Below are 57,671 nucleotides of genomic sequence, written 5' to 3'. Positions count from 1 at the left end.
GCGCAGGCGCCAGTCCAGCGCTTCTGCGCCGGTGTTGAGGGGAACCTGCCAATCGCCCGGCCGAAGGGTGCGCAGTTCCTGCCAGAGGACGGAGTCCGGCGCGGTCGAGGTGAACTCTGGCGGCAGTGGCACGGGGTCCAATGACCGGCAGGAAGTGATCAGAAGACTGAACAGCAGTGTTGCGACGATTCTGTTGGAGGCTGCAAGCATGAATTATCCGGACCAGCACGATTATGAATGAGGCGAACTATACACAACTTTGCGGCCCTGGTGGCAGAGGCAGTGGAATTCCTCCTTTGGTGCATCGTGATCCGGTATGGATCACTCGGACACTCGTTGCCAAATATTCCGGGCAACTCTCTTGGGTCAATATGACAGTAAGCTGTCAGTAATTAGGGGCATGAAACCCGCGTCAGGGGGAGAAATATTCCTTTTTCAGGGGCAACAGCCGACACATCGCTAAAACTGGCACAGCTATTGCTATTTCTCTTGCGGGGACGAGACGTTTACAAAGGTGAACCGAATCTCGACATTTTAAAGTCACATCAATCACAACTAAAAGAATCAGTGTAATTGCTGCCTGAATTATAAAAACCACAGCGGCACGAGTCGGTTTTTAGGTATAGGGGACAGACCACGTTTATTTCGTCGTTAAAAATAAACGTGGTCTGTCCCCAATAATCTGGAGGCAGTTTGCAATGATTTTTATACATACGCTTAAGCGGATTTCCCGCCGCACGGTTCTGGTAATTCTGGCAGGCCTCCCGGTCGGCAGCTGGGTGCCGCTTGCACTCGGGAACGATTTCGAAAGTCTGGAACAACAGATCCAGAATCAGCAGTCTCTGGTGGCGACGCTGGAAAGCCACCGGGACTACGCAAACCATAAGCTTCTTGAGCCCCTGCTGGAACTGGCTCGCACCCAGGTCCTTGCAAACCGGTTCGATGATGCCCGGGAGTCACTGAGTCATGCGGCACAAGTGGTACGTATTCGCGACGGTCTCTTCGCGGCATCACAATATTCAATAATAGAACAAACGATAGAAAATGATATCCGGCGGGGCGCCTGGCAGGCTGCAACCGAACAGCTTGAGCACCTGCAGTGGCTGTATGCGGAACGTTTTCAGGGCAGCGTGGAAGAGCAGGTGGAACATCTCATGTGGGCGAGCGATACGCACCTGCGGGGCGTGTTCGATGATCAGGAAGTGCGTGTGGTGCAGCACTTAAAGGACGCCACCCGCCTGAACACTCTGGCCTTCCAGCTGGCAAGTCGTCAGGACAGCCTGGAAGTCCGCGCCCGGGTCGCCTACTCACTGGCACAGAAGCATCATCTTGAGGCGCAGGGAATCAGGCTCGGCGACCAGATTGGATTCAAAATTCGTAGCCATATGCCGGAATCAGGCAGGGTGGACGACCGCAAAAAAGCGTTGCTCCAGCGTTATAATGCGGGCCTTGGGGCGCTGTGGGATGTGCGGGATCAGGTGCAACAGCTGCAGCCTGACAATGCCGAAGCACTGGCGATGATCGATATCAGTATCGCCGACTGGCAGCTGCTGTTTAACAAGCGGGAAGCGCTGCAGGAATACCCCAGGTTGTATAAGCGTCTGCAGGCTGCGGGAATTGACCGGCAAAAACTGGATGCCCTGTTCGCGCAACCCGTCACTCTGCCGCGGCCAGCCCTGTACCTGGATCTGGAATCGGCCCTCGCGGCGGCCGACATGGCCAGGACCGGTCCGTTCACACTGATTGAACGATCGGCGTATTTTCCGGGTATATTTGCCGCCACTCTACCTGATTCTCCAGGTCTGCCGGGCCGGCGGGACAGTTATCTCAGTGCCGAGGCCGAACTGCTGCTGGATCCTTTCAAGTCGACAAAAGCCTGGTTGGGCGGGACCCTGAGGACCAACTGGGGAACCGCCTCAGAGATTCGCTTCGGAGAGAACTCTGACAGCAGACAAGAAGACCTCAGTCAACGGCTGATCGCACCTATTCAAGAGCTGCATCTGAGGCCGGCTGTCGTTGACGGTGAGTTGAGGGCGTCCACAGTGGCGGTGCGTTACCTGGTGCGACACAGCAATCCCGCCAGGGCAATTTCTGTGTGGGATGCATTGCAAGTGAGCCAGCTTTAGCCTGGGGCTACTTTTTCGCTGGTCGCCCTGCGCTGACAACCAGTACCAATGAAGCAAGGCCTGACAATAGCCTGGCGGGTTGTTCCAGTCACATGGATGCTACCTCCCTGTTTGCGACGGGTCTCCGGGATTCTCCTGAATCCGCGGTGTCGTCACTGCCCCTCTGGCAGTGATCGGCAAAAACCCGAGTTCGGTCTGCAACCTACAGGCAACTGGCTGCCGAGGAGAACCGGAATCGCACCTGAATTGTACTGGTGATCACACTGAAAAGTCACTTCCGGGCCGGTGCGTAACCAGTGGTGACAGCTGGCCGGTAATCGGCGTTGACAGTCCGCCAGTTTGCCCCGGACAGATTCCTTCATGACGCCTGCCGGATGAATAAACTGGCCGATTTCCATGTCACAACGCGTTGAATTATGGCAATATTCCACGTTGGGCCATTTGTGCGGCTGAGGTAAGCGATTACCGCTATTGATTACCGCTATTAACTGAAGGGACCTGGCAACCTGCATGCGTGATTACTTCATCCGACGTCTGTTACTGATACCCCCGACCCTGCTCGGTATCACCGTCATCGTATTCCTCATCACCAGGCTGGTACCCGGCGGTCCCATTGAGCGGGCCATCATGGAAGCTCAACAGTTGAACGCCCAGACCGGGAGTGCGTCCCGCAGCGCGGGGCAGGACATGGCGCTGTCTGAAAGCCAGTTGGATCAGTTGCGTGAGTACTACGGGTTTGACAAGCCGGTACTGCAAAGCTATGTGGAATGGGTCGGCAAGGTGGCGACTGGCGATCTGGGTTCGTCCTATCGCTATAACGAACCGGTGTGGGATGTCATCCGGGACCGGTTCCCGGTTTCGCTCTACTATGGTCTGATCACGCTGGTTATTACCTACATGGTGTGTATCCCCCTCGGCGTGATCAAGGCGGTCAGACACCGTACCGCGGTGGATAATATCACCTCTATTTTTATCTTTGTCGGGTACGCGATTCCCGGCTACGCGCTGGGGTCGTTGCTGCTGCTTTACTTTTCGGTGCGGCTGGAATGGTTCCCCATGGGCGGGTTTACCAGCATCCGCTTCGACGATCTCAGCCTGTGGGGCAAGGTTATGGATCTGGTCAATCACTCGGTGCTGCCACTGATCTGTTACCTGGTCGGCAGTTTTGCCCTGGTGACACTGTTGCTGAAAAACCACCTGATGGATAACCTGGCGTCTGATTACATGCGCACCGCGATATCGAAGGGTGTTTCTTTCAAGACTGCTGTTGTGAAGCATGCCATGCGCAACTCGCTGATTCCGATAGCCACCACATTTGGCCAGAATATTGTTCTGCTGGTATCAGGTTCTTTCCTGATCGAAAGCATTTTTGATATCAATGGCTTCGGCCTGCTGGGCCTGACAGCTATCCTGGACCGTGACTACCCGGTGGTCATGGGGGTTGTGCTGCTCGCCAGCGTCCTGTTACTGGTGGGTAATATAATTTCCGATGTCCTGGTGGCGCTGGTTGATCCCCGCGTACGCTTCAATTAATCACAGAGCATGATGAATCTAAGGCTGAATCCACAGACACTGAAAAAACTGCGCCGCTTCAGGCAGATCAAGCGGGGCTATTACAGTTTTGTCATACTGGCAGTGTTTCTGGTTCTGTGCCTGTTCGGCGAGTTGCTGGTCAACAACCGCGCCGTCGCGGTCAAGTATGAGGGAGAGCTGTATTTTCCTACTTACGGCGCTTTTCACCCTGGCACAGATTTCGGTCTGGACTATGATTACGAAGTGAACTACCGCGACCTGCAGGGCTACTTTGAGGCGCAGGGCGGTGACAACTGGGTGCTGATGCCTCTTATTCCTTACAGTCCCTTTGAGAACGATGCGACTTCAGGAATCTTTCGTCCCGCACCACCGGACATCGATGCCAAACATTATCTGGGTACAGACAGTACCAGCCGCGATATCCTGGCGCGCTTATTCTTTGGAACCCGGACGGCACTGATATTTTCTCTCGGCTTTATGGTCAGCGTGTACCTGCTGGGGGTCGCGATCGGCTGTGCGATGGGTTTTTTCGGAGGCTGGTTCGATATGCTGTTTCAGCGGCTGATCGAAATCTGGAGCAATATCCCGTTTCTCTACATGGTGATTATTGTTTTTTCCGTGATACCGGCGGCCTACAGTGTTCCAGTGCGGATTGCTATTCTGCTGGTGGTGATGGTGTTGTTCTCCTGGACTTCGATGACTTACTACATGCGGACGGAAACTTATAAGGAGAAGGTGCGGGACTATGTGGCTGCTTCCCGCGTAATCGGTGCGTCCAACAGCCGGATTATTTTCCGGCATATCCTTCCCAATGTGCTGGCAACCCTGGTGACCTTTATGCCTTTCACTATCGTGTCTGCCATTACCGCCATCACGGCGCTGGATTTTCTTGGTTTTGGTCTGCCGCCTCCGACGCCCAGCCTGGGTGAGCTTCTAAAACAGGGTACCGCTAATCTGCGGACCGCTCCCTGGATTGTTACTTCAGCGTTCACCACGCTTGTTATACTGTTGACCATTGTGACCTTTATCGGTGAGGCGATCAGAGAGGCGTTTGATCCCAAAAAGTACACCGTCTACAAATAAATGCAGGTATTTAATCAAACAGAGGTAATTCCTATGAACCAGCTGGTCAGTCGATTGATTGCGTTACTAACCATGGCGCTGCTGGTGGCTTGTGGCGAATCAAGTGATACAGACAGCGCATCCACCGTGAGTGAACCCGCAAGGGATATCAATGCGGAGGTGGAAGCCTACTATGCGGCAAATTCAGACTTTTTCCGCTTCAAGACCCCGGCTGACATTCCAGCGGGCCTGGTCTGGGAGGACGGCAGCGATCTGCCCGATATCGGTTCGCCGAATGCAAAAAAGGGCGGTACTTACTACGGCGCCATCGCTGATTTTCCCCGGACTCTTCGTCACGTTGGGCCTGATTCAAATGGTGCTTTCCGCAATTATATCCTCGACGACGTCGCTATGAGCCTGGCTCATCGCCACCCGGAGGAATATGAGTTCTATCCCGGCGTCGCCTCGGCCTGGGCTGTCGATGAGGAGAATCACACGGTCTATATCAAGATGGATCCAGATGCCCGCTGGTCAGACGGCGAGCCTGTGACAGCCGACGACATGTTGTTCCTGTTCTTTTTCAACCAGTCGTCCTATATCGTCGCACCCTGGTACAACAATTTTTACACGGTGAATTACGACAACATCACCAAGTATGATGACCATACAATTTCAATCACCACGGCGGTTCCGCGCCCGGATCTGCTTTCCTACGCTCTTGAGCACACCCCCTCACCGCGGCATTTCTACAGTGAGCTGGGGGACGATTTCGTCGAGCGGTACCAGTGGCGCTTTGTCCCCACGACCGGTGCTTACGTGATCCATGACGAGGATGTGGACAAGGGGCGATCCATCACCCTGAGCAGAAATGAGAACTGGTGGGCCAAGGACAAGAAATTCTGGCGTAATCGCTACAACATGGACCGCATCTACCTGTCTGTAATTCGTGACACGCCGAAGGTGTTTGAATCCTTCAAGCGGGGAGACATAGAAACCTTTAACCTGAATCTGGCGGAGTACTGGTACGAAAAGCTGCCTGACACAGACCCGGATGTGCAGAACGGATACATTCACAAGGCAGTCTTCTACAATCAGTGGCCGCGTCCCACTTATGGTCTGTGGATCAATACGGACAGGCCGCTGCTGGAAAACCTTGATGTTCGTATCGGTATTAACTACGCCACCAATTTTGATCTGGTCATTCAGAATTTCTTCCGAGGCGATTATGAGCGCCTGAATACCGCCAACGACGGCTATGGTCGTTATACCAACCCGGATGTAAAGGCGCGGCCGTTCGATATCAATAAAGCCCAGGAGTATTTTGCCAGGGCAGGATTCACCCGGCGTGGTCCCGACGGTGTGCTGGTTAATGAACAGGGGCAGCGCCTGGCCTTCACGGTGACAACCGGCTATGAGTCCTTACAGGACGTCCTGACGATTCTCAAGGAAGAAGCACTCAAGGCCGGCCTGGAGTTCCGTATCGAAGTGCTGGACCAGACCGCCGCCTTCAAGAAAGTGCAGGAAAAACAACATGAAATCGGCTTCTCGGCATTCGGCAGTTTCCTCGAAGAGTATCCCCGTTTCTGGGAGTACCTGCACTCGGATAACGCCTATGACCAGGCCTTTTTAGCCGATGGCAGTGTCAATCCGGAGCGAAAGCTGAAAACACAGACGAACAACCTGATGGCCGTGGCGGTCCCGGAAATAGATGCGTTGGTTGAGCAGTATGATGCCTCCACCAATACCGAAGAGAAGATGCGGCTGTCCCATCGTTTGCAGGAGCTGCATTTTGAACACGCCTCCTTCGTGCCGGGATTCAAGCAACCGTTTTATCGCACCGGCTACTGGCGCTGGATTCAGTGGCCGGAGGGCTTCAATCACCGGTATACAGACAGCGCGACAGGCCTGTATGTGCACTGGATTGATGAAGAAATCCGCACGGAAACCCTGGCAGCCCGCCGGGCCGGACGCGGCTTTGAGCCCCATATCGAGGTGTACGATCAGTACCGTGCCCAGTAACCCGACATGGTAGCCACGCTTCTAAGAGTCAATAACCTGATCACCGAATTCGACACCGACGAGGGTCGGGTTCGGGCAGTCGACGATGTCAGCTTCAGCGTCGATGCCGGCGAGACGCTGGGCATCGTCGGTGAATCCGGCTGCGGGAAAAGCGTTACCGCGCTGTCCGTGATGCGTCTGTTGCCCCAGCCCATGGGGCACATTATGGGCGGTGAGGTCCTGTTGCGTGGCGAAGACCTGACGCGCGCAACGCTGGACCGCATGGAGCAGATCCGAGGGGGCAGTATCGGCATGGTGTTTCAGGAGCCCATGACGGCCCTGAATCCGGTGCATACTATTGGCAGACAACTGACAGAAGTCATTTTTCTGCATAAGAAAATTTCCAAGCAGGCTGCACTGCGGGACGCCATCGAAATGCTCGAAAGAGTCGGTATCCCCTCGCCGGACCTGCGGATGGGCGAGTATCCCCACCAACTGTCCGGTGGCATGCGGCAGCGGGTGGTAATCGCCATGGCGCTGGCCTGCAAGCCCAGTCTGTTGATTGCCGACGAACCGACCACGGCCCTGGACGTAACTATCCAGGCCCAGATCCTCGAGCTGATCAAAGAGTTACAGTATCAGATGGGTATGGCCGTCATTCTCATTACCCACGATCTCGGTGTCATAGCCGAGACATCGAATTCGGTGGTGGTCATGTACGCTGGCCGGGTAGCGGAGCAGGGAACCGTGTACGATATTTTTGATCGACCGAGGCATCCTTACACACAGGGACTGCTGGCTTCCATTCCACGGCTGGAAACAGAACCCAAGTCCAGATTGCCTATCATTCCTGGTATGGTGCCAGGTCTCATGGATTTGCCGCCTGGTTGTCGATTCGAGAATCGCTGTCAGTATCGGATTGATGACTGTTCGAAACTGCCACCGCCGATTGAAAAAATGAATGGCGTGCACAGTGTGAGTTGCATTCGCTGGCGGGAAATTTCCCAGGAGAAGGCGCAGTAACATGGAACACAACGAAGCGCCGCTGCTGGAAGTCCGTGATCTGAAAATGCACTTCCCGGTGAAGGAAGGAATTTTCATGCGCACCGGCAAGTTCAACAAAGCTGTCGACGGTGTCAGCCTTACTATCGCTCCAGGGGAGACCCTGGGCCTGGTCGGGGAATCCGGCTGCGGTAAATCCACGCTGGGACGCTGTGTGACCCGGCTTTATAATCCCACCGGCGGTCAGATTCTTTTCAATGGTACTGATATCACTCATATCAAGGGCCGTGAGCTGCAACCGTTCCGCCAGGACATCCAGATGATCTTTCAGGATCCGATGGAGTCTCTGAATTCCCGTCATACGGTGGGAGATATTCTTTCCGAACCCTTTATCATTCATAAAATGGGTAATCGCAAAGCCCGTCAGAAACGGGTTGCGGAATTGCTTGAAATTGTGGGGCTGCCATCCCGTTCGGCCACGCGTTATCCTTTCGAATTTTCCGGTGGTCAACGGCAGCGGATTGGTATTGCCAGGGCCATCGCCTTGAACCCCAAGCTGATAATCTGTGACGAGCCGGTCTCGGCCCTCGATGTATCCATTCAGAGCCAGATTATGAACCTGCTGATTGACCTGCAGCAGGAGTTCAATCTTTCCTACCTTTTCATTGCGCATGACCTGGCGGTCGTCAAGCACGTGTCGGATCGCATTGCCATCATGTATCTGGGCAGGCTGGTGGAGGAGGGGGCAGGCCAATCTATCTATGAGAATGCCAGGCACCCCTATACACAGTCGCTGATTTCTGCAATTCCGGTACCGGACCCGCGGCACCACAGTCAGCGGCAGGTTCTGGTGGGCGATGTTCCGTCTCCGATCGATCCGCCATCAGGCTGTGCCTTTCACCCGCGCTGCCCCCATGTGATGGACGAGTGTCGAACCAATACTCCCCGCCTCATCCCGTTGCAGGACCAGCATGCACCCCCTGGCCAGGAAGTTTCCTGTTTTCTGTACAAGTAATCCCGATTTCTGAGCCAGGAGGCTGTCGGACTTAACATTGATCTACTGCAGAAAAGCCGGATTCGGCCAGATTTCCCGATCTTTTTCGTCAAATAGATCAACTATTCGCCGCAAAAGGTCGAAAAATCTGACTCAAACCGGCTTTCCCTCGTTACGATCGGTTAAGTCCGTCAGCCTCCTAGCGTTCCGCACTTTCCTGTTCAATGACAATCTTTGTCAGGGTTCGAAAATCCGTTTTGCCGCTGCCCATGCGGGGGAATTCAGGGACTATCACGAACTTTTTAGGCAGGGCCAGGTTAGGCAGCTGGCTGGCAAGTTTTTTCAAGGTCTCCTGTTCATTCACTTCCCGGGTCAGCACAGCTACTATTTTCGAACCGCGCCGGGAATCCGGTAACTCCACGGCGCAGCATTCCACTTCTTCCGGCGTCAGCGCGTTGAGCGTTTCCTCCACGTTTACCAGTGACACCATTTCGCCGCCGATCTTGACGAATCGTTTCAGCCTGCCCTGATGCCAGAGATAACCGTCTTCGTCCACATAGCCCAGATCGCCGGTATCATACCAGCCGCCTTTAAGGCGCAACGATGTCTCTTCGGTATCATTCAGATAGCCAGGCATGACACCCTTGCCCCTGACCATGATTTTCCCGGTCTCACCGATATCACATTCCGCGCCGGTATCGTAGTTGACGATTTTCACCTCGGTGCCGGGGATGGGTTTGCCGATACTGCCGGGGCGGTTGGCCTGCCTCGGATTGGCGGAAATTACCGGCGAGGTCTCGGTGGTGCCGTAGCCCTCTATAATTTCGATGCCATGCTTGGCCCGGTAGCCGGCCCGCAAAGTTTCGGGGCACTTATCGGCGCCGGATACGACCAGGCGCAGACTGGCAAAGCTGCCCGGGCTGGATTGCCTTAAGTAGCCGTCCAGAAAGAAGGGCGTACCCACCACGATCTCCGGCTTCTTTTCCCGAATGATCCTGGCAATGGTTTTAAATTCCAGCGGATTGGCATAATCGATTGAGGTCATGCCACGGGTCAGCGGCGTCCAGAGATTGACAGTCAGTCCGAATACGTGGAAATAGGGCAGGACCGACAACATGCTAGCGAAATCGCCGATGTTCATCATCTCGAAAAAGGCGTCGATGTTGGATTCGATGTTTTCGTGAGTCAGCTGAACCACCTTCGGGTCTTTTTCGCTGCCACTGGTAAACAGCACTACGGCACTGGCCTGGCTGTTGCGCTTACCGCTGAGTAAACAGAGCAGGCCTGCAGGCAGCCGGCTTTTGCAGAAGGCGAGGGCTTTCTCCCCCTTGCCGAGGCTGCCCATGATGTCTTCGATGAACACCATGTCCGGTAACGGCGGGCAACCTGTCTTGTCCAGTAATCCTCGTGTGGTCACGATGGTTTTGAAGTCGCACTGGCGCTGCGCGTAGAGGCAGTTTTTTTCTGCACCGGTCGAATAATTAATCATCACCGGCGCCAGGCCCGCCATTGTGGCCCCAATAATAGCCAGGGCGCCGGCGGAAGAAGTGGGTAACATGATACCTATACGGCCCCGCTCGAGCCTGCCAAACCGGCGGGCGAGAATCAGTGCGGCAATAAGAGCCTGCTCGTAGTTAAGCTCACGATTCCTGTTACAGTCGATGATCGCTGTTTTGCGCAGGTTGCGTTTAGCCGTCCTGATGAACTGATGATGCAGCATGGGGCCATGTTAGCCCAGCTTTGGCCAGGATGGAAAATCTTGTCCACACCGGCAAGTTCAGGGACCTGGGCCGCCGTATTGTGCTTTCTTTACAAAAAGTCGAAAATGCGCACAGTTTCTGTCTTCGGCAGGGCTATAGCGGGTGCGCAGATTATTCTGCAGTCAGCATCGCTCACACTTTTTAGTAAGATTCATTCAAAGGAAAAATAATGGAAAACTTGAATATTGATACCGCCGTGCTGGTGGATCTGGCCATCAGCTACGGTACCAAGCTGCTGGCAGCACTTGCCACCCTGGTAATCGGTTTGTGGATAGCCGGATTTATCGTCCGGGTTGTAAAAGGGATTTTTGAACGAAGCAAGGTAGACCCCTCCTTGCGGGGTTTCCTCAGCAGCATGATTTCGATTCTGCTGAAAGTCCTGGTCTATATCACCGCCCTCGGGGTGCTGGGTGTCGAGATGACTTCGTTCATCGCCATTCTCGGTGCTGCCGGCCTGGCAGTCGGCCTGGCATTATCCGGGACACTGCAGAATTTTGCCGGCGGGGTGATGATTCTGCTGTTCAAACCTTTTAAGGTCGGGGATGTGATCGATGCCCAGGGCTATGTCGGCTCCGTGAACGAGATCCAGATTTTTGTCACGATTCTGACCACCCCGGACAACAAGACCATCATTATTCCCAACGGCCCGTTGTCCACTTCTTCGTTGACTAATTTCTCTAGCCAAGCCACCCGGCGGGTTGATTGGACTTTTGGTATAGGCTATGGTGACGATCTCGACAAGGCCTATGCGGTTCTTGATCGATTGATTGCCGCGGACGATCGAATTCTCAAAGACCCTGCACCCTTCCGGGCCCTGACCGAACTGGCGGACAGCTCCGTCAATATCGTAGTTCGCTGCTGGGTGAATGCGGCTGACTTCTGGCCGGTGTATTTCACCATGAACGAGCAGGTATACAAGACCTTCGATAAGGAAGGCCTGTCAATCCCGTTCCCACAAACCGATGTGCATCTCTTCAATGAGGGGGCGCCACTTGCTACGATCAATACGGGCAATGCCGCTGGCACACCAGCCGCGGGCAGCCCGGACTGACACCGGGCTGATCGCCAAGCAAAAAAAAACCGGGCTTCAGCCCGGTTTTTTTTGCCATTCGGAAACGGTTGGCTACTGATCGGTGTCCGGCCGCGCACCCGCTCGGGTGGTACCAGGCTTACGGTACTCGCCATAAAGGTATTCCTCGGCGAACTCGGCGCACTTGAATTCAAGCAGCTGCATATTCGGATCAACCCGGCGATAGATAGGCAGGCTGATCTTCCACGGACGGGTAAAAGTCTGTGGATCGGTGATGGTGGCCTCGTAGTTGACGTGGTTGGGGCTGGCGTAAGTCCAGCGTTCCTCAACGACCATCTCGTAGGAGTGGTGATTACCGGCGCGATCGAACCAGGTATCGGGCATCTGGCCGGTGACCCTTACTACGAGGGTGTCGCCTTCCCAATGTGCATTGGAATGGCCCATCCAGGCATCGACCTGGGATTCAATTTCCGGCTGATCGACGTAGAGAATTCGATTTGATTCAGCGAATTCATAGGCAATCAGGATTACGTCCTGGGACTGGACGATCTGAAAAGGAAACGGCAGGTAGTTGGCTCGTGGAACGCCCGGCATATAGCAGGCTGCCAGCGGATCTCGCTCAAGCGTGTTGGCCTTGTTCTCGTCACGAATACGCCGCGCAACTTCCGTGTAGGGAATTTCGCCGCCTTCCACGATTCCGAGACCGGGAGGGACTGCAGTCAGCGCGCCGAATGTCTCAGGTACCTCACCATAGGCGGCAACATGGGGTTCAATATCCCAGTGCGCGGAGGTGATTGCCTGCCAGATGCCGCTGAAATCCGGTTTACCGCTGGGGGTGCGGGGTATTTCCGTCAGCGGCTGCGCCAGACTTGCAGAAGCAGCGAGTATTCCCAGGGCTGCCACGGCGAGAGCGGCACATTGCTTGAGTACAGTTTTCATTTTCTTCATTGCGTAACCTTGTTTCTCTCTGATTAGTGCTAGTGATACAGGGGATGCTGTTTTTTACTCTTGTTTCAGCCTTCTGACCAGGGCTGTATCCGGTCGTAGAGGACTCTGCTGCGGACCGGGATTTACCGGCCAACTGGCAGTAAGGCCCCGGCCGGGGGCCGAATTTACTTCCTGACCGTTACGGCCCGTTATTGGGCTCCCTCGCCTTCTGCGGCCCGTTGCTCGGCCATGCGTTCACCGCGCAGAATATTGACCATCCCATAGTTGCCTTCGTGGCAGGCGTATTCGTAGAGCTGGCCGGCCACTTTGGTCATTGGCACGATTGCGTCTATCCGGTCGGTGAAGGTCGAGGGATCCTCAATCGACCATTCATAATTGACTGTATCGTAGTTAACCCGGGTGAAGCGCTCTCTCAGCACTTTGTCACGGTCGGTGCCGAAAGCACTGTAGCTGGTGGTAAGGCCGCTGAAATTACCGGTAACGACCACCAGCGCATCGCCGTCGTAGTAACCGCGGGAATCTCCGGACCACAGACGCAGGTCGTCATCCAGCACGGGAAAATCCGCCGGGCTGTCATAAATCGGCACAATGCGGGCATCGTGGATCATCTCGGTCATGATTACCGCGTGATCCCGATTCTGGAAAATCTGCACATTGTTGTTGTACATGCTGGGGTTGAACGGTGGTCCAGAGTTGAATCCCACTATGCAGCGTTCGGACAGGCCCCGATCTTCCGGACCGTCTTTGGAGATTCCGCCTACTGTGTAGCGAACCGGCCGCTCACCCGGGATATCCGGCCCCAGTCCGCCTCGCTGCAGTGGTGCACCTTCCACCCGCGGTGGGAACCGGCCGTTTAACGGATAGACGATGTGAGAGGTTCGGCGTGTCTCGCCGATGCCGGCCTGTTCTATCCAGAAATCGTTATAGCCACCCGGATTACCGGTTCCTGCCGGTGGGGCGTCACGATTGGCGGCTTCCGGGTTGGCCTGTGCTTCCGCACGTGCTGCCGCTGCTGCCATTCTGGCCTTGATCTGGTCAATCTCTTCTTCTGTCAGGAACTGGCGGTCTCCGTAACGTTCCGGTCGCTGCATGGGAATATCGGAAGCAAAGTTCCAGACGCCCTGCAGGTCGGGTTGTCCCCACTCGGTGCGTGGTACCTCGTAACGGTCATCGACCTGTGCTGTTGCCCCGCTGACCCCGGATAGAGCCAGAATAGTTGAGGCCAGCAATGAAGCTGCCTTTTTCATGATGCCTCCCTGAGGGAATAGGATAACCCGCGTAACTTAGTGGTTTTGAGGGTAGGAATCAATAAATAATCGATGTCCTACAGGCTCTCCATGTCGGCCAGAATCCCTTCGGCGCGATCCAGCAAAGCGGATCTTGCGCCCGCTGTCATCTTGTCCCAATTGCGATAAATCATGCCGATGCGGGGGTTACGCTCCAGTCTGTTCCTGTGCCGGCTCATGAAATGCCAGTATAGGCTGTTGAGGGGGCAGGATCTGGCACCGGTCCTTTCCCGGACCTGGTAGTAACAGTCCTTGCAGTAATCACTCATCTTGCTGACATAATTGCCACTGGCGGCATAGGGTTTGGTGGCGATCAGGCCACCATCTGCAAACTGGCTCATGCCGCGGGTGTTGGGCAATTCCACCCACTGCAGCGCGTCCATATAGATTCCCAGGTACCACTGGTCTACCTGGGCGGGGTCGATGCCGGTCAGCAGGCAGAAATTTCCTGTCACCATGAGGCGCTGAATGTGATGGGCATAAGCATGTTCCAGAGACTGGCCAATCGCCTCACGCAGGCAGTGCATGCGCGTTTCGCCGGTCCAGAAAAAGTCCGGCAGGATGCGGCCTGCGTCGAGTACATTGCTTTCGGCATAGTCGGGCATGTTTGCCCAGTAGACGCCACGCACGTATTCCCGCCAGCCGAGAATCTGTCGCACGAAGCCCTCAACCTGGGCCAGTTCCACTTCAGCAGGGTGTTGCCGGTAGCGGGCGATGGCAGCATTCAGCACTTCCTCAGGCGTAAGCAGTTTGCAATTGAGCGCGAAAGACAACCTGGAATGGTAGAGGCTCCAGCGGTGCTCACCGTTACCTGTCATGGCATCCTGAAAACGCCCAAAATCGGGTAGACAGGCCTGAACGAAATGGGCAAGCAGCTGCAGTGACTGTTCGCGGTTTACCGGCCAGGGCAGCTGCTCCGCGGGAGTTCCGAGCGCTTTAATGCCATGCTTTTTCAGCCTGTCCAGGATTGCGCTGACATCGTTGCTGAAGAGCAGAGGCCGGGGAATGACCTCGATATCTTCTTCGCGCAGGCGTTGCCGATTCTCGGTGTCAAAGTTCCAGCGTTGCCCGAGGGGTTCGTCGCCATTCATCAGGATGTTGAAGCGCCGTCGCATGCGTCGATAGAAAGATTCCATCCTGACGTGTTGGCCGGCCTTAAAGTAGTGACAGAGCTCACCATGTGGCAGCAGAAAGTGTTCGGTGTCCCACACGTTGGGCACAATGCCTCGGGGTAACCTCATTTTCTCCAGCTGTTCGGACAGCCGGTACTCGTCAGGCTGCTGATACTCAAAGTGGTTGATTGTGTAGCGCTGCGCCAGCTCGCTGAGCATGGCGTCCAGGTTTGCCCAGTGCGACGTTTCATCCAGAGTCAGGTGCAGGACCTGATGACCGGCTGCGGTCAATTGCCTGGCAAAATGCTCCATCGCTGCGAAAAATCCACAGACTTTCTGTACGTGATGTCTCACATAGTCAGTTTCCTGCTTCAGCTCGGCAATCACGTACAGGGTGTCAGGCTCAACGCAGTTGAACCAGGAATGACCTGCATGGAGTTGATCACCAAGAATCAGTCGGAGATTTTCGTAGTGAGCCATGTGAAAGGTTCGATCCTTTGTATTCGAGGCCCTAATACGCTGACCGCATGAGTCTGGACCTCCGGCTTCACTACGGCATTTTTTTGCGCGAGTGTCAGTACGACACAACCAAAACAACAACGGTTACGTAATAGCAGGCTTCTCACTCAAATTGTGCATCGACTTGCACAGCCAGGCGGGTCGCCGAGGCTGGCCATCGCCGGGCCGTTATATCAGGGCTGTGACCCCTTCGCTGAATTCTATTAACCGGAATCCGATACTATTATGAAATTGACCATGTTTTACGACAGCCTCTGTCCATTGTGTGTCGCGGAGGTGCAGCAATTAAAGGATCTGGATAAACACGGCGCGCTTCTTTTCGTCGATATTCACCGCGAGGATTTCCGGACCCGATGGCCCGGGATAGATCCAGTCAGGGCAGACCGGATCCTGCATGCGCAACGTGCCGATGGGTCCATGGTGTATGGACTCGATGTGTCGGCAGAAGCCTGGGCACTGGTTGGCAGGCACCGCTGGTTGAAACTGTTGAGATTGCCAGTGGTCCGTTGGTTTTCAGATCTGGCTTACAGCGTGTTTGCCCGGCATCGCTATACCATAAGCTTCCTGCTGACCGGTCAGCGACGCTGTACCGTCTGCAAGCCATCCGGGGATTCGGCAGTTTGTAAAATGGAGCCAGATGTCACTTCCAGGACCGAGGTTTCATGAGTTGTCATAAAAGAACGCTGATAATAGGCGCGGGCAGCACTATTGCCAGGGCATTGTTGGAGGCAGTGTTGGCAGATACAGCGACAGACCAGGTAATCTGTGTCAGCCGGGCTGTGGACGCCGATCTGGCAGACCGGCAGGGTGATCGCCTGCTGTGGCTGCGATCTGACTACAGCGAAGAATCCATCGCACAGGTGGTGTCTCAACTGGTGCCTTTCAAAAGCAGCTTTTCTCGGGTCTTTATCTGCAACGGGGTTTTGCACAGTGAGACTGCGAAACCGGAAAAACGCCTTGAGAACCTGACCTCCGAAAGTCTTCATGAGATTTTTCACGTTAACGCTGTACTCCCGATGCTGTGGGTCAAGCACCTCGGCACACTCCTGAACGGGGCCCGGCTCTGTCGGGTTGCGGTATTCAGTGCCCGCATCGGCAGTATTACGGACAATCGAAGGGGCGGCTGGTACAGCTACCGGGCCTCCAAGGCTGCACTCAATATGCTGCTGAAGACGGCCTCAATCGAATATGCCCGCCGTGCCCCCAACGTGCGTTTCCTGGTATTCCATCCCGGTACAACCGACACACCACTCTCCAGGCCGTTTCAAGGCTCGGTTCCGAAAGGAAAATTGTTTACGCCGCAGTTCGTGGCAGACCGGTTAATGGCGCAAGTGGACCAGGCTGTCGATGCCAGTGAAATAGTTTTTATCGACTGGGACGGTAAGCCCATCGCCTGGTAATGGAAACATCTCTATCTGTCTGATTCCGGGACTTTAATCAAATTGGGAGCAATAGCCATGCAGGCATTAGTGATCAACGGCAAGGAGCAAAGTATCGAGGTGGCCGAAATTTCCTCGATGGATGCCATCATAGACAAAGTCGGCTTCGACTCGGTGCTTGCCGATGAACTGGATTCCACCAACCGCATCTATTTTGATGAGGACTGTTTCCTGCGCGGCACGGAAGGACGCTTCCAGATCGATACGCTACCACCCATTGCGGGGGTCGCAGTCATTGTTGGAAGCAGTGCGACTGGCGTACTGGCGGATGTGAACCTGACTCTGGCAGAGGTCCGCGAGCGAATCCGATTCTTGTAAACAGGGCAGCGACACACAGACATCTGCTGGCGGCTTTTCCTTTAAATCAGCGCTCTTCGATACCGGCTCTGAAGTTGCCGGTGAATCAGACCGCAGCAGGATCAAACCACAACAAACTGCCCCATCATACCCTGGTCCTCGTGCTCGAGGATGTGGCAGTGGTACATGTACGGATTGTTGGGGTCGGCGAAATCCTCGAAGCGCATCACGATACGGACCAGTTCTCCCGAACCCACTTTGACCGTGTCCTTCCAGCCCATCTCATTGGCTGGCGGTGGCTCGCCGTTTCTGTCCAGTACCTGAAACTGGCCGTGGTGAACGTGAAACGGATGACTCATAGGGGAGTTGTTGGTGAGCTCCCAGATTTCTGTGCTGTTAACGGAGACCGTTTCGTTAATGTAGGCCAGATCCATCATACGCCCATTGATGGCGGAGTGGCCTCCGCCGTGGCCGCCGCCAAGTCCGTTGCGGGCGCCGGTTCCCGGACCCCGGTCTTCGCCGCTGCGGGAGCCAAAGCCCATCGACAGGCGGAATTCCCGGGTCGGAAGTGCTGGATCGGCCTGCAATCGTTCCACCCTGGCGAGGCGCTGCGGCAGGATCAGTTCACCTGCCCGGTTTGCCGCCGGTCTGATGCGCAGGACATCAAAGGTCTGGGCATTGAGTGAACGCATAATGCGGCTCATAGCCCCCGGGAAAGCCGGAAAACTGCTTTGCATGGGCAGGCTGAGCAGCATGACCTCCTGCCCGTCGCTGAAATCCACCAGTATTTCCGCCCGTTCCGCTGGCGCCAGCTCGAGCCTGTTCATGGGCAGGGGGGCATTCAGCAGGCCGCCGTCGCTGGCGATCTGATAAAACTCCCGGTTGTCGATGAAAGCAAAGGTAAACGTGCGCGCATTGGCGGCGTTGAGGAGGCGAAACCGGACCAGGCGTGTGGCAGGTGTAAAAACCGGCTGCAGGGTGCCATTCACCAGAATGGTGTCACCGTGGACACCCTTTACCCTGTCGTCATAGAGGGACAGGTAGCTGAAGTCGCCATTGCTGGCAAAGCGCCGGTCCTGCACGATCAGGGGAATGTCGTCGACGCCATAGGTTGCGGGCAGTCCCAACGCCTCCTCAGCCGGATCCTGGACCAGAATCATGCCGGCCAGTCCCTTGTAGACCTGTTCACCGGCTTTGTGGATTACGTGCGAGTGATACCAGAACGTGCCGCCGTTCTGCATAACCTTGAAAGAGGGGTTCCAGGTGGCGCCGGGCTCTATCTGCTGGTTGGGGCCGCCGTCCTCGCTGGCCGGTACGTGGAAGCCATGCCAGTGCAGCGAAGACGGTTCGCTCAACTGATTGTGGACGTCCAGGGCGACCTGCTCGTCTTTGCGCATCAGCAGGGTGGGGCCCAGATAGTCCCCGTTAATGCCAAGAGTTTGAGTGCGGCGGTCCGGCAAAAATTCCCGACTGCCATGCTGCAGGGTCAGTTTATAATGTCTGCCCTGGGCCTGCAGCATGCCGGCCTCCAGGGGCGGGATCTGCAGCGGATTGCTGAATCCGCTGAACTCACCGGCAGACTGGGCCATCACTGTGCCGAGCCGACCGAGGCCGGGAGTTCCCAGCATCCCTGTGCCCAGCGCCAGTAATGTCCTGCGTCGTGTGATCATGAATAAAGCACCGACAAGGGGGTGGTAAAATCAAGCGGTCAGAGGTTCCCTAGATTGACCTCTTGATCGTGAGAATATAGGGATAGCAGTCTCGATTATTATCTGCCGGATTATACACTGAGTCTCCTGTAAGTAATCAGCGGTTCCCTGGTTTACATTCGCGCATTACATCAGATATTCCTGTTCGCCGGGTTAATAGCATAGTGTATGCAGACCGGGTCCCCGGTACTGCGGCCAGCTCAGCTTCCCTGGTACGAGCGCATCCCTCGGGCCAGCAGTGATGAACGTAAGAGTAGTATTAAGTCAGCTATCGATGTCTGACCGAATATCGATATTGACTTTGGTTTGACCTTGGCCTGATCTTGGATCGGGCTTGGATTAGACAGTGAGGAGGACCTTAAGAGTCGGTTGGATTTTACAGGACAGGCACTCGCCGCTGTGTTTGTTCAAGGTGGCAATGTCGTAGTTGCTGTCATCGACATCCAGGTCGATATGATTTATGTTTGTCTTCGCAGAAGTCCCCGTTATAAAGACTGAATCGGTGTTGCACAATGCCACTTTTAGGCATCCGTCTTCGATGGCAGCCTTCGATACATGAAAGGTAAAGGTTGGGGCGTCTTTCTCTTCCCTACACGCACAGGAGTTCGAGATGCTGTTCAAGCGGTGGATTTTTACAACGATTATTGCCCTGACGGGTTGCGCAATATTGCCTGCGGTAAGCGCGCAGGACTTTCAACCAACGGTAGACTTTGAAACCATTCTGGATACCTACTTCGACGAATCCAACGGCCTGATCAGTTTCGGCGATAACATCGTTGCTTTTGCGGGAGAGGGCGATTTCATCGGTGAAGTCGCGGTGCTCGACCCGGAAGGTCAAGTCGTAAGCCGATTTCCCTACTTCGAAGAAGCGCTGCGCGACGGTGTATTCGCGCGCGTCCGAATTCAAGGCCCCGCCGAGGTTATGCTCACCGAGCCAGGCATCTACACGCTTGTATATCTTGTCGCTGGCAAGCCTGTTACACGACTGCCCGTACGCCTTATTCAGACTGGCAAGGGTGATGACCCCTTCAATCCTGAGCCCACATTCGCTTTCGATGGTTATTGGCGCACGCATGCGCACTTCACCCAGAACCTGTACAAAGACGAACCTTTCCTCGAATTGAATTTCTGGGTTGGTGGGTTAGACTTGCCAGAAGGCCAGCGCAGTGACCAGTTTTTCATCGAATTGCTGCGCGACGGCAACGTAGTTGCCCACAGTAAACGCACCTTGGGCAATATCGCCACTGGCCATTTTAAACGCACAAGTGCCAGCCTGTTTCATCCTCACGAGGCCAGAATGGAAGCCAACGCCGAACTGTTCATGCTTGACGATCTGCTGGTCGACGGTTCGTACGAAGTACGAGTCGGTCGTGCGACCGACGGCAATATGATCCGCTCGTATGATTTCGAGGTCGAAGGTAATGAAATCGTGCCGTTGATGCAGACTGACCTCACGTACGAACCGCACGTCGACCACATTCTGCCTCGCGTGTTGAAGAAGAATGTGTCGGTTCGTGAAATGATTGGAACGATCTGGATCCGCGACGGAGGGAACGGCTAGAACAGGGAGGAGCCCCTGACCTGATCAATGCGCGGAATAAAGTTTATGGGAAAGCAAAGCAATATTGACAAAGCCGTACAAAACCTTATGAAGTGGATGGAGCAACCCGGGTGGCTGAAAGAACAGACGGCCAGGTTCGATGTTCACTTAGCTCCCGTTTGCGACCACCTCAATATAAGCCAGGAAGAGCTTATACAGGAACTTGAAGAAGCAGGATTCGGGGGCATGCTGTTTGGAATGGTGTTCGAGGATTTCGTCTGCCGTCGGTTACCACCGAATGACAAGAATATTATCGATGACTATCTGAAGCGTCGTGGTTGGCGCGAGAGTGTTCCCGGCCGCCGCTATCTACAAGAACTTCGGGATTCTGTACTTTCCCTCTACGAAGTAACTAAAGTCTCACCCGGCCGTCATTGTGACTTGCGTGACCTGGTGCGTGGCGGAGAAACGATCCGTGTCCATGAGCATAAGGGTACAAGAAATATGGTCAAGTGGGATCGGATTGCAGCGCGGTTGCTGCATGTAAATGGTAATTATGTTTTTTCCGGCGGCATGCTGCCATTTCCCCAGGAGGTGGCACAAGACCTGCTGAGGGTACTCGCTGAATCACGAAAAGAATTCAAAAGAGAACACTCGTGGGCAACCGGTATGGAAGCCAGAACCGAAAACTTAGAGGAAAACCTGGACGAATTATTTCTGCAGGAAGCCGCTCCTGCCTTCACCTCCATCTGGCTCATGGATATCCTGGAACGCCTTCATGGGCCAATGCCTGAAATGGTCAACCGTGACGAAGAGACACTGGTATTTACCGAAACCCGTTTTCCGTTCGTTGCTGAGCAGCTTGATGAGATTATGCGACGCCTGGATGCCGCCTCCGAATGGGAGCGCGACAATCCGGATGGGACTGCCTGGGTATGGTTGCCGGAGCCTGATGCCAGCGGCAAAAAATCAATACGCGGTCTGTCCATAGAAACCTATCAGGGGGGACAACGGCTGATCAGTGGCACACTGGCATTAGCGCCGGGGGCATTGACGCTTACCACCAACTCCGTGGAGCGGACCAATCGCGCAAAGGAGGTATTGGCAGCGCTACTGGATGGTCTCGTCGGCCCGGCGCTGATCAAACTGCAGACGCCCGAGCAACTGATGACTGAAAATCAAATCCACCGCAACAGCGATAACGATGGGGAGCCGGCAGATAGTATTGATCCTGAGCTTGCCGCTGAAGTTATCCACAACATGTTGGATCAACACTACCGTCAGTGTCTTGATGAACCTATTCCCATGCTGGGTGACAAAAGCCCGCGTCAGCGTGTAAAGAGCAGGAAGGGAAAGGAGCAGGTCATAGAATGGTTGAAGTCTCTGGAGAATAACGAACTGCGTCGTGCCGCAACACAGGGACACAAGCCCTATGACAGCCGTTGGATGTGGGATGAACTGAAGCTGGATGCGCACCGAGTTGACTAGTTTTTCTGGCTTGTTCGGAAGTGAGGCAACACGACCCGGTTGATAGATTAAAACGCCCACAGCGGATCAAAGATTCGCAACACTGTTGCTAAAGAGTTGCCATGCCTGTGCTATGTTGAGCGTGAGGATTATCGATGTTCCTGACCGCAGACTTTTCGCTGGGCAGAGCCGTGACGGGATCGTCCGGAACATCCCAATAGCGCTCCGACCTGATTGATCCTGCGCGAGATCGGATGATTTCCGGTGAATGTCATCACTATACCAACAGAGGACCGAATGAGCAGCGTCCAACAATCAATACCTGACAATTCACAGGCCCGTCCGGTCTACCTGGTCGATGGCGCACGTACGCCATTTATCAAGGCCCGGGGCGAACCGGGGCCCTTCACGCCGGTGGACCTGGCGGTGCAGTGTGGCCGACCCCTGCTGCTCAGACAGCCTATGGCGCCGGACCAATACGATCAGGTCATACTTGGTTGTGTCAACGTGGTCTCTGAAGAAATGAATCCGTCCCGGGTCGCCGCATTGCGCTTGGGAATGGGTGAAAAAATGACCGCTTACACCGTGCAGATCAACTGCGGTTCCGGCATGCAGTCCATTGACAGTGCTTTTCGGTCGATCCGCAGCGGCGATGCGAACCTGATTCTGGCAGGTGGCGCCGAAGCACTGAGTCACGCACCGCTGCTGTTTAGCCAGCGGGCTGTGGCCTGGTTTGCCGCCCTGGCCAAAGCGAGATCCCCGCTTGAACGGCTGCGGGTTCTGAGCAGAATTCGACCCGGCTTTTTTAAGCCGGTTATCGGTCTTGAGCGGGGCCTTACCGATCCAGTGGTGGCGATGAACATGGGGCAGACGGCGGAGAAGCTGGCGCAGTTGTTTTCTATTTCGCGCCAGGCGGCTGATGAATATGCCGCCCGCAGCCAGCAACGACTGCATCAGGCCCAGGAAAACGGTGTCTTCGATACTGAGATCGAGCCGGCAATTGATCGATACGGCAATATTTACGCCAAGGACGATGGTGTCCGGCCAGACAGTAGCGCTGCCAAACTGGCCAGGTTGAAGCCCGCCTTCGAACCGCCCTACGGTCGGGTTACTGCCGGCAACAGCTCGCAAATCACAGACGGGGCCTGCTGGGTAATTCTGGCCTCAGAGGAAGCTGTCGAGACCTATGGGCTGACCCCGAAAGCCCGCCTTGTTGACTCAGCCTGGGCAGCACTCGACCCCTCCATCATGGGGCTCGGGCCAGTGCTGTCTTCCACCGCACTGCTGCAGCGCCATGGGTTGAAGCTTGCTGACATCGAGTTGTGGGAAATCAATGAGGCGTTTGCTGCCCAGGTACTGGCTTGTCTCGAAGCCTGGAAGAGTGACGACTTTTGCCGGTCTGTTCTGGGCCTGGAAGAAGCCGCCGGCGAACTGGACCAGGCGATACTCAATGTGCATGGCGGCGCCATTGGAGTCGGCCACCCGGTAGGTACCAGTGGTAATCGTATCGTCCTGCATCTGGCCAATGCTCTGCATCAGCTTGGTAAACAGCGTGGTATCGCCACCCAGTGTATCGGTGGCGGGCAGGGCGGTTCCATCCTGCTGGAGCGGGTTTAACAAACGGGCTCAACAAACAGGTGTAACGAGCGGTTCAACAAGCGGGATTAACAGGAAAGAACCAGAGGAGTCTGACCATGGCTGCAACAATTGCCGACCGGTTGAAAACGCAGTTGCGCGATCAGCAACGGCAATCAACTGATTGGAGTCACTGGCGTCTGCATGAAAGCCAGGACGGCGTGTTGTGGCTTTTCTTTGATAAAAAGGACAGTTCCACCAACACGCTCAATGGAGAAGTGCTTAGCGAGTTCGACAGCATCCTCGCCACCCTGGAAGCCAAACTTGATGGCACTGCTTCCAGCACTTTCAGTGAGGGTTTAGAAACCGCCTCTGCAACTGGATCCCATGAGGCCCCTGGCGGTGCACCACCGCGGGCCCTGGTAATTCGCTCACTCAAACCCGGCGGCTTCTGCGCCGGAGCTGATATCAAGCAGTTTTCTACTTCTACCGGGGTGGAGCTCAGGGAATTGCTGCAGCGCGGGCATGGCATACTGGACCGACTGGCAGCCCTGCGGCTGCTGACCATCGCTGCAGTGCATGGTCATTGTCTGGGTGGAGGCCTGGAACTGGCACTGGCCTGTGACTACCGCATCGGTATCAGTGGCACGGACCAATCTTTGGAAATGGGGTTTCCGGAGATTCTGCTGGGCCTGCATCCCGGCCTGGGTGGCACCTTCCGATTGATTAACCTGATAGATCCGCTAACCGCCATGACCATGATGCTGACTGGTAAGTCTGCCTACCACCGACAGACTCTGGATCGGGGCCTGGTCAATCTGCTGGTGGAAGAGCGCCACCTTGAAAATGCCGTCGCCGCGGTTGTTGAGGGCAGCATCGCCAGGCCACGGCAGACCTTGCGCCAGCGCCTGCTGAATACATTCCCTGTCCGCCAGCTGGCATCGCGTAAAATGCGTGCCGAGACAACCAGAAAAGCACCACCATTGCACTACCCCGCGCCTTTTGCGCTGATAGCTCTCTGGCGCCGTTATGGCGGCGACAGTCGTGCCATGCAGCGGGCAGAAATCGAATACTTCGCCAGCCTGCTCGAAACGGATACGAGTAGAAACCTGGTGCGGGTGTTTTTTCTGCGGGAACGCCTGAAACAGGCAGTCAGACAGAAAAGCGCCATTCGTCATGTTCATGTGATCGGGGCCGGCGCTATGGGTGGTGATATCGCGGCATGGTGTGCCTTGCAGGGGTACCGGGTGTCACTGTCTGATGTAAAGAAAGAAGCCATTGCAGCGGCGGTGAAATCTTTAACAGGCCTTTGTCGGGACAAGCATAAATCCAGTATCGGGATCAGGGATACGCTGGATCGACTGATACCTGACCCTGACGCGCGGACACTGGGCAATGCCGACCTGGTTATTGAAGCTGTGCCCGAGAACGTGGAGCTCAAGCAGAAAATCTATCAGCAGGTGGAACCCCGTTTGAAGGAGACGGCAATTCTGGCAACCAATACCTCCAGTATTCCGTTACCGGAACTGGCGTCTTTTCTGTCGAATCCAGCGCGTCTTGTGGGTATCCATTTTTTCAATCCGGTAGCGAGAATGCTCGTTGTCGAAGTGGTCTCTCACGACAAAATCAGTGAACAGGTACAGCAGCAGGCCATGGCCTTTACCGCTGCTATCGGCAGGCTGCCGGTCCCGGTCCAGAGCTACCCTGGTTTTCTGGTCAATCGCGCACTGACGCCCTATCTGCAGGAAGCCATGATGATGCTGGACGAAGGTCTGCCAGCGGAGCGGATTGATCAGCTCGCCAGGGATTTTGGAATGCCCATGGGGCCGATCGAGCTCGCTGACCAGGTAGGCCTTGATATCTGCCTGCATGTTGCCGACGTCCTGAATAACCAGCTTGATAAACCCATGGCCACTGTGCCTGACTGGCTGCGGGAGAAAGTGGAAAAAGGGCAGCTGGGTAAAAAGTCAGGACAGGGATTTTACCAGTGGAAAGACGGTCGGGCCCAGAAAGGCAAGAGTCCTGAAGCAGGTTCAGGTAACAGGGCTGAAAACGACAGACTGACGGATCGACTGTTGCTGCCCCTGCTCAATGCCTGTATAGAGTGCTGGCGGGAAAACGTCGTGGCGGATCTGGACCAACTGGATGCGGCAATGATTTTCGCCACCGGTTTTGCACCGTTCCGGGGTGGGCCCATGCATTACGCGAAGCACCGGGGCGTGGGTGACATTGTCGCAGTTCTTGCGTCGCTTGCTACGGAGCATGGCGAACGGTTTAAGCCGGATGACGGCTGGAAGGCGTTATAGCCGTTGGCTCAACAGTTCAGTGAACGCTTCCCTTCTGAGCACGTTGCGCCTTATAAAGGTGACACTTATCCTCGCCCACTCGATTTCCAGCCAAGTGGGTCCAGCCATCGCTCCTGCCTCGAAAACAAACAGTCTATAAAAAGAGCCGGCGGCTTTTTTAGATGTACCGACAATCCTCGCCCAAAATGCATGTTTTGCTCTGTCAATTTAAATGGCATGATCAAATGTTTTGAGTGCTGTTGATGCCATCAAGAAAACTCTAACGCATCGATCACCGGGCCAGTGTAGAGGAGAAAATATTATGCTGAAAGAGTGTAGTAATACCAAAAAATGCGGAGTATAACTGGCTGTTTTTCCTGCGAGTCTATAGAGCATATTGTTGCAGGCTCTCGATAGTAGAATGTCCGCTACCTGGCTTGGCTGGCACAAAACTGGACAATACCCGGCCTGGGAGATACGCTCCATTCTTCCTTGTATCTGGCATTATGTGAGATTATCGACTCAGGTTATCAGTGTTCCGTCTTGCGCCATCCGTCACGCCTCCGCAGCCTTTGAGGCAGGCCGCATCCGATACAGGCTTATCCCTACCACCGATCCTGCAATAACAGTCAAGGAAACATTTTATGGTTATCAAGCGCACACCCCGGTTTATTGTTCCGGTTATTTCGTTCAGAGGCTCCTTGGGTGCTTTGCTTGCCATCACGCTGGTGGCATGTGGCGACACCCCAGCCGATAGTGATCTCGCTCAATCATCACCCAATGAAGCCGCAGCGGAACGTGCGCTGATGATAAACCTTCCGTCGGCACCGATCGACCTTGCACAGGCGCAGTCGCAACAGAGCGTAGCACCAGTGGTCCCGCCCATTTGCCCCTGGCTTTCAGACGCAAGCGCCAACGCGGCTGTGGACAATGTCATGACAAGCGAGCCGATGGTTCGGCGCGCCGTTACGCCGGATGAGTGCAGGTGGAATGTGAACCTGGGTTTTGCTCTCAGCATTCGCGCAGTTCCGCTGTCGGCAGTGGTCGATCCAAGCACCATCAGATACAACATGGATGAGTCTCCGGTACTGGAGCCGCAGGACGGGCCCGGCAACAACGCCGTTGCCATCCTCGATCCGACCTTTGATGCTGACAAGCCGCGCCCGTTTGCCTTTGTCTTCAATGCAGACAATCGCCAGTTCAACATCAGAACCACAGGCGTAAGAACTTCTATTGACCAGTTGCGGGCCGTTGCCGATGAGATTGTCGAGGCATTGCCCACAGCAACCCCGATTGTAGCAGCGAGTGCAGAACCTACGCTGGACCCCTGTGTCTACGACGGAGCCACCATCGCAGCATTGTTCGGCGGCACGGCGGCTGAGGCGCTCACACAGAACCCATCCCTGCCAAACTCTTCCTGTAAATATTCCGGCATCGTCGGAGAGGCTGGCATTGAAATGACCCTTACCTTTGCTGGCGACCCGCTGTCCCCACCCAACAGCTTGGATCCTGATTACGCGCTATCCGACAACTTCAGTGCCGATGTCTACGTCAAGGATATGTCGCGGACTGGCGGCTACGGCAGCACAGCGCGTGCGTACCAAATCGCCAGGCCCAGCGGCCAGATTCGGATTGATCTGCTGGTGGGACAAAATATCTTCCCTGACGCCATTGCAGCGCAACTGGTGAACAACCTGATCGCAAGAACGAACTGATTGTGTATGCACTCAGTCATGACTGCAAACCACCTTGGCAGCGTCGCGATGGTGCTGGTGGAAAACTGGTCCGACCGGCTAAGGGATCTTGCGCCTGCAAAGTAACAATTAGTGACCGTTCCTGGTAGGCAGTTGCCGTTTGTGAAATGGGAATTACCACAGAAACGGTCATGCATTACATACAATGAGAGCTTGGGTCCGATACAAAGGTTGTGTTCCTTGTTTGAGAATTCTGTAATGAAAAAATCCGTACACAGGCATCTATTTCATCCAATGATAATAGCGGATCAAGACTGATTTTCATGGAACCAAAGAGGGCCGCTTACCGAGGTCACAAAGACTGACGCTGGTGCAACGCACTGAAAGCCAACATAATAGGACTATGAAACTACATCCAATGGCCGGAAAGCCGGCTACACCTGAAATGCTGGTCAATGTACCCAGGCTTATCACGGCCTATTACAGCAACATTCCTGATCCTGCAGAGCCTGCGCACCAGGTTGTGTTTGGCACTTCGGGTCATCGAGGAAGTTCGTTTGAAAGCAGCTTTAATGAATGGCATGTGCAGGCCATCACCCAGGCCATCTGCCAGTATCGCTCGCAGCAGGGTATAGACGGCCCTCTGTTCCTGGGTATCGACACCCATGCGCTTTCCGAGCCTGCCTTTGTCAGTGCGCTGGAAGTGCTGGCAGCCAACAGCGTGGAAGTCATGCTGGCGGAGGGAGACGAATACACGCCCACGCCGGCAATCTCCCACGCCATACTGACCTACAACCGCGGCCGCATCAGTGGACTGGCAGATGGCATTGTCATTACGCCATCCCATAATCCGCCTGACAGCGGCGGTTTCAAGTACAACCCGCCCAATGGCGGGCCTGCGGGTAATGACGTAACCGGCTGGATCCAGGCCAGAGCCAACGAGTTTCTCGCAAAACGCCTGCAGGGAGTGAAACGAATTTCGTTCGAGAATGCGCGGAGCGCTGGCACCACACACCGGTATGATTATGTGAACAGCTATGTCAATGACCTGGGTAATGTCATTGATATGGAGGCAATTCGCAGCGCCGATGTGCGGATGGGTGTGGATCCGCTGGGTGGTGCAGGGGTTCATTACTGGGGGCCGATTGCCGAGCGCTATGCCCTGAACCTGACACTGGTTAATGACGTGGTCGATCCAACCTTCCGCTTTATGACAGTGGATTGGGATGGTCAGATCCGTATGGATCCATCCTCGCCCTATGTTATGCAGGGGTTGATCGCCCTCAAGGATCGCTTCGACGTTGCCTGCGCCTGCGATGCCGACCATGACCGGCATGGCATCGTTACCAAGAGCGCGGGCTTGCTGCCACCCAATCATTACCTGTCAGCGGCGGTTTTTTATCTGTATCAGAATCGACCGCAATGGAGCAGTGATGTCGCTGTCGGCAAGACGTTGGTCAGCAGTCAGATGATTGATCGTGTTACCGCGAAGCTTGGTCGCAAGCTCTATGAGGTGCCGGTTGGTTTCAAGTGGTTTGTCGATGGTCTGCTCGACGGTTCACTTGGCTTTGGCGGCGAAGAAAGCGCTGGTGCATCGTTTGCGCGCCGGGATGGCAGCGTCTGGACCACGGACAAAGACGGCCTCATTCCGTCACTGCTGGCGGGTGAAATCACCGCACGGATGGGGCGCGATCCCGGCGAAATATACCGTGAGCTTGCCAGTGAATTCGGGGAGCCGGCCTATGATCGTCGTGAGGCACCAGCGACTCCGGAGCAAAAGCAAAAGCTGGCGCAGCTTTCACCACAACAGGTTAAGTCCGCCGAGCTGGCGGGTGAGAAAATTCTCAATATCCTTACCAAGGCATCCGGCAATGGGGCCTCTATCGGTGGTTTGAAAGTGGTGTCTGAGAGCGGTTGGTTTGCGGCGCGGCCGTCTGGCACCGAAGAGATTTACAAAATTTATGCCGAGAGCTTTCGGGGAGAGGAGCATTTACAGCGCATCCTTGAAGAAGCGCAGACTATCGTTTCTGCGGCACTGACCGCAACCGACTCCGTAGTCGGAAGCTAGAAAAAACAGACAGAAAAAACACCTTTCCTCAGATTCACTCATCCAGTGAGAATTCACGTTTATACTGTTATTACGTTGTAAACGGCGTATGCTGTTGACTATAGAAAAGCGCTCGCATTTTCTTATCATTGCCTCGCTGCGGCTGGCAAACAACCGATTCTGGTAGTTATTGAAAGTGCGCAGGTGCATTTCGCCTTGCGGGTGTTTCCTGTTTGTTCTATGCCGGCAGGGCCGTCGCCAATTTTCGGGAGAAGACATGATTGCCAACGAGCAACTGCACGATCTCGGTCAGAGCCTCTGGCTCGATAACATCACCCGTGGGCTGCTGACCAGTGGCACGCTACAACGATACATCGAGAAGTTCGCCGTAACTGGCCTTACTTCCAACCCCACTATCTTCGATCAGGCCATTCGAAAAACGGATTTTTATGATGATGCCATTCGCCAGAAAGTACTTCCTGGCAAGTCCCCGGAGGCTTTGTTTTTCGAGCTTGCACTGGAAGACCTGACTGCAGCAGCGGATCAGTTTGCTTCGGTCCACGCAGCCACCGATGGTGAGGACGGCTGGGTTTCGCTGGAAGTTTCACCCCTTTTGGCGGCCGATACAGAGGGTACGATTCAGGCGGCTGTGCAACTGCATGGCCGCGCCGGGCGTTCGAATCTCTATATGAAGATTCCCGGCACGCCCGAAGGACTTGCTGCTATCGAAGGGGCGATCTTCGCTGGAGTGCCTGTTAACGTGACTCTATTATTTTCACCGCAACAATATACTGCCGCCGCCGAGGCGTATATGCGTGGCATCGAACGACGCCTTGCGGCCAATCTCGATCCCGGCGTGTCCAGCGTTGCCTCTTTATTTATCAGTCGTTGGGATGTGGCGGTTAAAGACCAGATTCCAGATGAACTGCGAAATTGTCTCGGCATTGCGGTGGCCGGGCGCGCGTATCAGGCCTACCGTGATCTCCTGGCTTCACCTCGCTGGCGGGAACTCGCCAATGCTGGCGCTCGGCCGCAACGCCTGCTGTGGGCCAGCACCGGGACAAAAGATCCTTCTGCTTCGGACATTCTCTATATCAGCGCACTCGCAGCTCCCAACACCATTAATACGATGCCCGAAAAAACGCTGCTTGCCTTTGCGGATCATGGCGAAGTGAGGGGTAGTTTGCCGGCAGATGGCGCTGATGCAGAACGGATTCTCAATGAGTTTTCGCAGGCTGGCGTTGATGTTTCAGCACTCGCTACCCAACTCCAGCACGAGGGTACACAATCCTTCGTCAATTCCTGGCACGAGCTGATCAATTGCATTAAGGAAAAAAGTAGCATCTGATTTTCCCAGTATCGTGCCATTGATATCTTGAAGACGACGTCATGAGCAAACAATCGAAGATCAGTCACCCGAAGCCGTCCCTGGTATCCGCCAGCACTGAGGGGCTGGAGGGATTTGACGCCCTGGCCGGGCTGGCGCTGGATATGCGCTCAACGTGGAATCATGCCACCGACCAGGTATGGCGACAGTTGGATCCCGTGCTCTGGGAATTGACGCAGAATCCCTGGGTGGTGTTGCAGACGGTCTCACGGGTAAAACTCCGGCGTGTCTTAGCTGACCCCGCTTTTCGTAAACATATCGATGACCTGGTGGCAGCCAGAAAGAAGGCCGTTGAGGCACCCGCCTGGTTTCAGCAGCAACACCCTCAATCCGAGCTGGGCTGTGTCGCCTATTTCAGTATGGAATTCATGTTGAGTGAGGCGCTGCCCATCTATTCCGGTGGGCTGGGCAATGTGGCCGGGGATCAACTTAAAGCGGCCAGCGATTTGGGAGTTCCAGTTATCGGTGTAGGGCTGCTCTACCAACAAGGTTATTTCCGACAGGTAATCGACAAGAACGGTGCCCAGCAAGCCTTGTATCCGTATAACGACCCTGGTCAGTTGCCGATTACCCCACTGCGTCACGCCAACGGTGAGTGGTTACGCCTGGAGATTGCCTTGCCAGGTTACTCGGTCTGGTTGCGTGCCTGGCAGGTTCAGGTGGGTCGGGTGCAACTTTATTTGTTAGACAGCAATGACGCGGCGAATTATCCGGCCCATCGGGGCATTACCAGTGAGCTGTATGGTGGCGGACAGGAGCTGCGTCTCAAGCAGGAGCTGTTGCTCGGGATTGGTGGGTGGCGATTGCTGATGGCACTCGGAATACAACCAGAAGTCTGTCATCTGAATGAGGGGCATGCCGCCTTTGCAGTGCTGGAGCGCGCTCGCAGTTTTATGGAAGAAAATGACAAGACCTTCGCGGCAGCACTGGCGGTAACGCGGGCGGGCAACCTGTTCACTACCCACACCGCAGTGGCCGCTGGCTTTGACCGTTTCGCGCCTGCGCTTATCGACCAATACCTCGGCAGCTATGCCGAGCAGAAGCTGGTTATCAGCCGTCACGAACTGCTGGCTCTCGGTCGCCAGAATCCTGACGATGCATCAGAACCGTTTAACATGGCTTATCTGGCGATACGCGGCAGCGGCGCGGTCAATGGTGTGAGCCGTTTGCACGGGCGGGTCAGCCGCCATTTGTTCGCGCCGCTGTTTGCCCACTGGCCAATAGACGAAGTGCCGGTCGGCCACGTGACCAACGGGGTGCATATGTCCACCTGGGACTCAGCAGCGGCGGATGCTCTGTGGACTGAAGTGTGCGGTAAGGAACGTTGGCTGGGGGCGGCGGACACCCTGGAGCAGAACATGCGCCGGGTCTCTGATCAGCAGCTCTGGCAATTTCGCCTCGCCGCCAGCCGGTCCTTTGTTACCTATGTGCGTGATCGGCTTTCCCGCCAGCTGGCTTCCACCGGGGCATTACCCGAGCAGGTTGCTATTGCCAGGCAGCTGTTTGATCCCAATATTCTGACGTTGGGATTTGCCCGCCGGTTTGCCAGTTATAAGAGGCCGAACCTGTTGCTGCACGATCCGGAACGATTGTTGCGACTGTTAACGAACCAACAACGCCCGGTCCAACTCATCATGGCCGGTAAGGCACATCCGGCAGATGCGGCGGGCTGCGCGCTTATCAAGCAATGGATACAGTTCATCCGTCAGCCCGAGGTGCGTCAGCATGTCATTTTCCTCAGTGATTATGATATGCATTTGACCGAGCACATGGTGCAGGGGGTCGATGTCTGGCTAAATACACCCCAACGCCCCTGGGAAGCCTGCGGTACCAGCGGTATGAAGGTGCTGGTAAATGGTGGCATCAATCTGTCGGAACTGGACGGTTGGTGGGAGGAAGCCTATTCGCCTGAAGTGGGATGGGCTCTGGGCGATGGCCAGGAACACGGTAACGACCCGCATTGGGATGCCCAGGAGGCCGAAAGCCTTTATGACTTGCTGGAGCATGAAGTGATCCCCCAGTTTTATGCCCGTGACGAACAAGGCGTGCCCACCGCCTGGGTGGCATGCATGCGGGAAAGTATGGCGCGGCTGACACCGCGCTTCTCAACCAACCGCGCAGTGTGCGAGTACACCGAGCAACACTACCTCCCGGCAGCTGCTGCCTATCGCAGCCGGGCGGCAGACAGAGGAGCAGTAGGCTTGGAGCTGGCGAGTTGGCAGCAGGTGCTACAGCAGCACTGGGCGGCGCTGCGTTTTGGCGAGGTGACGCTGGTAACGGAAGAGGGGCAGCATAGGTTTGAAGTTCAGGTGTACCTTGATGATCTCGATCCCGCCAATGTGCGGGTCGAGCTTTTTGCCGATGGCCTGGGGGGGGATGCGCCGGAGCGGGTGCCAATGGCGCCGGTAAGACAGCTGGTGGGGGCAATAAACGCTTATGCCTATGCGGCGCAGGTGCCGGCAACACGCCGGGCAGCCGAGTACACCGCTCGGCTTATCCCGACTCACGACGGTGTAGCGGTGCCACTGGAAAATGCACAGATTCTCTGGCAGCGATGAAGTCCTTGGAGCAGGGTGTTGAAGCTGTATATCAGGCGAGAGACGCAGAGCAGAAACAGGTGCAAGGAAAAGGCTAAAGAGGAAGGTGAAAATTTAAGGTGAAAGAAGAAGGTGAAAGAAGAAGGAAGTCAGAGTGACCAGGTCTAAACAAAGCGTACTTACCATCAATGGGGGGTCGTCGAGTATCAAGTTTGCCCTGTATCAGATTGCTAACCCAACAGTGCGAACGCTGCGGGGTCAGATTGAACGGATAGGATCGCCAGGGACACAACTGACTTTCAGCGTTGATTCTCAAGGCCAGCAAGGTCGCTCCGCCGTTGCGTTAACTGAGAGTGATTCTGTGGTCGACTTTCTTCTTGACTGGCTCGAAACGCAGATTGGCTTTGCGTCGATCCAGGCGGTTGGGCACCGCGTGGTCCATGGTATGGAACACACCCAGCCCGAAATTGTTACCCAGGCCCTGCTGGATGAGCTGCACGGTCTCTGTGAACTTGATCCGGATCACCTGCCCAGGGAGCTGGAGCTGATCGAAGCGATCCAGCGCCGTTATCCGCAGCTGCCCCAGGTGGCCTGTTTTGACACCGCCTTCCACCACCCTCTGCCTGCCGTAGCCAGGCAACTGCCTATACCGCGACGGTTCTCCGCGCTGGGAGTCCAGCGTTACGGATTTCATGGCCTGTCCTATGCCTATCTCATGCAGACTCTCGAACAGCTTGGCGGCAGGCGGGCGGCCCGGGGCCGGGTAATTCTGGCGCACCTGGGCAATGGGGCGAGTCTGGCAGCCGTCAATGACGGTCGCAGCATTGATACCACGATGGGATTTACGCCCACGGGTGGGCTGATGATGGGCACCCGCCCGGGAGATCTGGATCCCGGCGTGGCATGGTATATGATTGAAAAAGAGGGGCTGACACCCGGACAATTCAATCATCTCATCAATCATGAATGTGGGTTGCTCGGCATGTCCGAAACCAGCGCCGATATGCGTGACCTGCTCGAATGCGAGGCAGTTGATGAGCGCGCGGCGGCAGCCATCGCGCTATTCTGTTATCAGATTAAAAAAGGTATTGGCGCGTATGCCGCGGCACTGGGCGGGCTGGATACACTGGTATTTGCCGGCGGCATAGGCGAGCAAGCACCGGCAGTCAGAGCACGTATCTGCGCTGAACTGGAATTTCTTGGCATAGAGATCGATGCCGCATCCAATGGACATAATGCGGAAGTGATTTCCAGAAATACCAGCCGGGTTGTTGTTCGAGTCATGCAGTCGGATGAAGAACTGATGATTGCTACCTACGTTTGTCGAATTCTTGGATTACCCCATAAGCAGGAAAATGAGTATGGCAAGTAAGATCGAAAAACCTCACCTGACTGACAAGCCATTAGCGGAAGATATGCTGCTGCGGATGGATGCCTACTGGCGCGCGGCCAACTATCTATCGGTGGGGCAGATTTATCTGTTTGACAATGCGCTACTGAAAAAACCACTCACGCTGGAACACGTCAAGCCGCGGCTTTTGGGTCACTGGGGTACTACCCCGGGGCTGAATTTTATTTATGTCCATCTCAATCGGATCATTCAGCAATATGATCTGAACGTTATTAATATTACCGGCCCCGGTCATGGCGGTCCGGCACTGGTGGCTAATACCTACCTGGAAGGGACTTACAGCGAGATTTATCCGAATATCTCTCAGGACGAATCGGGCATGAAGAAACTGTTCACTCAGTTTTCTTTTCCCGGTGGTATTCCCAGTCACGTCGCACCGGAAACGCCCGGCTCGATCAACGAAGGGGGTGAGCTGGGGTATGCGCTGTCCCATGCTTATGGCGCCGCGTTTGACAACCCTGATTTGCTGGTCGCCTGCGTGGTGGGCGATGGTGAAGCGGAAACAGGTCCGATGGCCACCAGTTGGCACTCCAACAAGTTCCTCAATCCCGCGCATGATGGCGCCGTGTTGCCGATTTTGCATCTGAACGGCTACAAAATTGCCGGCCCTACGGTGCTGGCGCGTATCCCTCACGATGAACTGGAAGCTCTGTTCCGTGGCTACGGTTATAAGCCCTATTTTGTCGAGGGTGATGATCCACAAGTCATGCATCAACAAATGGCCGCGACACTCGACGCTGTGGTTGCCGAAATTCAGACCATCCAACAGGACGCACGTACTAACGGGTTCAGCAAGCGACCACGCTGGCCCATGATTATCCTGCGTTCGCCAAAGGGCTGGACCGGACCGGCTATAGTCGACGATAAACAAATCGAAGGTACGTTTCGGGCACACCAGGTGCCAGTGACGAACTTCAGCAAAGAACCAAAGCATTTGAAGATTCTTGAGCAGTGGATGAAGAGTTACCGGCCGGAAGAATTATTTGATGAAACTGGCAGGCTTATTCCTGAGTTGGCCGACCTGGCCCCCAAAGGACTGAAGCGCATGGGAGCGAATCCCCATACCAACGGCGGCTTGTTACTGCGTGATCTGCGTCTGCCGGACTTCCGTGACTATGCGGTCGAAGTGCCGAGCCCCGGCGCAGTCAAGGCTGAGGCAACGCGCGCGCAAGGTGCGTTTATTCGTGATGTCATGAAGCTAAACAGCGAGTCGCGGAACTTCCGGATTTTCAGCCCGGATGAAACCGCTTCGAATCGCTGGGGGGCGTTGTTTGAAGTGACCAACCGTTGCTCGACTGCGGAGATTATTCCTGGCGACGAGCACATCGCAGCAGATGGCAGAGTGATGGAAATGTTGAGCGAACACCAGTGCCAGGGTTGGCTCGAAGGGTATCTGTTGACTGGTCGGCACGGCTTTTTCTCCTGCTACGAGGCCTTCATTCATATTGTTGATTCGATGTTCAACCAGCACGCAAAATGGCTTGATGTCGCGCAAGACATCGAATGGCGTAGGCCAATTGCCTCGTTGAATTATTTGCTGTCTTCACACGTTTGGCGACAGGATCATAATGGATTCAGTCATCAGGATCCGGGGTTTGTTGACCTCGTTGTCAATAAAAAGGCAGAGATCATTCGTGTCTATTTGCCTCCCGACGCCAATACGCTGTTATGGGTAACCGATCATTGCTTGCGCAGTCACAACGACATTAATGTAATCGTCGCAGGGAAACAGCCTGAGTTGCAATGGCTGAGCATGGATGCAGCGTTAAAACATTGTACAGCCGGGCTGGGTATCTGGGAGTGGGCCAGTAACGATGAGGGCGGTGATCCTGATGTGGTGATGGCCTGCTGCGGCGATGTGCCGACGCTGGAAACACTGGCAGCGGTGAAGATTCTCAGGCAACATTTTCCGGAACTGAAGATTCGTGTCATCAACATAGTCAATCTGATGACTCTGCAACCCGAAAGTGAACATCCACACGGTATTGCGGACAAGGATTTCGATGTTCTTTTTACTAAAGACAGGCCCATTATTTTTGCTTTTCACGGTTATCCCTGGCTGATTCATCGTCTGACTTACAGGCGTGCCAATCACCACAATTTGCATGTGCGCGGTTATAAGGAAAACGGTACCACCACCACGCCTTTTGATATGGCCGTGTTAAACGATCTCGACCGCTTTCATCTGGCAGGCGATGTGATAGACCGGGTACCGGGTCTGGGGTCCCGCGCCGCCTACGCGAAGCAGCATCTGCGTGATAAGCTGTTAGATCACAAAGCTTATATCGAAAAACACGGTGAAGACATGCCGGAAATCCTCAACTGGAAATGGTCAGGGGGAACCGGCTCTTAGGGGCTCACATCATGAGTAGAGGTAAATGAACGAATCTTTGCATACCCCGTCAGGCAAGTCAGGCTTACCACCCGGCGCGCTGGTTCACGTGGGTGATATCCTGGAAACTGTCACCAGTATGTCTGTTATTGATTACAGCAAAGACAGTTTTGCAGAACATAAGATTCACTCAATAGATGAACTTTCAAAGTATAGAGAGAGTGCCAGCGTAACCTGGGTGATAGTCGAGGGTTTGGCAAATGTCGAAATTGTAGAGCAGATTGGCTCGATATTTGGCATCCATCGACTGGTGCTCGAAGATATTCTGAATACCAACCAGCGGCCCAAATTCGAGGAATATGATGATTATCTTTATATTGTCCTCAAATGTTTGATCCTTGAGGATGAGCAGTTCACGGTCAGTTATGAACAAGTAAGTATTCTGGTGCTCAGTAATTTTGTTTTCCTGTTCAAAGAAAAGAAGGATGCTCTCTTCAGTTCGATTCAACAGCGAATAGAGAAGAGCAAAGGGAGGTTGAGAAGTCAGGGAACCGATTACCTTACCTATATGATTCTTGACTATATTGTCGACCAGAATTTCATTCTCATAGATTCATTGGATGATGTTGTCACTTCGCTTGAAGATCAATTGCTTGACTCAGAGCCGACGCAGGATCTACTGCATAAAATCCAGAGGGTTAGAAGAAAAATAGTTGATATAAGAGTCTATATTTCGCCGGTAAGAGAATTGCTGGCCGGCATGTTGCGCAGTGAATCTGAGTTGATCAATGAGAGTACACGCATTTACCTGAGAGATGTGTCGGATCACACAATTCGGGTAATCGAATTGATCGAATCTTACCGGGAGATACTGACGGGCCTGTTGGATATTTATGTCTCCAGCGTAAGCAATAAAATGAACGAAGTAATGAAGGTATTGACTGTATTCGCTTCTATATTTATTCCATTGACTTTCCTTACAGGAATATACGGAATGAATTTTGACACTATGCCCGAGTTGCAATGGCAATGGGCCTACCCATTTCTTTGGGTCGTATTTATCACCCTGCCTGTAGGGTTGATTACCTATTTCAAGAGGAAGAAATGGCTTTGAAGGGTGAAGCGAAAAATCAACTTCAAGTTTTTGCTCGTTTGACCTATGTCCGTGAGTTTGGTCGGGGTCGCCGGGAATAACCGCAGAGCTATGAAGAACGAAATCACATCTGGTAATTCAGGCACTGTTATATCGATTCGTGGTAGCGTGGTGGATATGTTGTTCAGTGACCGGTTGCCGCCGATTCATTCTCTGTTACATACCGGGACAGAAAATCAGATCGCAATTGAAGTGTTCTCACAACTCGATTCCCATCGCGTAAGGGGGATTGCGCTGACACCTACTCAGGGTCTGGCCCGGGGCATGGTCGTTGAGGACACCGGTGGGCCATTACAGACCCGGGTCGGAAAAGGTGGCTTGTCGAGAATGTTCGATGTGTTTGGTCGTACCATTGACCGTGGTCCGACGCCGACAGATGTGCAATGGCGTTCTGTGCATCGGGCGCCGCCAGAATTATCGCGGCGCTCCACCAAATCCGATATTTTTGAGACGGGCATCAAGGTGATCGATGTCTTAATGCCGCTTGAGCGGGGTGGTAAAGCCGGCCTGTTTGGCGGCGCTGGTGTGGGCAAGACCGTGCTGCTCACCGAGATGATTCATAACATGGTCGGGCAGCATGCCGGGGTGAGCGTTTTCTGCGGTATTGGAGAACGCTGCAGGGAAGGTGAGGAGCTCTATCGGGAGATGAAAGAAGCCGGTGTGCTGGACAATATGGTCATGGTATTCGGTCAGATGAACGAACCGCCCGGCGCCCGCTTTCGCGTCGGCCATGCCGCGTTGGCCATGGCTGAATACTTTCGTGACGACGAGCACCGTGATGTACTCTTGCTCATTGACAATATTTTCCGGTTTATTCAGGCGGGCATGGAAGTGTCCGGCTTAATGGGGCAGATGCCGGCGCGCCTTGGCTATCAGCCGACCATGGGGACTGAGTTGTCACAACTGGAAGAGCGTATCGCCAATACCGATAGTGGCGCGATTACTTCGATACAGGCGGTATACGTGCCGGCAGATGATTTTACTGACCCGGCCGCCGTGCACACCTTTTCGCATCTTTCGGCGTCTATTGTGCTATCCCGCAAACGGGCCAGTGAGGGGCTTTACCCAGCCATTGACCCCCTGCAGTCTAACTCCAAGATGGCTACGCCCAGCGTTATCGGCAGGCGGCACTATGACCTGGCGCAGGAAATCCGGCGCACGCTGGCACAGTACGCAGAGCTGAAGGACATAATTGCAATGCTGGGTATGGAGCAGCTGTCGCCGGAAGACCACAAGGTCGTTGGACGGGCCCGGCGATTGGAACGCTTTCTTACCCAACCATTTTTTACTACTGAGCAGTTCACCAGCACGCCAGGCAAACTGGTCAATTTGGAAGATGCACTGGATGGTTGTGAACGGATATTGCGCGATGAATTCAGCGATTATCCAGAAGGCGCACTCTATATGATTGGTGCGATTGATGAAGCGAGAACAACGAGTGAAAACGGTAAGCCAGAAATGGCAGGTGAGTGATTAGATGCAAGCAGCGCGCATGAGTCTCAAGATTCTTCTGCCCTACAAAGTCTTCGCCGATAAGCCCGAGGTCGTGCGTATCGTGGCAGTGACGCAAGAAGGCGCATTTGGCATTCTGCCAAATCGACTTGACTGCGTCGCGGCGCTTCGTCCCGGGATATTGGTTTTCGAAGTGCAGGGTGAAGATGAAGTCTATGTTGCGGTCGATGAGGGTATACTGGTTAAGACCGGTTTTGACGTGCTTGTCTCTGTGCGGAACGCGATTGGTGGTATGGAGTTGAGCAAATTGCGCTCGGCGGTGGAGGAAGAGTTTATGCAACTCGACGAGCAGGAACAGAAGGTGCGGTCGGTGCTGGCAAAAATGGAAAGTGGCTTTGTGCGTCGTCTGGTTGAATTTCAGAAGGGCAGAGTGTCGTCATGAGCGACGCACCGGACAGGGAGCCAAAGCCTGGGCAATCCGAGTTCAGCCAGCAGGTTGGAGATATGGCGGCGCGCAAGCTTAAGGCGCAACGACATGTCACTAAAACCGTCTGGTCTGGTCTCGGGATGATGGGGTTGATAGGCTGGTCTGTAGTTATCCCTACCTTGCTCGGTGCAGCGATTGGGATCTGGCTGGACAACCGCCATCCAGGCGGACGTTCCTTTGCGCTGATGTTGCTGGTGGTCGGGCTGTGCCTGGGCTGCTTCAATGCGTGGCGCTGGCTGGATAAGGAAGATAAGGAAATTCATCGGCACGAGGATGACAATGACTACGATTGATCACGTGGAAATCGGCTTGGCGTTGCTGACGGGGATGCTACTTGGCGTAGCGTTTTTCGCAGGGCTCTGGTGGACAGTGCGCCAGCTTGGCTCGAGTCGGCATGTGGCGCTTCTGTTTCTTATCAGCATGCTGTTTCGAACCAGCCTGGTCATTGTTGGTTTTTACTTTATTCTGGGTGACGACTGGCAGCGATTGTTAGCCGGCCTGGTTGGATTTATCGTTGTTCGGCTGTTCGCTACACGTTACATTCATAAGACAGAGCAGTCTCATACAGCAAAACAGAAGACCAGTTATGCACCTTAGCCCCGATCAGATCATTTATTGGCAATTGGGTTTTTTTAGACTTAACGCCACTATTTTTTTTACCTGGATGGTGATGTTGGTACTGGTGATCAGTTCCATACTGATCACGCGGAAATTATCCACCGACCTGCAACGCTCTCGCTGGCAGAACCTGCTGGAAGTCGTAGTCACTACCATCAGTAGCCAGATCGAAGAGGTTGGCCTGAGTCATCCCCACAAGTATCTTGGCTTTCTGGGTTCGCTGTTCCTGTTCATCGCAATGGCCGCTCTGGGAACGATGATCCCTGGTTTTGAACCACCCACCGGGTCACTTTCCAGTACCGCGGCACTGGCCTTGTGTGTGTTTGTCGCGGTGCCCCTGTTCGGTATTCAGGAGCAGGGTCTGAGCGGCTACCTCTATTCCTATGCGAGGCCGACCCTGCTCATGCTGCCATTTAACATTATCAGTGAGCTTTCGCGTACTTTGGCCCTGGCAGTACGCCTGTTCGGTAATATGATGAGTGGCGCAATGATTATCGCCATTCTGCTCAGCATTACGCCTTTCCTGTTTCCCATAGTGATGACCGTGCTCGGTTTGCTGACGGGGATAGTGCAGGCCTATATCTTTTTTATCCTGGCCACCGTGTATATTGCTGCGGCCACGCGCACGAGGAAACCGGAGCATGAGCCTGGTACCGAGGTTTAAGCGAGTGCGGATTCCAGTCAATGAATAAGCAGGTTTAACATCTGAAGGAGATAATATGGATAGCATGACAATTATCGCAGTGGTTTCCATTATTACCGCTGGCTTGACTATCGCCATTGGGGTCATTGGCCCTTCACTGGGTGAGGGGAGGGCAGTTGCCGTGGCGCTGACCTCGCTGGCCCAGCAGCCAGATGCCTCTGCCACGATTACCCGGACTCTTTTTGTCGGTCTGGCGATGATTGAATCCACCGCCATTTACTGCTTCGTGGTGTCGATGATTCTGCTGTTTGCCAATCCGTTCTGGAATTTTGCCCTCGCTCGGGTCGCAGGTATCTGATCCATGTTGATTGACTGGTTTACCGTTATCGCGCAAGTCATCAATTTTCTTGTGCTCGCGTGGTTGCTGAAACGGTTTTTATACCGCCCAATTCTCAATGCAATAGACGCACGTGAAGAGCGGATTGCTGCCGAACTTGCTGATGCCGATGCGAAAAAGGCCGAGGCGGACAAGCAGTGTGAAGAATTCAGAAAGAAGAATGCAGAGTTTGATAAACAACAGGCCACCCGGATGAATCAGGTAGCAGAGAGAGCGAAAGCAGAGCGTGTGCGCCTGCTTGAGGCGCTGATAGTTGAGTCAGGAGAGCTGCGTAGCAAGATGCAGTCAGGGCTTAAAAAGGAACAGCTTGGATTAAAGGAGGCACTCAGCCAGCGCGCACGAGAGGAGGTGTTTGCTATCGCCAGAAAGACGCTGGCGGATCTGGCGGGAACAACCCTGGAGGCGCGTATGGTGGAGATATTTATTGATCGTCTGGGTGAATTGAATGATGAAAAGATGGCGGGTCTGAAATCCGCGTTTAAAGACTCGACACAACCGCTGCAGGTTCGGACAGCAATTGCGCTGGAAGAGGGACAATGCGCGCTTATTGAAGCGGCAGTCAAAGATGTACTTGGAGAACAAAAAAAGATCCAGTTTACAACCAATGCGGAATTGGTTAGTGGTATCGAGATAAGCACGAATGGCCAGGTAATTGGGTGGAGCATTGCCGACTATCTGTCCTCACTGTCAGAGAGTGTTGACCAGCTGTTGCAAGAACCGGTCGATAAACATGTTGATCCTGGGGCTATCGACACAAAGGAAAATGGGGCTATCGACACAGAGGAAAAAGAACCGGACGGTCATGAAAGCAAAGTCTGAACTTCTGCAAACAACCATCGATGACACGTTTTCCGGCCTGCAGCAGGCTCGATTGTCTTTTTCGCCACAACTGAAGTTGCGAGAAGTGGGCACCGTTACCAGTATTGCTACCGGCATTGCGAAAGTATCCGGGCTGCCAGGTGTTGGTTTTGAAGAGGTGCTCAAGTTTCCAGGTGATATCCATGGCATTGCCTTTAATGTCGATGAAGACGAAATCGGTGTTGTGTTACTTGGCGACTACTGGCATTTGCAGGCTGGCGACGAGGTTGAGCGTTGTGGGCACGTGATTGATGTCCCGGTTGGAGAGGCCCTGATAGGGCGTATCATCAATCCAATCGGCCGACCTCTTGACGACAAAGGCAGCCTGGTTGCCAGTGCGCGTCTTCCCGTCGAGCGCCCATCGCCTGCTATCATGGATCGTGCCCCTGTCAGCGTCCCTTTACAGACCGGTATCAAGGTCATTGATGCACTCATTCCCGTTGGTCGCGGGCAACGGGAACTGATTCTCGGTGATCGACAGACCGGCAAGACAGCTATTGCGCTTGATGCGATACTCAACCAGCGTGACCAGAATGTACTTTGCGTGTATTGCGCTATTGGCCAACGCGCCTCAGGTGTAGCAAAAGTGATTGCGACCCTGCGGGAACAAGGGGCATTGGAATACACCATTGTGGTGGTTACCGAGGGCAATGATCCACCCGGTCTAGCTTACGTCGCCCCCTATGCGGCAACCAGCATTGCCGAGTATTTCATGCAACAGGGCCGTGATGTGTTGATCGTTTATGATGATCTCACACACCATGCTCGTGCCTATCGCGAGCTGTCCCTGTTATTACGGCGCCCGCCTGGTCGAGAGGCCTTTCCGGGAGATATCTTCTACATACACTCGCGGCTATTGGAGCGGGCCACCCACCTGCGCGAGGAGCTCGGGGGAGGATCGCTGACCGCGTTACCGATCATTGAAACCGAAGCGCAGGATATTTCCGCCTACATTCCAACCAACCTGATTTCTATTACCGATGGACAGATTTATCTCTCGCCGTCGTTGTTTGACCTTGGTGTATTACCCGCCGTAGATGTCGGAAAATCTGTTTCACGAGTCGGGGGTAAGGCACAGCGGGCAGCTTATCGCACTGTAGCCGCAGATCTCAAGCTGGCCTATGCTCAGTTCGAAGAGCTGGAAACCTTTGCCCGCTTCGGGGCTCGGCTGGACGATAACACATTGAAAACCATTGACCATGGCCGACGTATTCGGGCCTGTCTCATGCAGCCTGAATTTGCGCCAGTATCCATTGCCGGTCAAATAGTCGTGCTGCTGGCACTGACCGCAAAACTGTTTGATGAAATACCGCTGGATCAGATGAGTGCCGCTGAGCAGGCGTTGCGCACCGCCGCGGCGGAGATTCCCGCCGAAATTGTCGCGCGATTCGAGAGTGCCAGTAAATTGAGCGAAGAAGATCGGGCCGCTATTCTCCAGCTGGCGCGTGACGCGCTCACACAGTTTTCGTCCGGGTCGGCAACGAAGAAAATGGCATGAATTGTGAACTTATGAGTGTCAGCCCATGAGTGACAGTGTTGCCAGCCTGCGTCACAAGATCGCCAGCGCCGAAGAACTCGAATCCGTGGTGCGCACCATGAAGGCCATGGCGGCGTCGAGCATCGGCCAATACGAGAATGCGGTGCGTTCGCTGGATGATTATTACCGTACCGTGCAACTGGGTCTGGCTGCTTGTTTTCAGCAGGATAAATTTCTTGGCGTCATGAACAACCCAGATCAGCAGGAAGGGGCCGCAATTGGCGTGATTGTGTTCGGGTCTGATCAGGGGCTGGTGGGTCAATTCAATGAAGTCATGGTGGAGTATGTGGTGGAATCGCTGGCAAAGTTGCCGGGGGAAAAAGCCGTATGGGCAGTAGGCGAACGTATTCAGTCACGACTGGCGGAAACCACCTTGATACCCGAGAAAGGCTTTGTTCTGCCAAATTCGATCAATGCCATTAGCGTGCTGGTCGGCCAGGTATTGATTGAAATGGAAGCGCGACGCGAACAGGGCACGATCAATCAGGTTTATCTTTTTCATAATCGCCCGCGGACCGGTTCGATCTATTCGTCAGTGAGTCAAGAACTGTTGCCATTGGACGAAAGCTGGCGACGGGATCTGGCTCAGATACAGTGGCCAACGCACAATATACCTGAGGTAATGAATGACCGGGAGCGAACACTGCGGGCATTGGTGCGTGAGTATCTCTTTGTAAGCCTTTTCAGAGCGTGCGCGGAATCACTGGCCAGCGAAAACGCCAGCCGCCTGGCAGCCATGCAACGTGCAGAAAAGAATATCGATGAGTTACAGGAAGAGCTGAATCGCTCATTTCACCGGTTGCGACAGAGCAGTATAGACGAGGAACTGTTTGATGTGATGTCTGGCTTTGAGGCCCTGGGGGGTCGCTGATTTATTACCGCAATGTTCTGGTCTTAAGACGAGCTCGCCGGCGACTTGCTTTGCACAGCTGACACCTCGGCTGTTCACAATTGCTGATGGAGGTCAGAGGTTCCCAACAAGACCATGCCCACCCGCTCGATAGAGCACCTGTTTCGGCCATCACGAAACTGGACAATCTCCCCTCTTAAGATATACCTTTAAGCAGCCTCTTAATCAGAGGCTCCTTAACACCCCTTTAAGTCCCCAAGTGGAGATTGATAATGAAAACTCGCTTAGTGAATTCACTGGCTGCCCTGGCATTGCTCTTTGGTTTCTGTGCGCCGGCTCTCGCCCAGCAGGTTCCAGATGCCATCATCAATAATGATGGCATCGGTTTCTCGCGTATGGCAGACGGCCAACTGATCGCTTACGATCTCGTGGCGGCCTATGACGAGCACATGATCGTAGAAGCAGACTGCAGTGCGTACAAGTCCAGGTTGCAAGGTGTGGATTGGTGCTTCGCAAGCGCCGCAAACCAGTCAAGTTTTGAAGCGGCCACCCAGGACAATGGCCGCAATAAATACCTTCCCTTCGTGGGCGGGCACTGCGCATTAGGTATGAGCGTTGGCAATCTCACAGCCAGAGGTGATCCCCGCACGGCTGTTCGTATCGGTAATCTTCTCGTACTGAACGGCCGCTTCGAAGTCCGCACAAGCTTTCTGCAGGACACCGAGCGCAATATTGACAATGCGCGTTTGCGCTATGAACTGGCGATAGCTGCCGGCAACTTAAAAGTCAACGAGTAGGTTCCTCAAGCAGACATGGCGTCTACAGTTTCGGTTGAATTGTACGGCGCCTGTCATTTCCCCGCTTCAAACTGTCGAAGTTCCCCGCTCGCCGTATGGCTGACTGGGGATCCTTTTATTGATTACCACAATGCTCTGGCGTTGTGGTAATCAAACAGTGGCTCCTTTACTGTGTGCGAGGGATTCTCTGAATTACTGTGCCCGAACCGGTTGGCGGACCTTTGCATTCAGATTTCAGTGATTCCGTCCCCCCGATGCTGAAGCCCTTTAGAACGAATCACGCAGGGCATTGGCCAGTCGAAAGGCGCTGGTGAAAGCAGCTTCGACGCGGCCGCCCAGGCACCAGTCGCCGCAGGCGGCCAGTTTAAGGTTCGGGTCGATGAGAAAATCCTGCGCCAGGGGTTCAACCGTTGCTGCGTAGCGCCAGCGATGCAGATCCAGATGGTCGGGTTCGGGCAGGTTCGGAAGCAGGTTCAGCACTGCTGACAGCAGGGTGTCCTGTATCTGCTCCAGCGGCTTTTCCAGGTTCAGGTCTGCCCAGCTGTTACTGCTTTGCACCAGCAGGCTGAACGGGCCATCGCGGCCGGGCTTTTCGGAGTCAACGGCTATCCAGCCGAGCGGGGAATCTTTGCTGCGAGCGGCCTGAAAGGGCAGTTGAGGAGGCTGACGAAAGCCCAGCATGAGGCTGAAACAAGAGGACATGCGAACTTTCTGCAGGGCCTGGTGGTGTTGAAATTCCGTCGGCAGCAAAGCCCGGGTCTGCGCGGCCGGCGCGGTGATCGCCACCCAGTCAAACGGGCCCCGTTCCTGGCCATTTTCCAGCTCTAATATCCAGCCCGCGGACGTTGAGGTCAGACTTTTAACAGTGGCCTGCAGTTCGATGTCCAGCTGGCTGGACAGTACCTTTCCCAGCGTGTTCATGGCGGGAGCTCCCACCCAGTGTGGTTCAAACCAGGGGCGGCGGTACGATTTCTCTCCCGCACTCAGGGTGAGTGTTCTGGGTTGCCAGTCCTGCAGCGTGGTACTGTCAAACTGCCGGTTCAGAAACTGGCGGAATTCCTGACTGCGAGCGGTGAAATACTGGGCGCCGTGATCGAACTGAAACTCCCCCGCCCTGCGGGTTGCCAATCTGCCGCCGGTCCCCCGGGACTTTTCCAGGATGGTCAATTGGGTGGTGTCCTTCAGACAGGAAGCGAGAGTCAGTCCGGCGATACCCGCACCGATTATTGCCAGGTTGGTCATGTTCACCTTTTTGTAGCAGGCTGAAGCCTTTGGTCAGATGTCCGCGTAGAGTCAGCGGCACAGATTGCAAGGAAATGAATACGCCTGCTGCCCTTTTCTGGATCGGGAGCCGCAGAGGCTCAATGCAATCACTTTTCGAAAGCAACATGGCTTCCCGGCGCAGCCTGGCGGACTGTGCCGTATCGGCTGGCTCCAGAAAAGCTGTCTTCCACTGGTACAGCATCCTTCTAAACGCTCCCCACCCTCCACACCGGGTCAGGCAAAACGGCGTTATTACAACAACACCATAGCCAAACGCGCCTCGGAGCGCTACCATCCGTTTCTGAATCGATACGGTATTTACCCAATCATTGCATAAATTGTTGGCCCAGGACCGCTTCGCTGCTTCCATAGCAGTATTTCCAGCGCCGTACTCAATTTTTCTGGATATCACGTAGAGTGACTACGCTCAATCCATAAAAATCTCCGTGCGGCGCTGGAAATACTACTCTGAAAGCTCCTGACCTCAACAATTTATGCAATGATTGGGTTTACCTGGGAAGTTGGTTAGAGTCCAACACTGCCCCCGCAACGGTATTCCTGTCAGTCTGGAGCGTTCAGTCAGATCGCTCCCGACCGGCCGGTAAGTCCGATACCAGGCCCGTATCAGACTACGTTGAAGAAGCGGAGGGCTTCACATGTGGCTGGACTGCTATTGCCTGCAGGTCAACCCTCGCCTTCGACGCATTCCTCCCATGATGGGAATAGCAAGCAAGATTCACGAGGGCGAATACCATGCGCATCTTCCCGTCTGCACTGTTCGGTGCGGTTGTTCTGATTTTTCCTGTTGCTTCGCTCACCGCCCAGCAGTTGAGTCCCGGCCTGGATGAGGTAATTGTCACCTCAAGCCGCATTCCGACGCCCCTGCGTCATGTGGGCACTTCGGTTTCCGTGCTGACCGAAGAGGAGATCAAGTCCCACGGCAATCTGGCTCTGGTGGATGTGCTGCGACAGATGCCGGGCATCGGCAGTACTGGTGGCGGCGGGGCGGGTCAGCCGACAAGCCTGAGGATCCGGGGCGAGGAAGGCTTCCGCACGCTTACCCTGTTTGATGGCATGCGCCTGCTTGATCCGAGCCTGCCGCAGATCGGCCCCCAGATTGAGCAGCTGCTCAGCGGTGGGGTTGACCGGGTTGAGGTGTTGCGCGGCCCACAGGGGCTGGGCTACGGTGCCGATGCCGGCGGTGTGGTCAACATTTTCAGTCGCCGGGACAGCGAGGGCATGCTGGGGGAGCTGCAGCTGGAAAGCGGTGAATTCGACACCCGCCAGGTCAGCGGCAGTGTGTCTGGTCGCAGCGGCCCCGCGGATTTCTACCTTTCAGCTGTTGACCTCAGTACCAATGGTATTAACTCCCGCCGGTCGGATACCGTGCTCGCCGATGAGGACGGTTACGACAACACGACTTTGCACGGCCGGTTGGGCTATCAGTTATCCGACAACTGGCGCTTAGACCTGGTTCATCGGGACGTGACCGGAGAGTCCGAATTCGACGGCTGTTTCAGGGGGACCACTGTCCATGACTGCGATTCGACGTATGGCCTGCAAAGTTCACGGCTGGCCGTTGAATACAAGGCCGATGGCTTTGGCCACCAGCTGTCCTATGCGACGACGGAAACTTCACGCAAGAGTTATGCGTCAGGGCAGTTGGCGTTCGGGAATGAAGGCAGTCTGGAGCGATTGGAATACACCGGCAGCATGACCCGATCACCAGGTTTCAATCTGGTCTATGGTCTAGACCGCGAAAAAGCGGATAACGGTAACGGCAGTAGGGATAATACCGGGGCCTATCTGGAATACCTGGGCGACTTTTCGGACAGCCTGTTTTTTACTGCCGGGCTCCGCCACGATGACAACGATGACTTTGGTACCAATACCAGTTATCGGGTCAGTGCCGCCTACTTGCTGACACTGAATAATGACGCGCTGCTTAAGTTCAGGACTGCCTTCGGGACGGGTTTCCGGGCGCCGAGTCTCTTCGAAATTGAGTACAACAGCGGACCTTTTGCTTTCCCGCCCGCTGCGCTGGTGTCGCTGCGGCAGGAGACCAGTGAAGGCTTCGAGCTGGGTGTCGAATACCTTGCCGGCCCGGATCTGCGCCTCGAGCTGGTCTTTTTTGATCAGCAGGTAGAAGACGCCATCTTTTTTGACCTGTCCGGATTCAGCGGTTACCTGCAGGACCTGGGCTCCAGTCAGTCGGAGGGCGTCGAGTTTTCTGCTGCCTATGCCTTATCCGCCAATCTGGAACTGTCCGGCAATTACACCTACAACGACACGGAACGCCCGGACGGTCAGCAGCGTATTCGCCGGCCGCGAAATCTGGCCAACCTGGGGCTGACTTACCGTGCTATTGAAGACCGTCTGGCAATTCATGCCTATTACCGTATGTCCCGCGACAGTATTGATGAGGTGTTTGGGGCAGTTACGCCGTTGGATGATTTCGAGGTTCTGGACCTCAATATCAGTTACCAGCTTACTGACTCAGTCAGGTTGGTCGGGCGGGTAGAAAATGCCACCGATGCCCGTTATCAGGAGATTATCGATTACAACACGCCGGGCCGGGCTTACTATGTCGGTGTCGACCTGAAGCTGCGGTGAGGCTGATTCTGCAGGCCGACCCTGGTGGGTATCAATGACGCCTGAGAAGGGGTCAGGCATTGCTGTGATAAGAGCCTGTCACTGTGTTTCTGTGACGGCGGCATCGTTCGGAACAGTACTTGACAGCAGGCCAGGAAGACTTCCATTTTTTGCGCCAGACGAAAGGCCGCTTGCAGGTTTCGCAGGCCTTTTCAGGTAGTCTGGTTTTATTTCCTTTGTGCATTGAGCGGAATCACCCGGGCTCGTCCGGGTTCACCAGATAAAAAATGGCCGACTGAGAGTCGGCCAGAACAAGAGAGATGTTTAACTAAGATAGGTGCTAGTTGGGTAATACGACTGAGTCAATAACATGGATCACTCCGTTATCAGTTTCGATGTCGGCACTGATCACGGTCGCGTTGTCGACTTTAACGCCGTCGGTCGCATCCACGGACAGGGAGCTGCCCTGCACACTGGCAACTTGCGCGGTCTGACCGGCAATGTCAGCAGACATGATCTTGCCGGGCACTACATGGTAGGTCAGTACGGCAATCAACTGGTCCTGATTTTCGGGCTTGAGCAGATTTTCGACCGTGCCTGCGGGCAGTTTGGCGAAAGCCTCATCGGTCGGAGCAAAAACGGTGAATGGACCGTCGCCTTTCAGAGTTTCAACCAGACCGGCTGCCTGAACTGCGGCCACCAGGGTGTTGAACATTCCGGCAGCAACGGCGGTATCGACGATATCCTGAGCCTTGACTGAGACCGACGTAAGAGCAAATGAACTGGCGGCGACAGCGGCAAGGACGGTTCGGGAAACAAAATTCATAGTACACTCCTCAGTGTTTAAACGCATTGTCAATGATAGGGACAAGTGGTTACGCGCTGTTTCTTGAAGCGGTTCATAAAAAATTAGATTGCTGAAAATAAGTAAGGAAGTACTGACTGATTATCCCGATGCTTTGCGTGATTCTGTTGTGTTCTTCAGACAAGCCCTCAGGCTTTGTTGTGCTGCCTTGACAGGCCGACGCGTGCCGACGGCAATGCGCCTCGCCGACCGCGTATTTTCTGTTAAAATACAATCGTTCAATAATAATTCGCCGCGCCCTGGTGGTCCGCAGATCAACAGGGCTTGGCGCGGATTTTTTTAAGGTCGGGAGCTTTCCTTCCGCAGGCCTGCTCAGACTTTCGGGATTGTGATAACAATCCCCTGGGCGTTTTTGTCAGTCCTCATCGCCAGCGGGTCCACCGGGTCGCTCAGGGGAATCGAGCGGGAGAATTGACTGCGACTGGAGAATGTTGCGGCGAAGCTGCCCGGTGCGGTATAGACGATGCTGCCGGCCACCCGGACGGTGTTGTCCTCGATGTCGGTCGATAGCTCCAGTTCACCATTCTCTGGCACTTCTATAACCACCCGGTATTCGCGGTCGGTCTCGCTCACTTCAATCGTCGGGGCAGCGGATGCGCGCAGTCCCGACGAGGGGAGTGCGCGACTGTCCTGCAAAAGCGATCCGAACAGCGCATCCATCTGCTGTTGCATATTGGTGAACGGATCACCGCCAGCGCCGGATCCCCAGGGATCAAACGGTCGGGCTGTGGACGGGGTGGCTGAGGGGGTGACATTTTCAGCCCCCTGCAGTTCGGAAATTTTTCTGTCCAGGCGGTAAACCTGGTAGGACTGTACGGCAAAACCGATTCCCAGCAGAGTAATCAGCGACCGCCAAAGAAAGGATCTGTGATTGAATTGTTTTATTCTCATTCCATCCCTCAAAAACGTAACAAAGACGAAATAAAAATCAGGGGTTACGGCCCCCTGTCTTGCCTGGCAAAGGAGAATGTAGGGATTCCAGCAAATTTTTCAAGGGCACAGGCCGGGAGCGATTCGTTGTGCGTGAGCGGCGGGGTAAGGCTGCGGCGCTTAAGGCCCTGTAGTGGTGGGTGATCTGAGCAGTCACTGTCGGCTGCTCGGATCACCCTGCGGTAAGAATCAATCGGCCCCGGCTGGGCCCTTGGTTCCGCCGCGGCTCTTTGCGGCTACCTGCCGCGCTGGATCAGAGTGGGCTCCAGTTGCGGGTAGTCAATGCCCAGCTGTTCCAGGTAAGTGTCATAGCGGGAAGGGTCGTAGTAGAGCTCCTGTAACTGCGCCTTGAACTGAGCCATGGTTTCGGCGTTCTTTTCTATCGCTGGCGGATCATTCGGGCCGATGAACGGCGTGTACTGATGATTCTGCGTCTGCACGTCGTCGAAGTAACCCCAGGCGTCTTCCACCAGGGCCTCGTCCTGAACCAGGTCCAGCATGGTGGCGGCGATTACTTTGGCGCCGGCCGTCGCGCCCTTGTGGGCGATGGGGGTGGCCATGGCCATGGCGCTGGACCAGTGATGACCCTGCAGACCGCGCACGTTGGACGGGAAGCGCAGGGTCACGGTCGGCACATTCCAGGACACATCGCCGATGTCGTCAGAGCCCCCGGAAACCGGGTTCTCCAGGGGCGGCTGGATACCCGACAGTTCAGAGGGCAGGCCCTGTGGATCTTCGTTCCCCATCAGCTCTTGAATCGCCTTGGCGAATATCTGGTCGTCTTCGGTCCAGGTGGGGAGGCCGACTGCCTGAATATTTTCGTCCATGGCCAGGGCGATAGGCCGGTTGAAGTGCCTGGGGTAGGCGGTGCCCACGATACGGCGACTGACTTCGGTATCGGTCATCATGGCGGCACCCTCGGCAATCCGCTGCAAGGCGCCGAAATTATTGCGGATGCCGTCGGCCGTCACTTCCCGGATGAAGTACCAGACGCTGGCATAGGAGGGGACTACATTGGGCTGGTCTCCTCCGTTGCTGATCACGTAATGGGAGCGCTGCAGCGGGTGCAGGTGTTCGCGGCGGTAATTCCAGGCCACGTTCATCAGTTCGACAGCATCCAGGGCGCTGCGTCCCTGCCAGGGGTCGCCTGCACCGTGGGCTGCTTCCCCTGCGAACATGTATTCCACCGACACCAGGCCGGTACCCCGGGCGTCGCCCCAGCTGACGTTCATGTTGTTGGAAACGTGGGTGAACAGTACGGCGTCAACATCGTCGAACAGACCGTCCCGGGCGAACCAGGCCTTGGTGCCCAGCAATTCCTCGGCTATGCCAGGCCAGATGACGATGGTGCCGGGCAGCCCCTCGCGCTCCATGATCTCCTTGACGGCCAGTGCGGCCACAATGTTGACTGCCTGTCCGGAGTTATGGCCTTCCCCGTGACCCGGCGCACCTTCGATCATAGGCTGCCGGTAAGCGACACCGGGCATCTGCGACGCTTTGGGAATGCCGTCCACGTCCGACCCCAGGGCAATGACCGGTTCGCCGCTTCCCCAGGTTGCCAGCCAGGCGGAAGGAATTCCTGCCACCCCAAGCTCAATGTTGAAACCATTGTCCGCGAGGAGGCCGGTAAGGTAGCGCTGGGTTTCAAACTCCTGGAAGCCCAGCTCGGAAAAAGAAAACAGCATGTCGACTATTTCCTGAGTTAACTTGGCGCTGCTTTCGATATAGTCGGCCGCCTCGGCCTTGAAACCGGTCAGTTGGGCCAGGGAGGGCTGTGCCGCAACGGTAAGCAACATCACGAGGGAGACCGTGGGCAGGAGATAGCGGGTAATAGACATAGCGACCTCTTTTTGTCGTGTTGAAGTGAATGGCAGACCGGGTTAAGCCTACGCGTTTTCTATCCCTGCCGCCAGTTTATGACCGGCCGGACACGGCCGGCCGGCTGCTGCCGGGGCGCCCTTCAAGCGGGCAGAAAACCACCAGTCTGCACCAGATCCGGTCAGGCCGGAAAGGGTTTTCAGGCCAGCGGCTGCCGCCATGCCGGTCATCCAGGCCAGGGGCTGGGTGCCGGACACCGCGGGCACCGGCTACCCAACGCTGGACAGCCTGTTTCGGGCTGCATGGCCAGGCCAATATTGCAAGGCCGTTGCTGCAAGATCAATGCCTAAGACCCAGTACTGCATTGAAGTCGCCAGAGCCGGCGGGTGTCTGACTTCAGGTGCGAGATAAGCAGCCAGTGTACTTTCTGGCGCTTAGTGGTCCATACTTCGTTCTGCCTTGAATGCAGATTCTGGAGGAAGCATGAACACACTGGGACGAAAACTGCTGCAGGCCGGGCTGACCACGCTGTTGCTGGTGGCCAGTACCACGGTCATGGCACGTTGTACCGAGAGCGGCATCGCGTTACAGATTCTTGGATCCGGCGGGCCCTTTGGCGACGGTCGGGCATCCAGTGGCTACGTCCTTTGGGTGGACGGAACCAGCCGGATTTTAATCGACGCCGGCGGTGGTACGTTCAGCCGTTTTCATGAAGCCGGAGCGACCATCGAAGACCTGCAGCTGCTGGGGTTGAGCCACTTCCACCCCGACCATGCCGCAGAACTGCCGGCGCTGCTCTGGCCCCGCAATGGCAATCTGAGAATCGCAGGGCCTGCCGGGAATGCAGGTTTCCCGTCGCTGGCTGAATTTCTTGACGGCCTGATGGGCCCCGCCGGGGTATTCCGGGTACTGGCGCCGCGCTTCCAGTTTGAGACTGTTGTCGTCGACAGTGGCCCCACGGTTACCGAAGTCCTGGACACGGGGCTCTTGCAGGTAACCGCCAGTGGCGTACCTCATGGCGATGTGCCTACCCTGGCATTCCGGGTTGAATACCAGGGCGCCAGCTATGTTTTCAGCAGTGATCAGAACGGGACTGATCCGGCGTTCGTGGAATTCGCCCGTGGCGCCGATGTGCTGGTCGTGCATTTTGCCGGTTCAGAATATGGCACCGGCCTGGTTGCCGAGTTACATGCGAAACCCAGCGTCTGGGGCCGGATAGCCAGCGCTGCGGAGGTTGGCAGGCTGGTTCTCAGCCATATATCATCCAACCAGGATCTGGAGGCCAACCTGGAAATTCTGCAGGAGAACTACACAGGACCGTTGACTGTGGGTGAAGACCTGCTCTGCATTCTGCCATAGGCCGGCAGCCTGACAGTAACCAACCTTATAAAGCCGCTTCCGGAAGCTGTCAGCGAGGGCGGGAAGCCGGCCAGTGAAGCTGTGGCTGGATTCGGTGCTAGTGGCCAGTAATAATCAGTCATGCTGTACGAATAACGTTGCAGAATTTTCCCGGCAGAATAAGCGCACCGGCAGAAGTGCATAAAGAGCAGAACAGAAAACGGCATAAAAGAGCAGAAAAATAGCGGGGCAGACCTGCAGAGAAGTAAAAAAGCAGACCAGAATAAAAGGATAAATTGATGAAGAAACAAACCCTTGCCATCCATGCGGGCTATGAAACTGATCCCACGACCAAGTCGGTTGCGGTACCCATTTACCAGACAGTCGCTTACGAATTCGATAATGCCCAGCACGGTGCGGATCTGTTTAACCTGGCGGTGCCGGGGAATATCTACTCGCGCATCATGAACCCCACCTGTGAGGTGTTAGAGCAGCGCATGGCGGCCCTGGAAGGGGGGCTTGCCGGACTGGCGGTAAGTTCAGGCATGGCAGCGATCAATTACGCCATCCTCAATATTGCCAGAGCCGGAGACAATATCGTCTCGGTGCCCCAGCTCTATGGCGGCACTTATACGCTGTTTGCCCACATGCTGCCCAGCCAGGGCATCGATGTGCGGTTTGCAGAGAATGACTCGGCCGAGGCAGTAGAAAAACTTATTGATGCCAACACCAAGGCGGTTTATTGCGAGACTATCGGTAATCCCGCCGGCAATATCGTGGATATCGAAGCCATCGCCGCAGCCGCGCACCGCCATGGGGTGGCCGTCATCGTCGATAATACGGTGGCAACCCCGATCCTGTGGAATCCGATTGACCACGGTGCCGATATCGTGGTGCATTCCCTTACCAAGTATGCTGGCGGACATGGAACGTCGATCGGCGGAATCATCGTCGATTCCGGTAAGTTCCCCTGGGCCGAGCACGCGGCTCGTTACCCTGGCCTGAACACGCCTGAACCGTCCTACCATGGTGTGGTTTACACCGAGGCCCTGGGGGAAGCGGCCTATATCGGACGCGCCCGCACTGTACCGCTGCGCAATACCGGTTCCGCCCTTTCACCCATGAATGCCTTCCTGATACTGCAGGGAATTGAAACGCTGGGTCTGCGCATGGAGCGGCATTGTGAAAATGCCCTCGTCGTGGCCAGTTACCTGAAAAACCATCCGAAAGTGGAGTGGGTGCAATACGGGGGCCTGGAGGGTGATCGCTATTACGACCTGGCACAGAAGTACTGTGGCGGAAAACCCGCTTCACTGCTGACTTTTGGTATCCAGGGTGGCTTTGATGCCGGCGTCAAGTTTTATGATGCGCTGCAGATGATCAAGCGTCTGGTCAACATCGGGGATGCCAAGACGCTGGCGTGTCATCCGGCCTCCACAACTCACCGGCAGTTGACCGAGGAAGAGCAGGTCACCGCCGGCGTGGCGCCTGAGATGCTCAGACTGTGCGTCGGTATTGAGCATATCGATGACATCCTTGCCGATATCGAGCAGGCATTCGCAGTGGTCTGAGAACGCCATCGCGCGGAGCCAGCCCGGCTCCGCTGGGGTGCCTTGCAGTGGCTCAGACATTCTCTGTGCCTTGGGGGGGGGGGAGGTGGATTTGGAGGTCCACAGGCCCGGGACCCTGCCTGGGAGGAAAGGCGTAGTAATGATGGTCAGATTTCGATTCCATGGCTGGGATCAACCTCCTCCAGAGGCTGGCCGAGGGGTGCCCTGAAGGTTATAAAACACGTTGAATGGGTTAGACTTTTGCCCAGAATCGGATTAGTCTTCGAAAAGATTCAATCCCTCTGCTGGGTCTCGTGCGTGAGTTGGGCCGGTAGTGAGGGCTACGGCACTCTTATAACAAAAGGTGCCGGTAATACAGAGAATAGACAAAGAACCGAAGAGCTGAAGAGCATAAGAACAGGAACGGCAGAAAACCCCACAGACAAAGGAAGACAGGCAGCAACAAGCTGCCAGGTTAATAAATACCGCGAGAGAAAAAGAACAGACTGCACTATCAGAACACCCGGAATATAAAACATAAGAAGGAACTCACAATGAAGCCTCTTACCCTCAGACTACTACCGCTCCTGGTTGGCGCTTATACAGCGACCACCGCCGCCGCTGATGCACCGACTTTTTATGCCGATGCCCTGCCGGTTTTTCAGAAAAACTGCGTTGCCTGTCACCAGGAAAACCCGCCTGACGTAGGCGGCATCAGCGCGCCCATGTCGCTGGCCAGCTACGACGAAGCAAAAATATGGGCCCCGCTTATCCGCCGTGCCGTGGAGACCGGCTACATGCCGCCATGGGGTGCCCATGAACGCCACAAGGGGGAGTTCGTCGGTGAACGCTACCTGGAAAAGGCCGAGAAAGAATTGCTTATAGCCTGGGTCGACGGTGGAGCGCTGGAAGGCAGCCCAGCCGATGCCCAGAACAACGCCAACCAGAGTATTGAGGTGGGTGGCACCGTGATGCCACCAACCGGCTGGTGGATTGGTGAGCCGGACCTGGTTGTGCAGTTTCAGGAGCCGCTCCATGTGGGCGATGATGTGGAAGACTGGCAGCCTACAGTACGCATGCCGGTTCCCGAAGGGGCGCACACTGAGCCAAGGTGGATTTCCAAGGCAGAACTGGATCCCGGTGGCCCCTGGGTTCACCACATCGTGTCCAGTCACATGGGCGTTGGTGTACCGGGTCGTGGGCCGTTCACCTACCCGGAAGGCTGGGGTGTCCTGTTGCCTGAAGATCCCTTTATCACGGTCAACATGCATTACCACAAGGATACCGGGCCAGGAACCGGCGTGGATGATCTGACCCGCGCGGGCTTCGAGTTCTATGAAGACGGCGAAGTGATCGACTACGTAGTGGAGACCAACCTGCTTCCACATCGCGGCTGGACTATTCCGGCCGGCGCTTCCAATCACGAGGTGAGC

Annotated in this window: 47 protein-coding genes and 1 riboswitch (2 of these 48 cut by a window edge); of the genes, 35 read left to right on the top strand and 12 right to left on the bottom strand. The window is 55.1% G+C overall.

Annotated elements, in window-relative coordinates; genetic code table 11:
* A protein-coding gene (locus tag R3F50_00485; GenBank protein MEZ5488782.1) for a phospholipase D family protein crosses the window boundary here: on the bottom strand, positions 1-210 show its 5' end (the start). It extends 1,308 nt beyond the left edge of the window; only the first 210 of its 1,518 coding nucleotides appear in the window; its start codon is at positions 208-210; its stop codon lies beyond the left edge, outside the window.
* Positions 211-698: 488 nt separating this feature from the next.
* Between R3F50_00485 and R3F50_00480 the strand changes: the two genes are divergently transcribed.
* The 6 genes from R3F50_00480 to R3F50_00455 all read left to right on the top strand — a co-directional run bounded on the left by R3F50_00480 (position 699) and on the right by R3F50_00455 (position 8,736).
* On the top strand, positions 699-2,126 hold the full coding sequence (locus R3F50_00480) for a hypothetical protein (GenBank protein ID MEZ5488781.1): 1,428 nt from the start codon (positions 699-701) through the stop codon (positions 2,124-2,126).
* 510 nt (positions 2,127-2,636) lie between these two features.
* Entirely contained in the window at positions 2,637-3,659 is a 1,023-nt protein-coding gene (locus R3F50_00475; GenBank protein MEZ5488780.1) for an ABC transporter permease, read from the top strand.
* 9 nt (positions 3,660-3,668) lie between these two features.
* The gene (locus tag R3F50_00470) at positions 3,669-4,742 is read left to right on the top strand and encodes an ABC transporter permease subunit (protein ID MEZ5488779.1); all 1,074 of its coding nucleotides are present in this window, start codon (positions 3,669-3,671) and stop codon (positions 4,740-4,742) included.
* Positions 4,743-4,775: 33 nt separating this feature from the next.
* Positions 4,776-6,740 carry an extracellular solute-binding protein gene (locus R3F50_00465; GenBank protein ID MEZ5488778.1) on the top strand — a complete coding sequence of 655 codons (1,965 nt, stop codon included), beginning with the start codon at positions 4,776-4,778 and terminating at the stop codon, positions 6,738-6,740.
* 6 nt (positions 6,741-6,746) lie between these two features.
* Entirely contained in the window at positions 6,747-7,742 is a 996-nt protein-coding gene (locus R3F50_00460; GenBank protein ID MEZ5488777.1) for an ABC transporter ATP-binding protein, read from the top strand.
* Between the two features lies 1 nt (position 7,743).
* A complete protein-coding gene (locus tag R3F50_00455) occupies positions 7,744-8,736 on the top strand; it encodes a dipeptide ABC transporter ATP-binding protein (protein MEZ5488776.1) in 993 nt (330 codons plus the stop codon).
* 178 nt (positions 8,737-8,914) lie between these two features.
* Here the strand turns inward: R3F50_00455 and R3F50_00450 are convergent, their stop codons facing one another.
* On the bottom strand, positions 8,915-10,435 hold the full coding sequence (locus R3F50_00450; GenBank protein ID MEZ5488775.1) for an AMP-binding protein: 1,521 nt from the start codon (positions 10,433-10,435) through the stop codon (positions 8,915-8,917).
* Between the two features lie 209 nt (positions 10,436-10,644).
* Between R3F50_00450 and R3F50_00445 the strand changes: the two genes are divergently transcribed.
* Positions 10,645-11,526 (top strand): mechanosensitive ion channel, encoded by an 882-nt coding sequence (locus R3F50_00445; GenBank protein ID MEZ5488774.1) that lies wholly within the window; start codon positions 10,645-10,647, stop codon positions 11,524-11,526.
* A gap of 72 nt (positions 11,527-11,598) precedes the next feature.
* On the opposite strand, the gene R3F50_00440 is transcribed toward R3F50_00445, so the two are convergent.
* From R3F50_00440 to R3F50_00430, 3 genes are all read right to left on the bottom strand, one after another.
* Positions 11,599-12,453 (bottom strand): hypothetical protein, encoded by an 855-nt coding sequence (locus R3F50_00440; GenBank protein ID MEZ5488773.1) that lies wholly within the window; start codon positions 12,451-12,453, stop codon positions 11,599-11,601.
* 188 nt (positions 12,454-12,641) lie between these two features.
* Positions 12,642-13,700 (bottom strand): hypothetical protein, encoded by a 1,059-nt coding sequence (locus R3F50_00435; protein ID MEZ5488772.1) that lies wholly within the window; start codon positions 13,698-13,700, stop codon positions 12,642-12,644.
* A gap of 77 nt (positions 13,701-13,777) precedes the next feature.
* Positions 13,778-15,331: a cryptochrome/photolyase family protein gene (locus tag R3F50_00430; GenBank protein ID MEZ5488771.1), complete on the bottom strand. Its 1,554-nt coding sequence runs from the start codon at positions 15,329-15,331 to the stop codon at positions 13,778-13,780.
* Between the two features lie 264 nt (positions 15,332-15,595).
* Here R3F50_00430 and R3F50_00425 point away from each other — a divergent pair, with 264 nt between their 5' ends.
* Genes R3F50_00425 through R3F50_00415 form a run of 3 tightly spaced genes read left to right on the top strand, consistent with a single transcriptional unit; the run spans position 15,596 to position 17,127 of the window.
* Complete coding sequence (locus R3F50_00425) at positions 15,596-16,036, top strand: DUF393 domain-containing protein (protein MEZ5488770.1); 441 nt, start codon at positions 15,596-15,598, stop codon at positions 16,034-16,036.
* On the top strand, positions 16,033-16,770 hold the full coding sequence (locus R3F50_00420; protein MEZ5488769.1) for an SDR family NAD(P)-dependent oxidoreductase: 738 nt from the start codon (positions 16,033-16,035) through the stop codon (positions 16,768-16,770). Before R3F50_00425 ends, R3F50_00420 begins: the two co-directional genes overlap by 4 nt.
* Positions 16,771-16,827: 57 nt before the next feature.
* Positions 16,828-17,127: a hypothetical protein gene (locus R3F50_00415; GenBank protein MEZ5488768.1), complete on the top strand. Its 300-nt coding sequence runs from the start codon at positions 16,828-16,830 to the stop codon at positions 17,125-17,127.
* Positions 17,128-17,228: 101 nt separating this feature from the next.
* Here R3F50_00415 and R3F50_00410 read toward each other — a convergent pair whose 3' ends face one another.
* On the bottom strand, positions 17,229-18,776 hold the full coding sequence (locus R3F50_00410) for a multicopper oxidase domain-containing protein (protein ID MEZ5488767.1): 1,548 nt from the start codon (positions 18,774-18,776) through the stop codon (positions 17,229-17,231).
* 649 nt (positions 18,777-19,425) lie between these two features.
* Here R3F50_00410 and R3F50_00405 point away from each other — a divergent pair.
* From R3F50_00405 to R3F50_00305, 21 genes are all read left to right on the top strand, one after another.
* Positions 19,426-20,376, top strand: coding sequence for a hypothetical protein (locus tag R3F50_00405; protein ID MEZ5488766.1), 951 nt, complete (start codon positions 19,426-19,428; stop codon positions 20,374-20,376).
* 45 nt (positions 20,377-20,421) lie between these two features.
* Entirely contained in the window at positions 20,422-21,843 is a 1,422-nt protein-coding gene (locus tag R3F50_00400) for a hypothetical protein (GenBank protein ID MEZ5488765.1), read from the top strand.
* A 276-nt stretch (positions 21,844-22,119) separates the two neighbouring features.
* Entirely contained in the window at positions 22,120-23,439 is a 1,320-nt protein-coding gene (locus tag R3F50_00395; protein ID MEZ5488764.1) for an acetyl-CoA C-acetyltransferase, read from the top strand.
* Positions 23,440-23,516: 77 nt separating this feature from the next.
* The gene (locus tag R3F50_00390; protein MEZ5488763.1) at positions 23,517-25,703 is read left to right on the top strand and encodes a 3-hydroxyacyl-CoA dehydrogenase NAD-binding domain-containing protein; all 2,187 of its coding nucleotides are present in this window, start codon (positions 23,517-23,519) and stop codon (positions 25,701-25,703) included.
* 623 nt (positions 25,704-26,326) lie between these two features.
* The gene (locus R3F50_00385) at positions 26,327-27,397 is read left to right on the top strand and encodes a hypothetical protein (GenBank protein ID MEZ5488762.1); all 1,071 of its coding nucleotides are present in this window, start codon (positions 26,327-26,329) and stop codon (positions 27,395-27,397) included.
* A 382-nt stretch (positions 27,398-27,779) separates the two neighbouring features.
* A complete protein-coding gene (gene pgm, locus R3F50_00380) occupies positions 27,780-29,444 on the top strand; it encodes a phosphoglucomutase (alpha-D-glucose-1,6-bisphosphate-dependent) (protein ID MEZ5488761.1) in 1,665 nt (554 codons plus the stop codon).
* A gap of 256 nt (positions 29,445-29,700) precedes the next feature.
* A complete protein-coding gene (tal, locus tag R3F50_00375; GenBank protein MEZ5488760.1) occupies positions 29,701-30,771 on the top strand; it encodes a transaldolase in 1,071 nt (356 codons plus the stop codon).
* Positions 30,772-30,812: 41 nt separating this feature from the next.
* Positions 30,813-33,368: an alpha-glucan family phosphorylase gene (glgP, locus tag R3F50_00370; GenBank protein ID MEZ5488759.1), complete on the top strand. Its 2,556-nt coding sequence runs from the start codon at positions 30,813-30,815 to the stop codon at positions 33,366-33,368.
* Between the two features lie 133 nt (positions 33,369-33,501).
* Positions 33,502-34,719 (top strand): acetate/propionate family kinase, encoded by a 1,218-nt coding sequence (locus R3F50_00365; protein MEZ5488758.1) that lies wholly within the window; start codon positions 33,502-33,504, stop codon positions 34,717-34,719.
* Positions 34,709-37,111, top strand: a complete 2,403-nt coding sequence (locus R3F50_00360) for a phosphoketolase family protein (GenBank protein ID MEZ5488757.1) — start codon at positions 34,709-34,711, stop codon at positions 37,109-37,111. Before R3F50_00365 ends, R3F50_00360 begins: the two co-directional genes overlap by 11 nt.
* A gap of 25 nt (positions 37,112-37,136) precedes the next feature.
* Positions 37,137-38,204, top strand: coding sequence for a magnesium/cobalt transporter CorA (gene corA / locus R3F50_00355; GenBank protein ID MEZ5488756.1), 1,068 nt, complete (start codon positions 37,137-37,139; stop codon positions 38,202-38,204).
* Positions 38,205-38,294: 90 nt separating this feature from the next.
* On the top strand, positions 38,295-39,716 hold the full coding sequence (gene atpD / locus R3F50_00350; protein ID MEZ5488755.1) for a F0F1 ATP synthase subunit beta: 1,422 nt from the start codon (positions 38,295-38,297) through the stop codon (positions 39,714-39,716).
* A 4-nt stretch (positions 39,717-39,720) separates the two neighbouring features.
* Complete coding sequence (locus R3F50_00345) at positions 39,721-40,137, top strand: F0F1 ATP synthase subunit epsilon (GenBank protein MEZ5488754.1); 417 nt, start codon at positions 39,721-39,723, stop codon at positions 40,135-40,137.
* The gene (locus R3F50_00340; GenBank protein ID MEZ5488753.1) at positions 40,134-40,475 is read left to right on the top strand and encodes an AtpZ/AtpI family protein; all 342 of its coding nucleotides are present in this window, start codon (positions 40,134-40,136) and stop codon (positions 40,473-40,475) included. The genes R3F50_00345 and R3F50_00340 overlap by 4 nt, the downstream gene beginning before the upstream one ends.
* The gene (locus R3F50_00335) at positions 40,462-40,779 is read left to right on the top strand and encodes an ATP synthase subunit I (GenBank protein ID MEZ5488752.1); all 318 of its coding nucleotides are present in this window, start codon (positions 40,462-40,464) and stop codon (positions 40,777-40,779) included. Before R3F50_00340 ends, R3F50_00335 begins: the two co-directional genes overlap by 14 nt.
* A complete protein-coding gene (locus R3F50_00330; protein MEZ5488751.1) occupies positions 40,769-41,464 on the top strand; it encodes a F0F1 ATP synthase subunit A in 696 nt (231 codons plus the stop codon). The genes R3F50_00335 and R3F50_00330 overlap by 11 nt, the downstream gene beginning before the upstream one ends.
* Positions 41,465-41,519: 55 nt before the next feature.
* Positions 41,520-41,801 (top strand): F0F1 ATP synthase subunit C, encoded by a 282-nt coding sequence (locus R3F50_00325; GenBank protein MEZ5488750.1) that lies wholly within the window; start codon positions 41,520-41,522, stop codon positions 41,799-41,801.
* A gap of 3 nt (positions 41,802-41,804) precedes the next feature.
* On the top strand, positions 41,805-42,659 hold the full coding sequence (locus R3F50_00320) for a F0F1 ATP synthase subunit delta (protein MEZ5488749.1): 855 nt from the start codon (positions 41,805-41,807) through the stop codon (positions 42,657-42,659).
* Positions 42,643-44,196 carry an alternate F1F0 ATPase, F1 subunit alpha gene (locus R3F50_00315; protein MEZ5488748.1) on the top strand — a complete coding sequence of 518 codons (1,554 nt, stop codon included), beginning with the start codon at positions 42,643-42,645 and terminating at the stop codon, positions 44,194-44,196. The genes R3F50_00320 and R3F50_00315 overlap by 17 nt, the downstream gene beginning before the upstream one ends.
* 25 nt (positions 44,197-44,221) lie before the next feature.
* Positions 44,222-45,106: a F0F1 ATP synthase subunit gamma gene (locus tag R3F50_00310; GenBank protein ID MEZ5488747.1), complete on the top strand. Its 885-nt coding sequence runs from the start codon at positions 44,222-44,224 to the stop codon at positions 45,104-45,106.
* A 251-nt stretch (positions 45,107-45,357) separates the two neighbouring features.
* Positions 45,358-45,882 carry a hypothetical protein gene (locus R3F50_00305; GenBank protein ID MEZ5488746.1) on the top strand — a complete coding sequence of 175 codons (525 nt, stop codon included), beginning with the start codon at positions 45,358-45,360 and terminating at the stop codon, positions 45,880-45,882.
* A 267-nt stretch (positions 45,883-46,149) separates the two neighbouring features.
* Here the strand turns inward: R3F50_00305 and R3F50_00300 are convergent, their stop codons facing one another.
* Positions 46,150-47,124, bottom strand: a complete 975-nt coding sequence (locus R3F50_00300) for an FAD-dependent oxidoreductase (protein ID MEZ5488745.1) — start codon at positions 47,122-47,124, stop codon at positions 46,150-46,152.
* A gap of 484 nt (positions 47,125-47,608) precedes the next feature.
* Positions 47,609-47,782: riboswitch (cobalamin riboswitch) on the top strand.
* Between the two features lie 116 nt (positions 47,783-47,898).
* On the opposite strand from R3F50_00300, the gene R3F50_00295 reads away from it, so the two are divergent.
* The gene (locus R3F50_00295; GenBank protein MEZ5488744.1) at positions 47,899-49,758 is read left to right on the top strand and encodes a TonB-dependent receptor; all 1,860 of its coding nucleotides are present in this window, start codon (positions 47,899-47,901) and stop codon (positions 49,756-49,758) included.
* 52 nt (positions 49,759-49,810) lie between these two features.
* Here the strand turns inward: R3F50_00295 and R3F50_00290 are convergent, their stop codons facing one another.
* The 5 genes from R3F50_00290 to R3F50_00270 all read right to left on the bottom strand — a co-directional run bounded on the left by R3F50_00290 (position 49,811) and on the right by R3F50_00270 (position 53,607).
* On the bottom strand, positions 49,811-49,981 hold the full coding sequence (locus R3F50_00290) for a DUF2256 domain-containing protein (protein ID MEZ5488743.1): 171 nt from the start codon (positions 49,979-49,981) through the stop codon (positions 49,811-49,813).
* A 96-nt stretch (positions 49,982-50,077) separates the two neighbouring features.
* Positions 50,078-50,563 (bottom strand): fasciclin domain-containing protein, encoded by a 486-nt coding sequence (locus tag R3F50_00285; GenBank protein MEZ5488742.1) that lies wholly within the window; start codon positions 50,561-50,563, stop codon positions 50,078-50,080.
* Between the two features lie 351 nt (positions 50,564-50,914).
* Positions 50,915-51,493: an Hsp20 family protein gene (locus R3F50_00280; protein ID MEZ5488741.1), complete on the bottom strand. Its 579-nt coding sequence runs from the start codon at positions 51,491-51,493 to the stop codon at positions 50,915-50,917.
* A gap of 275 nt (positions 51,494-51,768) precedes the next feature.
* On the bottom strand, positions 51,769-53,328 hold the full coding sequence (locus R3F50_00275) for an amidohydrolase (GenBank protein MEZ5488740.1): 1,560 nt from the start codon (positions 53,326-53,328) through the stop codon (positions 51,769-51,771).
* Positions 53,329-53,418: 90 nt separating this feature from the next.
* Entirely contained in the window at positions 53,419-53,607 is a 189-nt protein-coding gene (locus tag R3F50_00270; GenBank protein ID MEZ5488739.1) for a hypothetical protein, read from the bottom strand.
* Between the two features lie 226 nt (positions 53,608-53,833).
* Here R3F50_00270 and R3F50_00265 point away from each other — a divergent pair, with 226 nt between their 5' ends.
* The 3 genes from R3F50_00265 to R3F50_00255 all read left to right on the top strand — a co-directional run.
* Positions 53,834-54,709 carry an MBL fold metallo-hydrolase gene (locus R3F50_00265; protein ID MEZ5488738.1) on the top strand — a complete coding sequence of 292 codons (876 nt, stop codon included), beginning with the start codon at positions 53,834-53,836 and terminating at the stop codon, positions 54,707-54,709.
* Between the two features lie 278 nt (positions 54,710-54,987).
* Positions 54,988-56,259, top strand: coding sequence for an O-acetylhomoserine aminocarboxypropyltransferase/cysteine synthase family protein (locus R3F50_00260; GenBank protein MEZ5488737.1), 1,272 nt, complete (start codon positions 54,988-54,990; stop codon positions 56,257-56,259).
* Between the two features lie 533 nt (positions 56,260-56,792).
* A protein-coding gene (locus tag R3F50_00255) for a hypothetical protein (GenBank protein MEZ5488736.1) crosses the window boundary here: on the top strand, positions 56,793-57,671 show its 5' portion. Its footprint extends 489 nt past the window's final position; 879 of the gene's 1,368 nt are visible here — the first part of the coding sequence; the start codon lies at positions 56,793-56,795; its stop codon lies beyond the right edge, outside the window.

It is taken from the genome of Gammaproteobacteria bacterium, assembly GCA_041395725.1.
GTDB lineage: Bacteria > Pseudomonadota > Gammaproteobacteria > Pseudomonadales > Pseudohongiellaceae > NORP240.
The sequence above is the reverse complement of the archived record's forward strand: the minus strand, read 5'-3'. Positions and strand labels throughout refer to the sequence as shown.

What these genes read in the sequence shown, in the direction of transcription:
- R3F50_00340 (MEZ5488753.1), top strand. Translation starts at nt 40,134, where the DNA reads ATGAGCGACGCACCGGACAGGGAGCCAAAGCCTGGGCAATCCGAGTTC.
- R3F50_00440 (MEZ5488773.1), bottom strand. Translation starts at nt 12,453, where the DNA reads ATGAAGAAAATGAAAACTGTACTCAAGCAATGTGCCGCTCTCGCCGTG.
- R3F50_00315 (MEZ5488748.1), top strand. Translation starts at nt 42,643, where the DNA reads ATGAAAGCAAAGTCTGAACTTCTGCAAACAACCATCGATGACACGTTT.
- atpD (MEZ5488755.1), top strand. Translation starts at nt 38,295, where the DNA reads ATGAAGAACGAAATCACATCTGGTAATTCAGGCACTGTTATATCGATT.
- R3F50_00335 (MEZ5488752.1), top strand. Translation starts at nt 40,462, where the DNA reads ATGACTACGATTGATCACGTGGAAATCGGCTTGGCGTTGCTGACGGGG.
- R3F50_00435 (MEZ5488772.1), bottom strand. Translation starts at nt 13,700, where the DNA reads ATGAAAAAGGCAGCTTCATTGCTGGCCTCAACTATTCTGGCTCTATCC.
- R3F50_00465 (MEZ5488778.1), top strand. Translation starts at nt 4,776, where the DNA reads ATGAACCAGCTGGTCAGTCGATTGATTGCGTTACTAACCATGGCGCTG.
- R3F50_00385 (MEZ5488762.1), top strand. Translation starts at nt 26,327, where the DNA reads ATGGTTATCAAGCGCACACCCCGGTTTATTGTTCCGGTTATTTCGTTC.
- R3F50_00470 (MEZ5488779.1), top strand. Translation starts at nt 3,669, where the DNA reads ATGATGAATCTAAGGCTGAATCCACAGACACTGAAAAAACTGCGCCGC.
- R3F50_00320 (MEZ5488749.1), top strand. Translation starts at nt 41,805, where the DNA reads ATGTTGATTGACTGGTTTACCGTTATCGCGCAAGTCATCAATTTTCTT.
- R3F50_00480 (MEZ5488781.1), top strand. Translation starts at nt 699, where the DNA reads ATGATTTTTATACATACGCTTAAGCGGATTTCCCGCCGCACGGTTCTG.
- R3F50_00430 (MEZ5488771.1), bottom strand. Translation starts at nt 15,331, where the DNA reads ATGGCTCACTACGAAAATCTCCGACTGATTCTTGGTGATCAACTCCAT.
- R3F50_00475 (MEZ5488780.1), top strand. Translation starts at nt 2,637, where the DNA reads ATGCGTGATTACTTCATCCGACGTCTGTTACTGATACCCCCGACCCTG.
- R3F50_00410 (MEZ5488767.1), bottom strand. Translation starts at nt 18,776, where the DNA reads ATGATCACACGACGCAGGACATTACTGGCGCTGGGCACAGGGATGCTG.
- R3F50_00400 (MEZ5488765.1), top strand. Translation starts at nt 20,422, where the DNA reads ATGGGAAAGCAAAGCAATATTGACAAAGCCGTACAAAACCTTATGAAG.
- R3F50_00300 (MEZ5488745.1), bottom strand. Translation starts at nt 47,124, where the DNA reads ATGACCAACCTGGCAATAATCGGTGCGGGTATCGCCGGACTGACTCTC.
- R3F50_00425 (MEZ5488770.1), top strand. Translation starts at nt 15,596, where the DNA reads ATGAAATTGACCATGTTTTACGACAGCCTCTGTCCATTGTGTGTCGCG.
- R3F50_00310 (MEZ5488747.1), top strand. Translation starts at nt 44,222, where the DNA reads ATGAGTGACAGTGTTGCCAGCCTGCGTCACAAGATCGCCAGCGCCGAA.
- R3F50_00360 (MEZ5488757.1), top strand. Translation starts at nt 34,709, where the DNA reads ATGGCAAGTAAGATCGAAAAACCTCACCTGACTGACAAGCCATTAGCG.
- R3F50_00415 (MEZ5488768.1), top strand. Translation starts at nt 16,828, where the DNA reads ATGCAGGCATTAGTGATCAACGGCAAGGAGCAAAGTATCGAGGTGGCC.
- R3F50_00290 (MEZ5488743.1), bottom strand. Translation starts at nt 49,981, where the DNA reads ATGCACAAAGGAAATAAAACCAGACTACCTGAAAAGGCCTGCGAAACC.
- R3F50_00390 (MEZ5488763.1), top strand. Translation starts at nt 23,517, where the DNA reads ATGGCTGCAACAATTGCCGACCGGTTGAAAACGCAGTTGCGCGATCAG.
- R3F50_00330 (MEZ5488751.1), top strand. Translation starts at nt 40,769, where the DNA reads ATGCACCTTAGCCCCGATCAGATCATTTATTGGCAATTGGGTTTTTTT.
- R3F50_00405 (MEZ5488766.1), top strand. Translation starts at nt 19,426, where the DNA reads ATGCTGTTCAAGCGGTGGATTTTTACAACGATTATTGCCCTGACGGGT.
- R3F50_00455 (MEZ5488776.1), top strand. Translation starts at nt 7,744, where the DNA reads ATGGAACACAACGAAGCGCCGCTGCTGGAAGTCCGTGATCTGAAAATG.
- R3F50_00325 (MEZ5488750.1), top strand. Translation starts at nt 41,520, where the DNA reads ATGGATAGCATGACAATTATCGCAGTGGTTTCCATTATTACCGCTGGC.
- pgm (MEZ5488761.1), top strand. Translation starts at nt 27,780, where the DNA reads ATGAAACTACATCCAATGGCCGGAAAGCCGGCTACACCTGAAATGCTG.
- R3F50_00260 (MEZ5488737.1), top strand. Translation starts at nt 54,988, where the DNA reads ATGAAGAAACAAACCCTTGCCATCCATGCGGGCTATGAAACTGATCCC.
- R3F50_00345 (MEZ5488754.1), top strand. Translation starts at nt 39,721, where the DNA reads ATGCAAGCAGCGCGCATGAGTCTCAAGATTCTTCTGCCCTACAAAGTC.
- R3F50_00275 (MEZ5488740.1), bottom strand. Translation starts at nt 53,328, where the DNA reads ATGTTGCTTACCGTTGCGGCACAGCCCTCCCTGGCCCAACTGACCGGT.
- R3F50_00445 (MEZ5488774.1), top strand. Translation starts at nt 10,645, where the DNA reads ATGGAAAACTTGAATATTGATACCGCCGTGCTGGTGGATCTGGCCATC.
- R3F50_00305 (MEZ5488746.1), top strand. Translation starts at nt 45,358, where the DNA reads ATGAAAACTCGCTTAGTGAATTCACTGGCTGCCCTGGCATTGCTCTTT.
- corA (MEZ5488756.1), top strand. Translation starts at nt 37,137, where the DNA reads ATGAACGAATCTTTGCATACCCCGTCAGGCAAGTCAGGCTTACCACCC.
- R3F50_00280 (MEZ5488741.1), bottom strand. Translation starts at nt 51,493, where the DNA reads ATGAGAATAAAACAATTCAATCACAGATCCTTTCTTTGGCGGTCGCTG.
- glgP (MEZ5488759.1), top strand. Translation starts at nt 30,813, where the DNA reads ATGAGCAAACAATCGAAGATCAGTCACCCGAAGCCGTCCCTGGTATCC.
- R3F50_00285 (MEZ5488742.1), bottom strand. Translation starts at nt 50,563, where the DNA reads ATGAATTTTGTTTCCCGAACCGTCCTTGCCGCTGTCGCCGCCAGTTCA.
- tal (MEZ5488760.1), top strand. Translation starts at nt 29,701, where the DNA reads ATGATTGCCAACGAGCAACTGCACGATCTCGGTCAGAGCCTCTGGCTC.
- R3F50_00450 (MEZ5488775.1), bottom strand. Translation starts at nt 10,435, where the DNA reads ATGCTGCATCATCAGTTCATCAGGACGGCTAAACGCAACCTGCGCAAA.
- R3F50_00265 (MEZ5488738.1), top strand. Translation starts at nt 53,834, where the DNA reads ATGAACACACTGGGACGAAAACTGCTGCAGGCCGGGCTGACCACGCTG.
- R3F50_00460 (MEZ5488777.1), top strand. Translation starts at nt 6,747, where the DNA reads ATGGTAGCCACGCTTCTAAGAGTCAATAACCTGATCACCGAATTCGAC.
- R3F50_00395 (MEZ5488764.1), top strand. Translation starts at nt 22,120, where the DNA reads ATGAGCAGCGTCCAACAATCAATACCTGACAATTCACAGGCCCGTCCG.
- R3F50_00420 (MEZ5488769.1), top strand. Translation starts at nt 16,033, where the DNA reads ATGAGTTGTCATAAAAGAACGCTGATAATAGGCGCGGGCAGCACTATT.
- R3F50_00295 (MEZ5488744.1), top strand. Translation starts at nt 47,899, where the DNA reads ATGCGCATCTTCCCGTCTGCACTGTTCGGTGCGGTTGTTCTGATTTTT.